This is a genomic window from Mesorhizobium sp. LSJC269B00 (assembly GCF_000502815.1).
Taxonomy (GTDB): Bacteria; Pseudomonadota; Alphaproteobacteria; order Rhizobiales; family Rhizobiaceae; genus Mesorhizobium.
Map to the genome: position 1 here is coordinate 891,701 of NZ_AYVN01000001.1, position 55,374 is coordinate 947,074.

General features: G+C 63.8%; 54 protein-coding genes, 3 pseudogenes and 1 riboswitch (2 of these 58 only partly in view). Of the genes and pseudogenes, 28 read left to right on the top strand and 29 right to left on the bottom strand.

The window, feature by feature from the left end:
• From X771_RS160590 to X771_RS160585, 3 genes and pseudogenes are all read left to right on the top strand, one after another.
• Positions 1–750, top strand: the 3' portion of a protein-coding gene (locus tag X771_RS160590) for an iron ABC transporter substrate-binding protein (protein WP_023685327.1). It extends 258 nt beyond the left edge of the window; 750 of the gene's 1,008 nt are visible here — the last part of the coding sequence; the start codon falls outside the window, past its left edge; its stop codon occupies positions 748–750.
• 154 nt (positions 751–904) lie between these two features.
• Positions 905–2,544, top strand: a pseudogene (locus tag X771_RS01000000164670) (iron ABC transporter permease).
• Positions 2,541–3,623 carry an ABC transporter ATP-binding protein gene (locus tag X771_RS160585; RefSeq protein ID WP_023686694.1) on the top strand — a complete coding sequence of 361 codons (1,083 nt, stop codon included), beginning with the start codon at positions 2,541–2,543 and terminating at the stop codon, positions 3,621–3,623. Before X771_RS01000000164670 ends, X771_RS160585 begins: the two are co-directional and overlap by 4 nt.
• Positions 3,624–3,658: 35 nt before the next feature.
• Here the strand turns inward: X771_RS160585 and X771_RS160580 are convergent, their stop codons facing one another.
• From X771_RS160580 to ugpB, 4 genes are all read right to left on the bottom strand, one after another.
• The gene (locus tag X771_RS160580; RefSeq protein WP_023673333.1) at positions 3,659–4,720 is read right to left on the bottom strand and encodes a sn-glycerol-3-phosphate import ATP-binding protein UgpC; all 1,062 of its coding nucleotides are present in this window, start codon (positions 4,718–4,720) and stop codon (positions 3,659–3,661) included.
• 7 nt (positions 4,721–4,727) lie between these two features.
• Positions 4,728–5,576, bottom strand: a complete 849-nt coding sequence (ugpE, locus tag X771_RS160575; protein WP_023686695.1) for a sn-glycerol-3-phosphate ABC transporter permease UgpE — start codon at positions 5,574–5,576, stop codon at positions 4,728–4,730.
• A 9-nt stretch (positions 5,577–5,585) separates the two neighbouring features.
• Positions 5,586–6,470: a sn-glycerol-3-phosphate ABC transporter permease UgpA gene (gene ugpA / locus X771_RS160570; RefSeq protein ID WP_023686696.1), complete on the bottom strand. Its 885-nt coding sequence runs from the start codon at positions 6,468–6,470 to the stop codon at positions 5,586–5,588.
• A 71-nt stretch (positions 6,471–6,541) separates the two neighbouring features.
• Positions 6,542–7,852 carry a sn-glycerol-3-phosphate ABC transporter substrate-binding protein UgpB gene (ugpB, locus tag X771_RS160565; protein WP_023686697.1) on the bottom strand — a complete coding sequence of 437 codons (1,311 nt, stop codon included), beginning with the start codon at positions 7,850–7,852 and terminating at the stop codon, positions 6,542–6,544.
• Positions 7,853–8,329: 477 nt separating this feature from the next.
• Between ugpB and X771_RS160560 the strand changes: the two genes are divergently transcribed.
• Positions 8,330–10,777, top strand: a complete 2,448-nt coding sequence (locus X771_RS160560; RefSeq protein WP_023686699.1) for an EAL domain-containing protein — start codon at positions 8,330–8,332, stop codon at positions 10,775–10,777.
• On the opposite strand, the gene X771_RS160555 is transcribed toward X771_RS160560, so the two are convergent.
• Positions 10,774–11,466 (bottom strand): TlpA disulfide reductase family protein, encoded by a 693-nt coding sequence (locus X771_RS160555; protein WP_023686700.1) that lies wholly within the window; start codon positions 11,464–11,466, stop codon positions 10,774–10,776. The two genes, X771_RS160560 and X771_RS160555, sit on opposite strands and share 4 nt — an antisense overlap.
• A gap of 34 nt (positions 11,467–11,500) precedes the next feature.
• Between X771_RS160555 and argH the strand changes: the two genes are divergently transcribed.
• From argH to lysA, 3 genes are all read left to right on the top strand, one after another.
• Complete coding sequence (argH, locus tag X771_RS160550) at positions 11,501–12,901, top strand: argininosuccinate lyase (protein WP_023686701.1); 1,401 nt, start codon at positions 11,501–11,503, stop codon at positions 12,899–12,901.
• A 68-nt stretch (positions 12,902–12,969) separates the two neighbouring features.
• Positions 12,970–13,176 (top strand): hypothetical protein, encoded by a 207-nt coding sequence (locus tag X771_RS160545; RefSeq protein ID WP_023673325.1) that lies wholly within the window; start codon positions 12,970–12,972, stop codon positions 13,174–13,176.
• Between the two features lie 80 nt (positions 13,177–13,256).
• Entirely contained in the window at positions 13,257–14,525 is a 1,269-nt protein-coding gene (gene lysA, locus X771_RS160540; RefSeq protein ID WP_023686702.1) for a diaminopimelate decarboxylase, read from the top strand.
• A 20-nt stretch (positions 14,526–14,545) separates the two neighbouring features.
• Here lysA and X771_RS160535 read toward each other — a convergent pair whose 3' ends face one another.
• A complete protein-coding gene (locus tag X771_RS160535) occupies positions 14,546–14,848 on the bottom strand; it encodes a metalloregulator ArsR/SmtB family transcription factor (RefSeq protein WP_023686703.1) in 303 nt (100 codons plus the stop codon).
• Positions 14,849–14,898: 50 nt separating this feature from the next.
• On the opposite strand from X771_RS160535, the gene X771_RS160530 reads away from it, so the two are divergent.
• From X771_RS160530 to X771_RS160520, 3 genes are all read left to right on the top strand, one after another.
• On the top strand, positions 14,899–15,840 hold the full coding sequence (locus X771_RS160530; protein WP_023686704.1) for a threonine/serine dehydratase: 942 nt from the start codon (positions 14,899–14,901) through the stop codon (positions 15,838–15,840).
• 136 nt (positions 15,841–15,976) lie between these two features.
• Entirely contained in the window at positions 15,977–18,565 is a 2,589-nt protein-coding gene (locus X771_RS160525) for a TIGR02302 family protein (RefSeq protein ID WP_023686705.1), read from the top strand.
• Between the two features lie 41 nt (positions 18,566–18,606).
• Positions 18,607–18,978: a glyoxalase superfamily protein gene (locus X771_RS160520; RefSeq protein ID WP_023685340.1), complete on the top strand. Its 372-nt coding sequence runs from the start codon at positions 18,607–18,609 to the stop codon at positions 18,976–18,978.
• On the opposite strand, the gene X771_RS160515 is transcribed toward X771_RS160520, so the two are convergent.
• On the bottom strand, positions 18,975–19,838 hold the full coding sequence (locus X771_RS160515; RefSeq protein WP_023686706.1) for a LysR substrate-binding domain-containing protein: 864 nt from the start codon (positions 19,836–19,838) through the stop codon (positions 18,975–18,977). The two genes, X771_RS160520 and X771_RS160515, sit on opposite strands and share 4 nt — an antisense overlap.
• Positions 19,839–20,064: 226 nt before the next feature.
• Here X771_RS160515 and X771_RS160510 point away from each other — a divergent pair, with 226 nt between their 5' ends.
• Positions 20,065–21,015 (top strand): DMT family transporter, encoded by a 951-nt coding sequence (locus tag X771_RS160510; protein WP_023686707.1) that lies wholly within the window; start codon positions 20,065–20,067, stop codon positions 21,013–21,015.
• Positions 21,016–21,021: 6 nt separating this feature from the next.
• Here X771_RS160510 and X771_RS160505 read toward each other — a convergent pair whose 3' ends face one another.
• The 3 genes from X771_RS160505 to X771_RS160495 form a co-directional block, all read right to left on the bottom strand.
• Positions 21,022–21,393: a response regulator gene (locus X771_RS160505; RefSeq protein ID WP_023686708.1), complete on the bottom strand. Its 372-nt coding sequence runs from the start codon at positions 21,391–21,393 to the stop codon at positions 21,022–21,024.
• Between the two features lie 65 nt (positions 21,394–21,458).
• Positions 21,459–22,001: a hypoxanthine phosphoribosyltransferase gene (gene hpt / locus X771_RS160500; RefSeq protein WP_023673315.1), complete on the bottom strand. Its 543-nt coding sequence runs from the start codon at positions 21,999–22,001 to the stop codon at positions 21,459–21,461.
• Positions 22,002–22,024: 23 nt separating this feature from the next.
• Entirely contained in the window at positions 22,025–22,660 is a 636-nt protein-coding gene (locus X771_RS160495) for a hypothetical protein (RefSeq protein WP_023685343.1), read from the bottom strand.
• Between the two features lie 180 nt (positions 22,661–22,840).
• Between X771_RS160495 and ftsE the strand changes: the two genes are divergently transcribed.
• From ftsE to X771_RS160480, 3 genes are all read left to right on the top strand, one after another.
• On the top strand, positions 22,841–23,500 hold the full coding sequence (gene ftsE / locus X771_RS160490; protein WP_023685344.1) for a cell division ATP-binding protein FtsE: 660 nt from the start codon (positions 22,841–22,843) through the stop codon (positions 23,498–23,500).
• Positions 23,493–24,482 (top strand): ABC transporter permease, encoded by a 990-nt coding sequence (locus tag X771_RS160485; protein WP_023686709.1) that lies wholly within the window; start codon positions 23,493–23,495, stop codon positions 24,480–24,482. The genes ftsE and X771_RS160485 overlap by 8 nt, the downstream gene beginning before the upstream one ends.
• A 133-nt stretch (positions 24,483–24,615) precedes the next feature.
• Positions 24,616–25,335, top strand: coding sequence for a YdcF family protein (locus tag X771_RS160480; RefSeq protein ID WP_023673311.1), 720 nt, complete (start codon positions 24,616–24,618; stop codon positions 25,333–25,335).
• A 92-nt stretch (positions 25,336–25,427) separates the two neighbouring features.
• On the opposite strand, the gene X771_RS160475 is transcribed toward X771_RS160480, so the two are convergent.
• Positions 25,428–26,060 carry a pyridoxamine 5'-phosphate oxidase family protein gene (locus X771_RS160475; protein WP_023673310.1) on the bottom strand — a complete coding sequence of 211 codons (633 nt, stop codon included), beginning with the start codon at positions 26,058–26,060 and terminating at the stop codon, positions 25,428–25,430.
• 114 nt (positions 26,061–26,174) lie between these two features.
• On the opposite strand from X771_RS160475, the gene X771_RS160470 reads away from it, so the two are divergent.
• Positions 26,175–27,080 (top strand): LysR family transcriptional regulator, encoded by a 906-nt coding sequence (locus X771_RS160470; RefSeq protein ID WP_023686710.1) that lies wholly within the window; start codon positions 26,175–26,177, stop codon positions 27,078–27,080.
• Positions 27,081–27,195: 115 nt separating this feature from the next.
• Complete coding sequence (locus tag X771_RS160465) at positions 27,196–28,005, top strand: 1-acyl-sn-glycerol-3-phosphate acyltransferase (protein ID WP_023673308.1); 810 nt, start codon at positions 27,196–27,198, stop codon at positions 28,003–28,005.
• Positions 28,006–28,080: 75 nt separating this feature from the next.
• Here the strand turns inward: X771_RS160465 and X771_RS1000000166295 are convergent.
• The 3 genes and pseudogenes from X771_RS1000000166295 to X771_RS160450 all read right to left on the bottom strand — a co-directional run.
• Positions 28,081–28,701, bottom strand: a pseudogene (locus tag X771_RS1000000166295) (LysE family translocator); the annotation flags it as partial.
• 83 nt (positions 28,702–28,784) lie between these two features.
• Entirely contained in the window at positions 28,785–29,732 is a 948-nt protein-coding gene (locus tag X771_RS160455) for an aldo/keto reductase (RefSeq protein ID WP_023686712.1), read from the bottom strand.
• Positions 29,733–29,896: 164 nt separating this feature from the next.
• Complete coding sequence (locus X771_RS160450; RefSeq protein ID WP_023673305.1) at positions 29,897–30,430, bottom strand: gamma-glutamylcyclotransferase; 534 nt, start codon at positions 30,428–30,430, stop codon at positions 29,897–29,899.
• A 124-nt stretch (positions 30,431–30,554) separates the two neighbouring features.
• Between X771_RS160450 and X771_RS160445 the strand changes: the two genes are divergently transcribed.
• Positions 30,555–31,553: a DUF2125 domain-containing protein gene (locus X771_RS160445; protein WP_023686713.1), complete on the top strand. Its 999-nt coding sequence runs from the start codon at positions 30,555–30,557 to the stop codon at positions 31,551–31,553.
• A gap of 62 nt (positions 31,554–31,615) precedes the next feature.
• Positions 31,616–32,539, top strand: a complete 924-nt coding sequence (locus X771_RS160440) for a sugar kinase (RefSeq protein ID WP_023686714.1) — start codon at positions 31,616–31,618, stop codon at positions 32,537–32,539.
• Between the two features lie 7 nt (positions 32,540–32,546).
• Here X771_RS160440 and X771_RS160435 read toward each other — a convergent pair whose 3' ends face one another.
• Entirely contained in the window at positions 32,547–33,482 is a 936-nt protein-coding gene (locus X771_RS160435) for a prephenate/arogenate dehydrogenase family protein (RefSeq protein WP_023686715.1), read from the bottom strand.
• 4 nt (positions 33,483–33,486) lie between these two features.
• A complete protein-coding gene (gene hisC / locus X771_RS160430) occupies positions 33,487–34,596 on the bottom strand; it encodes a histidinol-phosphate transaminase (RefSeq protein WP_023686716.1) in 1,110 nt (369 codons plus the stop codon).
• Between the two features lie 126 nt (positions 34,597–34,722).
• Positions 34,723–34,800: riboswitch (SAM riboswitch) on the top strand.
• A gap of 60 nt (positions 34,801–34,860) precedes the next feature.
• Here hisC and X771_RS160425 point away from each other — a divergent pair.
• Entirely contained in the window at positions 34,861–36,030 is a 1,170-nt protein-coding gene (locus X771_RS160425; protein WP_023685352.1) for a homoserine O-acetyltransferase, read from the top strand.
• Positions 36,027–36,641 (top strand): methionine biosynthesis protein MetW, encoded by a 615-nt coding sequence (metW, locus tag X771_RS160420; protein ID WP_023673299.1) that lies wholly within the window; start codon positions 36,027–36,029, stop codon positions 36,639–36,641. Before X771_RS160425 ends, metW begins: the two co-directional genes overlap by 4 nt.
• 7 nt (positions 36,642–36,648) lie before the next feature.
• On the opposite strand, the pseudogene X771_RS01000000164675 reads toward metW, so the two are convergent.
• Positions 36,649–36,967 (bottom strand): annotated as a pseudogene (locus X771_RS01000000164675) (DUF1330 domain-containing protein).
• 248 nt (positions 36,968–37,215) lie between these two features.
• Here X771_RS01000000164675 and X771_RS160415 point away from each other — a divergent pair.
• Positions 37,216–38,151, top strand: coding sequence for a glycosyltransferase family 2 protein (locus X771_RS160415; protein ID WP_023686719.1), 936 nt, complete (start codon positions 37,216–37,218; stop codon positions 38,149–38,151).
• Between the two features lie 51 nt (positions 38,152–38,202).
• On the opposite strand, the gene X771_RS160410 is transcribed toward X771_RS160415, so the two are convergent.
• The 3 genes from X771_RS160410 to X771_RS160400 all read right to left on the bottom strand — a co-directional run bounded on the left by X771_RS160410 (position 38,203) and on the right by X771_RS160400 (position 41,796).
• Positions 38,203–38,991, bottom strand: coding sequence for a DUF1194 domain-containing protein (locus X771_RS160410; RefSeq protein WP_023686720.1), 789 nt, complete (start codon positions 38,989–38,991; stop codon positions 38,203–38,205).
• 64 nt (positions 38,992–39,055) lie between these two features.
• Complete coding sequence (locus X771_RS160405) at positions 39,056–40,876, bottom strand: ABC transporter ATP-binding protein/permease (protein ID WP_023686721.1); 1,821 nt, start codon at positions 40,874–40,876, stop codon at positions 39,056–39,058.
• 137 nt (positions 40,877–41,013) lie between these two features.
• Positions 41,014–41,796 carry a methyltransferase domain-containing protein gene (locus tag X771_RS160400; RefSeq protein ID WP_023686722.1) on the bottom strand — a complete coding sequence of 261 codons (783 nt, stop codon included), beginning with the start codon at positions 41,794–41,796 and terminating at the stop codon, positions 41,014–41,016.
• Positions 41,797–41,914: 118 nt separating this feature from the next.
• Here X771_RS160400 and gloB point away from each other — a divergent pair, with 118 nt between their 5' ends.
• The gene (gene gloB / locus X771_RS160395; RefSeq protein ID WP_023686723.1) at positions 41,915–42,682 is read left to right on the top strand and encodes a hydroxyacylglutathione hydrolase; all 768 of its coding nucleotides are present in this window, start codon (positions 41,915–41,917) and stop codon (positions 42,680–42,682) included.
• A gap of 20 nt (positions 42,683–42,702) precedes the next feature.
• Positions 42,703–43,134 carry a cupin domain-containing protein gene (locus X771_RS160390; RefSeq protein WP_023686724.1) on the top strand — a complete coding sequence of 144 codons (432 nt, stop codon included), beginning with the start codon at positions 42,703–42,705 and terminating at the stop codon, positions 43,132–43,134.
• Here X771_RS160390 and X771_RS160385 read toward each other — a convergent pair.
• From X771_RS160385 to X771_RS160375, 3 genes are read right to left on the bottom strand one after another with little or no spacing between them, the layout of a single operon-like run.
• Positions 43,131–43,805: a lysoplasmalogenase gene (locus X771_RS160385; protein ID WP_023686725.1), complete on the bottom strand. Its 675-nt coding sequence runs from the start codon at positions 43,803–43,805 to the stop codon at positions 43,131–43,133. The two genes, X771_RS160390 and X771_RS160385, sit on opposite strands and share 4 nt — an antisense overlap.
• A complete protein-coding gene (locus X771_RS160380; protein ID WP_023686726.1) occupies positions 43,802–44,689 on the bottom strand; it encodes an EamA family transporter in 888 nt (295 codons plus the stop codon). The genes X771_RS160385 and X771_RS160380 overlap by 4 nt, the downstream gene beginning before the upstream one ends.
• Before the next feature lie 45 nt (positions 44,690–44,734).
• Entirely contained in the window at positions 44,735–45,535 is an 801-nt protein-coding gene (locus X771_RS160375) for a DUF3108 domain-containing protein (RefSeq protein WP_023686727.1), read from the bottom strand.
• Between the two features lie 259 nt (positions 45,536–45,794).
• Here X771_RS160375 and rpmB point away from each other — a divergent pair, with 259 nt between their 5' ends.
• From rpmB to X771_RS160360, 3 genes are all read left to right on the top strand, one after another.
• The gene (gene rpmB, locus X771_RS160370; protein WP_023670682.1) at positions 45,795–46,091 is read left to right on the top strand and encodes a 50S ribosomal protein L28; all 297 of its coding nucleotides are present in this window, start codon (positions 45,795–45,797) and stop codon (positions 46,089–46,091) included.
• A gap of 162 nt (positions 46,092–46,253) precedes the next feature.
• Positions 46,254–46,934 carry a queuosine precursor transporter gene (locus tag X771_RS160365; RefSeq protein ID WP_023686728.1) on the top strand — a complete coding sequence of 227 codons (681 nt, stop codon included), beginning with the start codon at positions 46,254–46,256 and terminating at the stop codon, positions 46,932–46,934.
• 3 nt (positions 46,935–46,937) lie between these two features.
• On the top strand, positions 46,938–47,609 hold the full coding sequence (locus tag X771_RS160360; protein ID WP_023686729.1) for a spermidine synthase: 672 nt from the start codon (positions 46,938–46,940) through the stop codon (positions 47,607–47,609).
• A 5-nt stretch (positions 47,610–47,614) separates the two neighbouring features.
• On the opposite strand, the gene X771_RS160355 is transcribed toward X771_RS160360, so the two are convergent.
• The 4 genes from X771_RS160355 to X771_RS160340 form a co-directional block, all read right to left on the bottom strand.
• Positions 47,615–48,640: an esterase-like activity of phytase family protein gene (locus X771_RS160355; protein ID WP_023686730.1), complete on the bottom strand. Its 1,026-nt coding sequence runs from the start codon at positions 48,638–48,640 to the stop codon at positions 47,615–47,617.
• Positions 48,637–50,535: a cobaltochelatase subunit CobT gene (gene cobT / locus X771_RS160350; protein WP_023685363.1), complete on the bottom strand. Its 1,899-nt coding sequence runs from the start codon at positions 50,533–50,535 to the stop codon at positions 48,637–48,639. Before cobT ends, X771_RS160355 begins: the two co-directional genes overlap by 4 nt.
• 11 nt (positions 50,536–50,546) lie before the next feature.
• On the bottom strand, positions 50,547–51,533 hold the full coding sequence (gene cobS, locus X771_RS160345; protein WP_023670677.1) for a cobaltochelatase subunit CobS: 987 nt from the start codon (positions 51,531–51,533) through the stop codon (positions 50,547–50,549).
• A gap of 123 nt (positions 51,534–51,656) precedes the next feature.
• Positions 51,657–52,286 (bottom strand): J domain-containing protein, encoded by a 630-nt coding sequence (locus X771_RS160340; RefSeq protein ID WP_032887126.1) that lies wholly within the window; start codon positions 52,284–52,286, stop codon positions 51,657–51,659.
• Positions 52,287–52,454: 168 nt separating this feature from the next.
• On the opposite strand from X771_RS160340, the gene X771_RS160335 reads away from it, so the two are divergent.
• Complete coding sequence (locus X771_RS160335) at positions 52,455–52,757, top strand: BolA family transcriptional regulator (protein ID WP_023670675.1); 303 nt, start codon at positions 52,455–52,457, stop codon at positions 52,755–52,757.
• 11 nt (positions 52,758–52,768) lie between these two features.
• Here X771_RS160335 and X771_RS160330 read toward each other — a convergent pair whose 3' ends face one another.
• Both X771_RS160330 and X771_RS1000000169060 read right to left on the bottom strand, forming a co-directional pair.
• Positions 52,769–54,322, bottom strand: coding sequence for an acetolactate synthase large subunit (locus X771_RS160330; RefSeq protein WP_023686731.1), 1,554 nt, complete (start codon positions 54,320–54,322; stop codon positions 52,769–52,771).
• Positions 54,279–54,707 (bottom strand): hypothetical protein, encoded by a 429-nt coding sequence (locus tag X771_RS1000000169060; RefSeq protein ID WP_245259876.1) that lies wholly within the window; start codon positions 54,705–54,707, stop codon positions 54,279–54,281. Before X771_RS1000000169060 ends, X771_RS160330 begins: the two co-directional genes overlap by 44 nt.
• Before the next feature lie 152 nt (positions 54,708–54,859).
• Here X771_RS1000000169060 and X771_RS160325 point away from each other — a divergent pair, with 152 nt between their 5' ends.
• Positions 54,860–55,374: the start of a PrkA family serine protein kinase gene (locus X771_RS160325; RefSeq protein ID WP_023686732.1), read on the top strand. The gene runs 1,435 nt beyond the window's last position; the window shows 515 of its 1,950 coding nt (coding positions 1–515); the start codon lies at positions 54,860–54,862; its stop codon lies off the right edge, out of view.

Consider the following 55,374-nt stretch of genomic DNA (forward strand, 5'->3'; position numbering starts at 1 on the left):
TCGCCGGCGATGACCCTGGTTGAAGCGGCGGGCCTTTTCGCGCCGGTCGACGCCGACACGCTGGCGCAAGTCCCGGCCGAATTCCAGCCGAGCAGCGGCAGATGGGTGGGTGTCGCGGCGCGCAGCACCGTCTTTGCCTACAACAAAACCAAGCTCACGGCCGAAAAGCTGCCCAAATCGATGCTCGATCTCGCCGATCCGAGCTGGAAAGGCCGCTGGGCAGCCTCGCCTTCCGGCGCCGATTTTCAGGCCATCGTCAGCGCGCTGCTCGAGCTCAAGGGCGAAGCCGCAACCGCCGACTGGCTGAAGGCCATGAAGGAGAATTTCACCGCCTACAAGGGCAACGGCACGGTGATGAAGGCGGTCAATGCCGGCGAGATCGAAGGCGGAATCATCTACCACTATTACTATTTCGGCGATCAGGCAAAGACCGGCGAAAACAGCAAGAACGTCGAACTGCATTATTTCAAGAACCAGGATCCCGGCGCTTTCGTCTCGATCTCCGGCGGCGGCGTGCTCGCCTCGAGCAAACACCCGAAGGAAGCCCAGGCGTTCCTCAAATGGGTGACCGGCAAAGGCGGCCAGGACGTGCTGAAGACCGGCACGTCCTTCGAATACGCTATCGGCAAGGACGCGCAGTCCAATCCCAAGCTGGTGCCGCTGGCCGACCTGCAGGCGCCGAAGGTCGATCCGGCGACACTGAACTCCAAAAAGGTGACCGACCTGATGACGGCAGCCGGCTTGCTTTAGTCCGCGTTCGTCCTAAAAGGGCAACGTTTGCGCTCCTGCGAGGCTTTCCGCAGGAGCGCTCTGTTTTCGGGATGGCTTCGTCCATGACGACATATTGCGTTTCCGGCCGCGCCTGCGGCGCCCCCGCCCCGGCGGCAGTGGCGCGGTCGAGCTGATGCAAACTGCGGTCGATCTCGCACGTTCAGGCCAGACAGTCGGGCGGTCCCGCCGGAAGCCCATGTCCTGGATCGCGCTTGCCGCCATAATTGTCTCGCTGCTGTCGCTGCTGCCGCTGGCGTTCATCATCTGGATCGGTGTGCAGATCGGCTGGGACACTGCTTCGGCCCTGGTCTTCCGGCCGCGCGTCGGCGAACTTCTGGTCAACACCGTGCTTCTGGTGGCGCTCACCGTGCCGATCGCCACCGTGCTGTCGGTGACGCTGGCATGGCTGACCGAGCGCAGCGACCTGCCCGGCGCCCGCCTGTGGGCTTGGCTGTCGGTGGCGCCGCTCGCCATCCCCGCCTTCGTGNCGACCTGCCCGGCGCCCGCCTGTGGGCTTGGCTGTCGGTGGCGCCGCTCGCCATCCCCGCCTTCGTGCATTCCTACGCCTGGATCACCATGGTGCCGACCTTGCACGGCCTGTGGGCCGGCGTGCTGGTCTCGGTTCTCGCCTATTTCCCGTTCCTCTATCTGCCGCTGGCGGCGGCTCTGCGCCGGCTCGATCCTGCTTTGGAGGACGCAGCCGCAGCACTCGGCCTTGGACCATGGCGGGTGTTTTGGCGTGTCGTGCTGCCGCAGCTGAGACTGGCCATTTGCGGCGGCGCGCTGCTGGTCGGCCTGCATCTGCTGGCCGAATACGGCCTCTACGTCTTCATCCGCTTCGACACTTTCACCACGGCGATCGTCGACCAGTTCCAGTCGACCTTCAACGGTCCCGCCGCCAACATGCTGGCCGGCGTCCTGGTGACTTGCTGCTTCGTGCTGCTCGCGCTGGAGGTGCTGGTGCGCGGCGAGGAACGCTATGCCCGCGTAGGCTCGGGTGCCGCGCGCCGCCAGCAGCGCACCAGGCTCGGTCGCGCCACCCTGCCCTGCCTGGCTCTGCCTGCCATCGCCACGCTTCTCGCCATCGGCGTGCCCTTCGTCACCATCGGCCGCTGGCTGGTCGCCGGCGGCGCCGATGTCTGGCGTTTGGACGAGATCGGCCTGGCGCTTGGCCAGACACTGTTCCTGGCGCTGGCCGGCGCCTTGCTTGCGACCATCGCCGCCATGCCGATGGCCTGGATCTCGATCCGCGCGCCGGGACCGCTGCAGCGGCTGCTCGAAGGCTGCAACTACATTGTCGGTTCGCTGCCCGGCGTGGTCATCGCGCTGGCCTTGGTCACCATTACCGTGCGCATCGCCATGCCGCTCTACCAGACGCTGTTCACAATCCTGGTCGCCTATGCCCTGATGTTCCTGCCGCGCGCCTTGATCAGCCTCAGAGCCTCGATCGCACAGGCGCCGGTCGAGCTCGAACGCGCCGCCGCCAGCCTTGGCCGGCCGCCGCTGAAGGCGCTTTGGTCGACAACGATTCGCCTGTCGGCGCCGGGGGCTGCGGCCGGCATGGCGCTGGTCGCGCTCGGCATCATCAACGAGCTGACCGCCACCCAGATGCTGGCGCCCAACGGCACGCGCACGCTGGCCATGGCGTTCTGGTCCTATAGCGGCGAGATCGACTATGCCTCCGCCGCCCCTTACGCCTTCATCATGGTGGCGATGTCGCTGCCGCTGACCTGGCTGCTCTATGTCCAGTCGAAACGGATGGCCGGGCGATGAGCTTTCTCGAAATCAGTGGCCTCACCAAGCACTACGGCCCGGTCGCAGCCCTTGCCGGCATCGAGCTCAGCGCCGCAAGCGGCAGTCGCACCGCGATCGTCGGCCCGTCCGGCTGCGGCAAGACGACGTTGCTGCGGCTGATCGCCGGCTTCGAGGCGCCCGACCAGGGCCGCGTCGTGCTCGACGGCGAGGTGCTGGCCAATGGCGGCCATGCGGTGCCGGCGCACCGCCGCGGCATCGGCCTGGTGGCGCAGGATGGCGCCCTGTTCCCGCATCTCAGCATCGGCGACAATATCGGCTTTGGCATGGCCCGCGGCGAGGACCAGCGCGCCGAGCGCATCGCCGAGCTCGCCTATACCGTCGGGCTGGACAAGGCGATCCTCAAGCGCCGCCCGCACCAGCTCTCCGGCGGCCAGCAGCAGCGCGTGGCGCTGGCCCGCGCCATGGCGATGAAGCCCAGGCTGATGCTTCTCGACGAACCGTTCTCGGCGCTCGACACCGGTCTGCGCGCCTCGATGCGCAAGGCGGTCGCCGAACTACTCGAAGCCGCCGGCATCACCACCATCCTGGTCACCCACGACCAGGCCGAGGCGCTGTCCTTCGCCAGCCAGGTGGCGGTCATGCGCGACGGAAAGTTCTCTCAGATCGGCACACCGCGAGAACTCTATCTGCAGCCGAAAGACCGCATGGTTGCCGAGTTTCTTGGCGACGCCATCATCTTGCCGGCAAAGATTTCAGGCGGCTTCGCCACCTCCTCGCTTGGTCGCATAGCCGTCGACTCGAAGGAGCGGCGCGACATCGCCCGCATCATGCTGCGACCGGAGCAGGTGCAGGTAAAGCGCACGTCGCGCGAAGGCATGTCGGGTCCTGCGGGCACGATATTCGCCGAGGTGACGGACTCGGAATTCGCAGGCTCGATGTGCACCATTGCCGTGCGGCTGTTGAACAACCCCGATCCGCCGGACGCCGCGGCGATCGGCAGCACACCGCTGACCTTACGCAAGCCGGGAATCGACGCACCTGCCGTCGGCGAGATCGTGCGTCTGACAGTTTCCGGCAAGGCGCATGTCTTCGCCTGAACTGCCGATGCGTCGGATTGGCGCGAGCGGCTGCGTCAATCGACTCGTTTCCCAGCATTGTCGAACCAATGCAGCTTCTCGGCCCTGGCCACGACGCGCAGTTGATCGCCGGGTTTGGCCGTGGCGCGGCCGGCCACACGCACGACGATGCGGTTGCCGCCGGCGGCACAGTGAAGAAAGCTTTCGGCTCCCACAGGTTCGACCGCCTCGACCGCCGCAGGCAGAATAAGCGCGCCGGATGATGCCTCGGCACTGAAGGTGACGTCGGCATCCTCAGGGCGGAAGCCAAGCGTGGCGGCGTTCGTAGGCGCGAAGTCAACCGTCTTGCCGTCGGTCAGCGCCGGACCAGCCGGTCCTTGCGAAAGAGGCAGAAGGTTCATCGGCGGCGCTCCGATGAAGGAGGCGACGAAGGTCGATGCCGGCTTCTCGTAGATGTCGAGCGGCGCGCCCGTCTGCTCGACCAACCCGCCATTCATGACGACGAGAATATCGGCCAGCGTCATCGCCTCAAGCTGGTCGTGGGTGACGTAGACCGAGGTGACACCGAGCGAGCGCTGCAAATTCTTGATTTCGACCCGCATCTGGCCGCGCAGTTTGGCGTCGAGGTTGGAAAGCGGTTCGTCGAACAGGAAGACTTTTGGATTGCGCACGATTGCGCGACCCATGGCCACGCGCTGGCGCTGGCCGCCGGAAAGCTCGCGCGGGCGCCGGTCGAGCAGCGCCGTGAGCTCCAGCACCTTGGCGGTCGAGCGAACCCTGCTGTCGATCTCGTCCTTGGGAGTACCCCGGTTGCGCAACCCGTAGGCCATATTGTCGTAGACCTTCATATGTGGATAGAGCGCATAGTTCTGGAACACCATGGCGATGTCGCGCTCGGTCGGACCGATCGTGTTGACGATCTTGCCGTCGATGGCGACGGTGCCGGAAGAAATGGTCTCAAGCCCGGCGATCATCCGCAGCAGCGTGGACTTGCCGCAGCCGGACGGCCCAACCAGCACGCAAAGCTCCTTGTCGGGAATGGCGATCGAGACACCCCTCACCGCCTCGACGCCGCCGGGATAGACTTTCTTCACATCCTTCAGATCGATGGTCGCCATCGGCTTCTCACTTTTCGGGATCGACAAGTCCGCGCACGAACCAGCGTTGCATCAGCACCACGATCAGGATCGGCGGCAGTATGGCCAGCATCGCGGTGACCATGACCAGATGCCATTGGGTATCGGCATCGGCGAAGGAAACCATCTTTCTAAGTGCGATGACGATGGTGTTCATGTCGTTGCTGTTGGTGACGAGCAGCGGCCACAGGTACTGCGTCCAGCCATAGATGAAGAGGATGACGAACAGTGCTGCGATGTTGGTGCGCGACAGCGGCAGCAGGATGTTGAAAAAGAAGCGCCATGGTCCGGCGCCGTCGACACGCGCCGCTTCCACCAACTCACCTGGGATGGTCATAAAGAACTGGCGAAACAGAAGCGTGGCGGTGGCCGAGGCGATCAGCGGAATGATCAGGCCGGCATAGGTGTCGATCATGCCGAGATCGACCATCACCTTGTAGGTCGGCAGGATGCGCACCTCGACGGGAAGCATCAGTGTGATGAAGATCAGCCAGAAGAAGACCATCCGAAGCGGAAAACGGAAGAACACGATCGCATAGGCCGAAAGGATCGAGATGAAAATCTTCCCCACCGCGATGCCGAGCGCCATGATCGTGGTGTTGAGCAGCAATCGGCCGACACTGACGCCGCCGATGCGGCCGACACCGCCGAACAGCGCCTCGCTGTAATTGTTCCAGACCTGGTCGCCGGGCAAAAGAGGCAATGGCGGCTTGAGGATGGTCTGCAGCGTCTGCGTGGAGGCAACGAAGGTGTAGTAGATCGGGAAAGCGACGATCAGGATGCCCAGGATGAGCACGGCGTGGGCGATGAGGGCGCGAAGCGGGGACTGACCAATCATCGCTCGCGCTCAACCGTAGTGGACTTTGCGTTCCACATAGCGGAACTGGATGGCCGTGAGTGAGATGACGATGACCATCAGGATGACCGACTGCGCGGCCGAATCGCCGAGGATCAAATTGACGAAACCGTCATTGTAGACCTTGTAGACCAGCGTCTCGGTGGCCTTGCCTGGCCCGCCGCCGGTGACGGCATGAACGATACCGAAAGTGTCGAACAGCGCATAGACAGTGTTGACGACCAGCAGGAAGAAGGTCGTCGGTGCGAGCAGCGGGAAGACGATGGTCCAGAAGCGCTTCGTCTCCCCGGCGCCGTCCATGGCCGCCGCCTCTATCAACGTCTTCGGCACCGCCTGCAGCCCGGCGACGAAGAACAGGAAATTGTAGCTGATCTGCTTCCAGGCAGCCGCAGATACCAGCAGGATCATGGCTTGGTTTCCGTTAAGCAAGGGATCCCAGGCGATGCCGAGACCTCTCAAGGCGTAGGCCAGCGAACCGATCGAGGGGTTGAACAGAAACAGCCACAACATGCCGGCAATCGCCGGCGCCACCGCATACGGCCAGATCAGCAGCGTGCGATAAAGGCCTCTGCCGCGCACCACCTTCTCGGCCATGACGGCAAGCAACAGGGCCACACCCATGGCGACGATCGCGGTCGCCAGAGAGAACACCAGCGTGACTTTGATCGAGTTGAGGTAGGCCGGGTCGGCCAGCACCTTGCGAAAGTTGGCGAGCCCGACGAACTTGCTCTTCAGCCCGAACGGGTCTTCCCTAAGCATCGACTGGTAGAGCGCCTGCCCGGTCGGCCAGTAGAAAAAGATCAGCGTAATGGCGAGTTGCGGCGCCACCAGCAGGTAAGGCAGGGTCTTGTTGGGGAAGACGACGCGTGGAGACAGGGTGATTCCCTCGCTATTCAGGAAATCGTCCACGCGGGTCCGCGTGGACGAGGTTCAACTGACAAATCGCTTCAGTTTCCGATCGCTTCCTGAATCGCCTTGTTGCCGCGTGCGACCGCGTTGTCGAGCGCCTGCTGCGCAGTCTGCTGGCCGGCCAGCATCTTCTCGAACTCCTCATTCTCGATGTCGCGCACCTGCGGCAGGTTGACGAGGCGCACGCCCTTCGAGTTCTCGGTCGGCGCCTTGCCCAGCATCTGCAGGATCGGCGTCTCACGGCCCGGGTTCTTGTCATAGAAGCCGGACTTCTTGGTCGCCTCATAGGCAGCGAGCGTCACCGGCAGATAACCCGACTTCTGATGCAGATACTCCTGCACTTCGGTCTTGGACAGGTGGGAGAAGAACGCCGCGACGCCCTTGTATTCCTCGTCCGATTTGTTGCCGAACACCCACAGGCTGGCGCCGCCCGGCGTGGTGTTCTGGGGCGCGCCCTTGGCGTCACTATCATAGGGAAGCTGGCCGATGCCGTAGTTCATGCCCGACTTGACGATGTCACCGAGACCCCCCGACGATTCGGTGAAGATGCCGCATTCTCCGGCAAGAAAGATCTGCTTGGCTTCGGATGTACGGCCGCCATATTTGAAGGTGCCGTCCTTGGCCAGGTCGGCGAGCGCCTGGAAATGATTGACGAAGATCGGCGCATTGATCTTGAGCTCGACGTCGGTTCCGGCAAGTCCGTTCTGGTTGGTGCCATAGGAAACGTCGTTCCAGGCCGCGAAGGCCTCAAGGTGGATCCAGGTCAACCACGTCGAGGTATAGCCGCAGGAAGCGGCGCCGCTCGCCTTGATCTTCTTGGCGGCTTCCCACACCTCGTTCCAGGTCTTTGGCGGGTTGTTCACATCAAGCCCGGCCTTCTGGAAAATATCCTTGTTGTAGTAGAGGATGGGCGACGAGGAATTATAGGGGAAGGACAGCATGGTCCCGTCCGGCTTCGAATAGTAACCGACGATGCCGGGCAAATACTGGCTCTTGTCGAAGGTCACGCCGGCGCTGGTCAGCACATCGGCCACCGGTTTGATCGCACCTTCGGCTGCCATCATGACGCCGGTACCCACGTCGAACACCTGGATGATGTCGGGCGCTTGCCCCGCACGATAGGCAGCGATGCCGGCATTCAGCGTTTCGGGATAGGTGCCCTTGAAAACGGGGAGAATTTCATAGTCGCTCTGGCTGGCATTGAAATCCTTGGCGATCTTGTCGACCACCTCGGCATTGGCGCCGGTCATTGCATGCCACCAACTGATCTGGGTGGCGGCGAAGGCGGAGGTGGTGGAAAGCAGGGTCAAGGTGGCGGCAACACCGGCCGCAAAGCCGAACAACTTCATGTTTCATCTCCCGTTTGTCATTGGCGAAAGGGGCGCTCCCGCGAACGCAATATGTGTCGCTGATGACAATCGGACAACGGATTTGTTGCTGTTTCGTGAATTTCATACCCGGCTAACTTCGCGCCCCCTCGCCTTGCAACGAGGACAGAGAGAAATGCCAAGCCGGCTCAGCGATAGAATGGGGCATGGTGGGCCTGCAAGGATCGCCGACCGCCCAGCGATGCGTGAAGGGCCCGCGTGACAGCGCCACGCACCTGCACCGTGCGGCCGCCAAACCGGCGCTCGGCCAGATCGAGATCGGCCGAGCGGCATCGCCAGGCGCTGCTGTAACCGTGCGTCTGGAATGAGACAGGATCGCCGCAACGTACAACCCGAAAAACCCGCTGTAGTTGTAGTTCGCATAACCGATTCTTCGTCAAGCGTGGCATACTAATCAAGTGGACGGCTTGATTGCTGTGGGAGAGCAGGTGGGGCGAGATGCTGACGGTCTATAATTGTATCGTGCATGAGCACGATCTGAGACTGGTCGCACTGGCAGCGCTCATTTGCGGTATTTCTTCCTTCTCGGCGGTCAACCTGCTTCGCCATGTCGACCGCTCGAGCGAGCGCAACCGCTATACCTGGCTGATGATAGCAGCCACTTCCACCGGCTTCGGTATCTGGGCGACGCACTTCATCGCAATGCTTGCCTTTTCTCCCGGAATCCCCAACGCCTACAATACGGAAATGTCGGCGCTTTCGCTCGCCGGTTCCGTCGCCCTGACCGCTGCGGGCATGTGGATCGCCACCTTGCGCCGGGGCATCGACTACCCTCTGGTCGGCGGCGCGGTCCTCGGCGCTGGTATCGCCGCCATGCACTATATCGGCATGGCCGCCTTCGAGGTCGAAGGGCGCATCGTCTGGAACCCGCTGCTGGTCGGCGTCTCGGTGCTGACAGGCGTCACCCTCGCCGCGCTGGCGCTGCTGGTCGTGTTGCGACGGCCGTCCATGCAGGCCACAATCGCCGCCGCCATCCTGTTGACGCTGGCGATCTGCAGCCTGCACTTCATCGCCATGGGCGCGGTGTCGATCTTCCCGGACTCCTCCATCGAGATATCGCAGTTCACGGTCGAACCGGTGTCGCAGGCCTTCGCCGCCGCTGCAGTCAGCATGGCTATCCTGGTGCTTTCAGCCGCAGCATTGTGGATCGACCTTCGCTTCCGGCGTCACAAGCTCGAAGCCGAGCGCATGCACGGCCTCGCCAACGCCGCCGTCGAGGGGCTGATCGTCTGCGACGGCGCCCGCATCGTCAGCGCCAATGACAGCATCGCGGCACTCACCGGCATTGCGCCGGAAGTGCTGAACGCGATGCTGCTTGGCGACCTCTTCGGCGAACGCACCGCGGCCGGCATGTCCGACTGCAGCGGACAGGCACAGGAAGCCGAACTCAGAGCCCATGACGGCGCCACCATCCCCGTCGAACTTATCGCTAGAAGCATCGACTATTGCGGCAAGCGGCACAGCGTTGTCGCCGTGCGCGACATCCGCGAACGCAGGAAGGCCGAGCAGGAGATCCTGCGCCTCGCCCATTTCGACCCGCTGACCGGGCTCCCCAACCGCCGCAGTTTCTCCGGCCGGCTCGAGGCCGAAATTGCCGCAATGGATCGCAGCGGCAAGGGCGGGCATCTTGCGCTGCTGCTGCTTGACCTCGACCATTTCAAGGAAGTGAACGACCTGTTCGGGCACGGCGCCGGCGATGCCATGCTGCAGAAGGTGGCGCTGTGCGCCTCCGGCGTGCTCCGCCACGGACAGATGCTGGCGCGTCTTGGCGGCGACGAGTTCGCCATCATCGCCCCGAATCTTCCCGGCCCGCAGGCGGCCGGCCGCATCGCCGAGGCGGTGCTGGCGGCGATGCGCGAGGAAAACCGGCTGTCGGTCGGTGGCGGGCTGGTGTCGGCCAGCATCGGCATTGCACTTTATCCGCTCGACGCCGATGAGCCGACAATCCTGGTCAGCCACGCCGACACCGCGCTCTACCGCGCCAAGGCCGAGGGCAAGGACACCTACCGTTACTTCGAGGCCTCGATGGGCGCCGAGGCGCGAGACCGGCGCGTGATGGAGCACGAACTGCGCCAGGCCATGGCGCGCGATGAGTTTCGCCTCGTCTACCAGCCACAAAAGGAGATCAGCAGCGGGCGGATGGTCGGGTTCGAAGCGCTGATCCGCTGGCGCCATCCGCAGCGCGGCGACGTGTCGCCGGCGACCTTCATCCCGGTGGCCGAAGACAGCGGCGTCATCATCCAGATCGGCGAATGGGTGCTGGCGACGGCCTGCGCCGAGGCAGCGCGCTGGAAGAACCCTCTCACCGTCGCGGTCAATGTCTCGGCGGTGCAGCTCCACAATCCGAATTTCAGCCGCAAGGTGCATGAAGTCCTGCTCGGCTCCGGCCTGACGCCCGGCAGGCTCGAACTCGAGATCACCGAAACGGCGCTGGTCAAGGACATGCCGCGCGCGCTGGCGACCTTGCGCCAGGTGAAGGCGCTTGGCGTGCGTGTGGCGATGGACGATTTCGGCACCGGCTACTCCTCGTTGTCCAATCTCCGCGCCTTCCCCTTCGACAAGATCAAGATCGACGGCTCATTCATCAAATCAGTCGACAGCAACGGCCAGGTGGCAGCCATCGTGCGCGCCGTTCTGGGGCTTGGCCGCGGTCTCGGCCTGCCGGTTCTGGCCGAGGGCGTCGAGACGCTGGGCGAGCTGAAATTCCTCGACGCCGAGGCCTGCGAGATCGGCCAGGGCTACTATCTAGGCCGGCCGAGCCCGATCGAGGCGTTCAGTGAACTGACCGGCGTCGCGGCGCCGGCGGCACAAGACGACGCCAGCGTCAAACAATGCGGCGGCAGCATCTTGATGCTGCCGCCGGCGGCGGCCCTGCGCTCATCCTAAGGGGCGAGTGCGGCCTCGACCAGGCGCTTGGCATCCGGTCCCGACCATTCGGCCGGTCCGTTCATATGCGCGACCAGGCAGCCTTCGCCATCGATCAGCATGGTGACGGGGAGGCCTAGCGCCAAGCCACGCGTCTTGACGTCGTTGAACAGCGCCAGCGTCGAATCGCGGTAGTAGCCGAGCGACCCGATGCCGATATCGGCGAGGAACTTCTTCGGCTTCACATCGTCGCCGGCATCGACATTGACCGCGACCACTTCGAAGGCATCGCTGCCCTTTTCCTTCTGCAAGGCGTCGAGCGCCGGCATTTCGGCGCGGCAGGGCGCGCACCACGTCGCCCACAGATTGAGCAGCACGGTCTTGCCGGCATGATCGGCGATCGTCATAGGCTTGCCGTCGGGACCGTTGAAGGCGAGACTTTTCAGCGATTGCGGCGGATCGGCGGGCAGCAATGCCGCCACCTGGCCGGTGGCCGCGGCGGCAACCTTTTTGGCGCGGTCGCTCTTGGCGGCGCAGGCGACATCGTCCTTGCTGTTGCCCGCGCCGGCCGCAGGTGCGCTGCCGGTGGCTGCGTTGTTGCCAGACCCGCTCTCGCTGACATATACCGCGACCGCGCCGGCCAGCACGCCCGCCAGCAAAGCGGCGAGGATCAGGCGCGGGGCCGGGAAGTATCTGTTAACGTCTGCCATTTTCTAAGACTGCTCCGGAGCACGGGTTATAGCGATGAGCGACAAGAAGGCCAGCAACCAGATGTGGGGCGGACGTTTTGCCTCGGGTCCGGCCGCGATCATGGAAGCGATCAACGCGTCGATTTCGTTCGACCGCAAACTCTATGCGCAAGACATAAGAGGTTCGATCGCCCACAGCGAGATGCTGGCTGAAACGGGCATTATTTCGGCGGCCGATCAAGAAAAGATCGCTCACGGGCTGAACACGATCCTGAAAGAGATCGAGGCCGGCACGTTCGAGTTCTCGACCCGGCTGGAAGACATTCACATGAACATCGAGGCCCGCCTCGCCGATCTGATCGGCCCGGCCGCCGGCCGCCTGCACACGGCGCGGTCACGCAACGACCAGGTGGCGGTGGATCTCCGGCTCTGGGTCAAGGACGAATGTTTCCGCGTTGCCGAGGCGCTGAAGGGGCTGATCTCAGCCTTGCTCGAGCGCGCCGAGGAGCATGCGGCAACCGTGATGCCGGGCTTCACCCACATGCAGGCGGCGCAGCCGGTGACCTTCGGCCACCACTGCATGGCCTATGTCGAGATGTTTTCGCGCGACCTGTCGCGCGTCCGCGACGCCATCGAGCGGATGGATGAAAGCCCGCTCGGCGCGGCAGCGCTTGCCGGCACCAGTTTTCCGATCGATCGCCACAAGACCGCCAAGGCGCTCGGCTTCCGCGAGCCGATGCGCAATTCGTTGGACAGCGTCTCCGACCGCGATTTCGCGCTGGAGTTTTTGAGCCTGGTGGCGATCTCCGCCACGCATCTGTCGCGGCTCGCCGAAGAAATCATCATCTGGTCGACGCCGCAATTCGGCTTTGTCAGACTGTCGGACAGTTTCTCCACCGGCTCCTCAATCATGCCGCAGAAGAAGAACCCGGACGCCGCCGAACTGGTGCGCGGCAAGACCGGCCGCGTCACCGGCCATCTCGTCGGGCTGCTGACGGTGATGAAGGGCATGCCGCTGACCTATGGCAAGGACATGCAGGAAGACAAGGAATCGGTCTTCGACGCCGCCGAGACGCTCGATCTGATGCTGGCGGCGATGACCGGCATGGTGCGCGACATGACGGTCAATGCCGCCGCCATGAAGAAGGCCGCCAGCTCGGGCCACGCGACCGCGACCGACCTCGCCGACTGGCTGGTGCGAACGCTGGGCCTGCCCTTCCGTGAGGCACACCATGTCACCGGCGGCGCAGTGGCGTTGGCCGAAGAGAAGAAGGTGAGCCTTGAAAAGCTGTCGCTGGAGGATCTGCAGTCGATCAACCCCGGCATCACGGCAGACATCTTCTCGGTTCTGGCGGTGCAGAATTCGGTGAAGAGCCGCACCAGTTTCGGCGGCACGGCGCCGTCGGAGGTCAGGAAGCAGATCCGCAGCTGGAAAAAGCGCATCGCCAAGGCATGATGCCGGGGTGCAATGCGCCTAAAACTCGGTTAAAAGCGCAGCACATAAAGTTTCGGACGGATGGATCGATGACCGCAAGCAGGATTTTGGTGACGCTGACGCTGCTGACGGCGATGGCTGCCGTGACCGCTTGCGGCCGTAAGGCTGGTCTCGACACGCCCTATGAAGCGGCCGTCCAGGCCCGCAAGGACGCCGAGCGCGCCAAACAGCCGGTGCCGCCGGAGCCGGAAAAACCGGTCGTGGACAAGAAATTCATCCTCGACCCGCTGATCTAGGGCCGATGAGACCGGCTTGGTCTTTCTGACCAGGTCTCGTGCTAACCAGGTCTCGTGCTCCAACTTCCGGAAACACTCTCGTGAACCATTTCGATTACCGCGACGGCGTGCTCCATGCCGAGGACGTGGCGATACCAGACATCGCCGCAAGCGTCGGCACGCCGTTCTATTGTTATTCGACGGCAACCTTGACCAGACACTACCGGGTGTTCGCCGGGGCCTTTGCCGGGCTCGACACGCTGGTCTGTTACGCCTTGAAGGCGAATTCCAACCAGGCGGTGCTGCGGACGCTGGCAAAGCTCGGCGCCGGCGCCGATACCGTCTCGGAAGGCGAAATGCGCCGCGCGCTCGCCGCCGGAATCCCGGCCAACAAGATCGTGTTTTCCGGTGTCGGCAAGACCGCGCGCGAGATGGATTTCGCGCTCGAGGCCGGCATTCTCTGCTTCAATGTCGAATCCGAGCCGGAGCTTGAATTACTGTCGGCCCGCGCCACCGCGCTCGGCAAGGTGGCGCCGGTGTCGCTGCGCATCAACCCGGATGTCGACGCCAGGACGCACAGGAAGATCTCCACCGGCAAGGCCGAGAACAAGTTCGGCATTCCCTGGCAACGGGCGCGCCAGGTCTATGCCCGCGCGGCCGGGCTGCCGGGCACCAAGCCCCTCGGCATCGATACCCATATCGGCAGCCAGATCACCGAGTTGCAGCCCTTTGACGATGCTTTCGCGCTTCTGGCGGAACTGGTCGGCGCGCTGCGCGCCGATGGCCACGCCGTCGAGCATGTCGATCTCGGCGGCGGCCTCGGCATCCCCTACCGCACCGACAACAGCCCGCCGCCTTTGCCCGATGCCTATGCCGAGATCGTCAGGAAGCATCTGACAAAGCTTGGAGTGAAGGTGATGTTCGAGCCGGGCCGGCTGATCGTCGGCAATGCCGGCATCATGGTCTCGGAAGTGATCTTCGTGAAGGAAGGCGACGCCAAGAACTTCCTCGTCGTCGACGCCGCCATGAACGATCTGATCCGGCCGACGCTCTACGATGCCTTCCACGACATCAAGCCGGTGGTGCAGCCGCCGGCCGACACGCCGCGCATGGCGGTCGACGTCGTCGGCCCGGTCTGCGAGACAGGCGACTATCTCGGCCTCGACCGTGACCTGCCCCGGCTCAAGTCTGGCGACCTAATTGCCGTCACCACCGCCGGCGCCTATGGCGCGGTGCAATCCGGCACCTACAACACCCGCCTACTTGTGCCTGAGGTTCTGGTCGACGGCGACCGTTTCCATGTCGTACGCCGGCGCCAGACCTATGACGAGCTGATCGGCCTGGATTCGGTGCCCGACTGGCTTGCATAGGAGCCGCCACGGCGGCTGCGCTACAGCCGGTTTTGGATGAGCATCCTTGTGTCGGCGATCCTGTCCTCGTCGCGGCGGTAGAACGTCCATTGCTTGATGCGCTTGGGGCGCAGCAGGCCCGCCTGGGTAAGCACGCGCATATGTTCGGAGAGCGTCGCCTGAGTAATGCCGAGCTTCTCCGCGATCAGCAGCGCGCAAACGCCGTCCTCGACCAGATTGCCGTCTGCCTGGGCCGGGAAATGCGCCTGCGGATCCTTCAGCCAGTCGAGGATCTGCAGCCTGCGTTCATTGGCGATCGCCTTGAAGACATCAACCTCTTGCATTTAGCCATTTTGCCAAGTTACTAATTGCTGTCAATCCCAAGGAGATGGTCATGACGAACGGCAACACCGTCACGCGCGAACGCATTGCCGCGATGGAACCGCGCATCCGCCGCTATATCAGGCACACGCCGGTGCTGCGCGTCGACATGGCCGATTTCGACCGGCCGCCGCTGGCGGTCGACCTCAAGCTCGAATGCCTGCAGCATTCCGGTTCGTTCAAAGCGCGCGGCGCCTTCACCAATCTGCTCGAACGGCCGGTGCCTGCGGCCGGCGTGGTTGCGGCTTCGGGCGGCAATCATGGCGCCGCGGTCGCCTATGCCGCCATGCGGCTTGGCTACAAGGCGACGATCTTCGTTCCCGAAGTCAGCCCACCGGCCAAGCTGCAGCGCATCCGCGGCTACGGCGCCGAACTGATGGTCGGCGGCGCCCGCTATGCCGAGGCGCTGGCCGCCAGCGAGGCTTTTGCCGAAAAGACCGGCGCGCTGCAGATCCATGCCTTCAACCAGGAGGAAACATTGGTCGGCCAGGGCACGCTCGGCCTCGAAATCGAAAACGATCTGCCCGACATCGACACGCTGCTGGTCGCTGTCGGCGGCGGCGGCCTGATCGGCGGCATCGCCGCCTGGTTTGCCGGCCGCATCAGGATCATCGCCATCGAGCCCGAAGGCGCGCCGACGCTGCATCGCGCCTTCGAAGCCGGCCACCCCGTCGATGCGCCGGCCGAAGGCGTTGCCGCCGATTCGCTGGCGCCCAAACGCGTCGGCGAGATGATGTTCCCGATCGCCGAGGCTTTTGTCGAGCGCTCCATTCTGGTCACCGACGACGCCATCATTGCCGCGCAGAAGGCGCTGTGGGAGCGGGTGCGGATCATCGCCGAGCCGGGCGGCGCAGGGGCCTTCGCAGCGCTGCTGTCCGGCCGCTACACGCCGGCGCCGGGCGAGCGGATCGCCGTCCTTGTCTGCGGCTCGAATACCGATCCGGCGAAATTCTAAACCTTGCTTCGACTGAAGTGGGACGCAAACCCGTCAAAGCTTTTCAAGTTTTCCGGAACCGCCTCGCCTTTGCCGTGTTTGCTGGTAAACTTCTGCTTGTTGAGTCCGGGCCATCCCGCCCGGGCAGGAAGGGCCGATGACGGAACGCCCCATTTCCAGTGGCGATCGCAGCCTGGCCGGGCGGCTTGCCCTGAGCCGGCTGGCGACACGGGTCTCGATGACGGTCGAGCGCGGCTGGCCGCTGCTTCTGCCGCTGCTCATCATCGCCAGCCTGTTTCTCAGCCTCTCCTGGCTCGGCCTTTTCCCCCGGCTGCCTGACATTGCGCGCGTTATCCTGGTCACGGCGTTCGGTATTGCCACGCTGGCGGCGCTCTATCCGCTGCGTTTCTTCAAGCTTCCATCCGCCGCTGAAATCGACCGCCGTATCGAGGCCGCCAACCAGCTGCAGCACAGCCCGGTGCTGGTGCAGACCGACCGTCCCAGCGGCAAGGAAAGCATCTTTTCCCAGGCGTTGTGGCGCGAACACCAAAAGCGCATGGCCGACAAGCTCGGCAGCCTTGGCGCCGACCTGCCGCGTACGCGCGTGCCGGAGCGCGATCCGTGGGCATTGCGTGCCGTGGCGGCGCTGCTGTTGGTCACCGCTTTTGCCTTCTCCTTCGGACCGTCCGGCGGCAGGCTGTCCGATGGTTTCAGTGCCCATGCGGCGCGCGACATCGTACCGCCGCGCATCGATGCCTGGGTGACCCCGCCGGCCTATACCGGCAAGCCGCCCATCTTCTTGACCGCGCCAGTCATCGATGGCAACGCCAAGCAGGCGGTTGCCACCTTCACCGTGCCGCAAGGCAGCGACGTCTCGCTGCGCGTGACCGGCGGCTCCGGCGAGGAAACGCTAAGCTTTGCCGACAAGGGCGGCAATGCTCGCGCCATCGACCCGTCGGGACCACAGGTGGCGGCCGTCAAGGCAGCGGCGGTCAACCCCGCGACCCCCAAGCTGCGCCAGTTCACCGGCAAGCTGACCGCCGACGGCACGCTGACGCTGAAGTCGGGCGAAGCCGATCTCGGTCGCTGGGCCTTCGCGGTGATCCCCGACAAGCCGCCGACGATCCGCTTCGTCGGCGAGCCCAAGCGCGCCGTCAACGGCGCCTTCGAGCTCAACTACCAGATCGACGACGACTATGGCGCGGCCACCGCCAAGGCGGTTTTCGCGCTGGCCGATCCGGCGGCGCCCGATGCGCATCCGCTCTACGGTCCGCCTGACCTGCCGCTGGCGCTGCCGCGCCGCGGCGGCAAGGCGAACGCCGCCAAGACCACCAAGGACCTCACCGAGCATGTCTGGGCCGGCGCCAGCATCAAGCTGTCGCTTGTGGCCACCGACGATGCCGGACACACCGCGACCAGCGAAACCAAGACTATTGTGATGCCGGAGCGGCCCTTCGCCAACCCGCTGGCGCGGGCGGTGGTCGAGCAGCGCCGCCTGCTGGCGCTCGACGCCAATGCCAAGCCGCGCGTGCTCGACCTGATGGACGCCATCACGCTGCGGCCCGAGGACACGTTCGACAACATGTCGCATTACCTCGCCATCATGAGCGCCCGCAGCCGGCTGAAGATGTCGGACAGCGACGATCAGTTGCGCAACGAGGTTGCCTATCTCTGGGAAATCGCGCTCGGCATCGAGGAAGGCAATCTCTCGTCCGCCGAAAAGCGGCTCCGCCAGGCCCAGCAGGCGCTGCAGGACGCCATCAAGCGCGGCGCCAGCGACGAAGAGATCGAAAAGGCGATGAAGGAACTGCGCGAGGCGATGAACGAATTCCTGCAGGAATTCGCCGAGCGCGCCAAGCAGAACCCGAACGCGCCGCAGATGCAGCAGAATGGTCGCGAGCTGCGTCAGAGTGATATCGACCGCATGATGGACCAGATCGAGAACCTGGCGAAGTCGGGCGACCGCGACAAGGCGCAGGAGCTGCTGTCGCAGCTGGAAAACATGATGAACAACCTGCAGGCCGGCCGTCAGCAGCAGGGCGGCGAGCAGGACAGCGAGATGCGCCAGCAGATGGACAAGCTGGGCGAGATCATGCGCCGCCAGCAGGAGATGATGAACGACACCTACCGCATGGACCAGATGCAGCGCGGAGATAATCAGCAGCCCGGCGAAGGCAATGGCGACGACCCGGACCAGCCGGGCGTCGGCAAGGATCGCGATCCTCTCGCCCGGCCGAAGTCGATGACACCGCAGGAATTCGCCGATGCGATGAAGCAGCTGCAGGAAGGCCAGGGCCAGTTGCAGAGCGAACTCGACAAGCTGAAGAAGGGCCTGGAAGGCATGGGCATGCAACCCAATGAGGGGTTTGGCGACGCTGGCAAATCCATGGGCAATGCCGAAAAGTCGCTTGGCGAAGGCGAAGGCGACCAGGCAGTCGGCCACCAGGGTCGCGCGCTGGAAGCGCTGCGCAAGGGCGCCAAGGAGATGATGAAGCAGCTGCAGGCGATGCAGGGCGACCAGGGCGGCAGCCAGGAAGGCGGCCGCCAACAGGACGCCGGCCGCGATCCGCTGGGCCGACCACGCGCCAGCCGCGGACCCGATTTCGGCGATTCGGTGAAGGTGCCCGACGAGATCGACGTGCAGCGCGCCCGCCAGATTCTCGAGGCGATTCGCAAGCGGCTCGGCAACGCGCTCAGCCCCGACATCGAGCGCAGCTACCTCGAGCGGCTGCTGGAGCTGAAGTAGCCTCCAAGGCAACATCCGTCGAACTGAATGGTATCAGCGCCATGCCGAAACTCGGTGCCGTCACGCCCATCCTGCGCATCTTCGACATCGCCAAGGCACGCGAATTCTATGTCGACTTTCTCGGCTTCAAGGTCGAGTTCGAGCACCGCTTCGACGACAATGCGCCGCTCTACATGGGTGTAATCCGCGACGGCTGTGTCCTGCATCTGAGCGAACATCATGGCGACGGCGCGCCGGGTATAGCCATGCGCATCAAGGTCGAGGACATCGCGGCATTGCACCGCGAACTGATCGGCAAGAGATACCGCTACGCCCGGCCGGGCCTCGAAACCACGTCGTGGCAGACCCGTGAAGTGTCGGTCGGCGACCCCTTCGGCAATCGGCTGCATTTCTACGAGGATGCAACAGACTAAGCCGGCCGGTTGACGAACGCCTCGCGTATTGCTTCCTGCATGCCGTCGATCGCCTCGCCTGAGGCATTGGGGTTGCGATGCATCACCACATTCGAGGAATCGATGTGGCCGAACCCGTCCGCGGCGGTGAGCTCGCGGCAGCCATCCGGAATATTGCTGTGCGAGATCGGCGCGATCGCCAGGCCAGAGGTGACGGCGAGCTTCAGGCCGCCGGTGGTGTCGCTGGTATAGGCGACACGGTAGGCCAGCCCACGCTGCTCCAGCGATTTGATGGCAAAGTCCTTGCACCAGCCGGCCCGGTTGTAGAGCGCGATCGGCACCGGCCGCTCCTCATGCATGTGATGCAGGCTCGATGTCACCCACACGGTCGGATCGTGCATCAGCACCTCGCCGCCGGAAGGATCCTGCCATTCGAACACCACGGCGAGGTCGAGTTCACCGGCCGCCAACGCTGCCAGCTGGGCGCCCGAATGTGCATAGCGCACGGTGACCTCGACCTTGGTGTGACGCTTCGAGAAGGCGCCGAGCGCGCGCGACAGGATGGCGTGACCATATTCCTCGGGAATGCCGATGCGCACAGGCCCGCCAAGCGGTGCCGCCGCCATCGATGCCGCCGTCTCGTCGAGCAGAGAGACGATGCGGCGGGCATTGACGATCAGCTCGCCGCCACGGCGCGTCAGCGCCACGCCGCGCGAGCCGCGTTCGAACAGGCTGTCGCCGACCAGCTCCTCGAGCTTCTTCATCTGCATCGACACCGCCGACTGGGTGCGCCCGGCCTGCTCCGCCGCCCGGGTGAAATTGCCCGCTTCGGCAATGGCGACGAAGGTGCGCAGGAGATCGCTGTCGAGGGGTGGCCGCATCGAATCCGTCATAAGCAAATTTGATCGCTGGTATCATTCCAATTCGTTTGCAACATGTCAAACGCCGCAGCATAGTCCGCTCGCCCATTGGATATGCCGCCGCGAAATCGGCTGCGGACCAATCAAAGAGTCCTCACTCATACCCGCTGCCCGAAACGGTGGCGGGTTCTTTTTACCCCATGGCCGGGCGGCTGCGGGCAGTTAAGGCAAGGGCCGGCAGAACAACATGCGCAACCGGATCGTTCTCGGCATCATCAGCCTCTGCCTTGGCGTGCTGGTGTTCTCGCTCCAGGACCCGCTGGTCAAGGCGGTGTCAGCCGGCTATCCCGTGACCGAGGTGATGTGGATCCGCTCGATCGTCGCTTTGCCGATCCTGGTCGTTCTCGTTCGCGCCGATGTCGGCCTGCGGGCCATCGCCTCGAAGCGGTTCGGCCTGCTGACGATACGCGCCTTCATCCAGTTCTCCTCCTATACGGTCTACTATCTGGCGATCGCTGCCTTGCCGCTCGCCGACGCGGTGGCGCTCTATTTCATGGCGCCCCTGTTCATCATGGCGATAGCCGGGCCCTATCTCGGCGAGCGGGTATCCTGGCAGGCTCTCGCCACCGTGCTGATCGGCATGCTGGGCGTGGTCGTGATGCTGCGCCCGGGCGCCGGCCTGTTCGACTGGGCGGCGCTGCTTTCGTTGGGCTCGGCTTTGCTCTACGGCTTTTCACAGCTGATGGCGCGCAAGATCGGCGACACCGAATCCTCCACCGTCATGGCCTTCTACCAGAACGGCGCCTATCTGGTCGGCGCCGCTGCGGTTGCCGGCACATTCTGGCTTGCCGGCATAACCCATGCTGTCCACCCCAGCCTCGAATTCCTGGTGCGGCCGTGGGTCTGGCCGACGACCCCGGATTTCCTCAAGATGGCGGCCTGCGGCTTCGTCGCTTCGGCCGGCATGATCCTGCTGTCGCAGGCCTACAGGCTGGCGCCCGCCAACCGCGTCGCCACCTTCGAATACACCGGCATCATCTGGTCGCCGCTGTGGGGCTTCCTGTTCTTCGACGAGGTGCCGCGCTCGACCACTGCCATCGGTGCGGCGCTGATCATCGGCGCCGGTCTGCTGGCGCTCAACACCGAACGGCGCCGGAGCGCTGCGCCTGTCCTCGCCGCGTCTCAGGATGCCGCCTGAAGCGTGTCAGGCGAAGCAGGCGAGCGCCTGGTCGACCCGCGAGCGGATTTCGGCCAGCGTGAAAGGCTTTTGCACGACGTCGATAACGATGCCGTTCAATTCCTCGGCGCGCTCGCGCTGGTCGGCATAGCCGGTCATCAGCAGGATCTTCATGTCAGGGAAAAGCCTGGCTGCGGCGATCGCCATCTCGATGCCGTCCATTTCCGGCATGCGGATATCGGAGACGACGAGGTCGTAGCCGCCGCCTGCAGCACTGACCATCGCCAGCCCCTGCGCGCCGTCGGCGGCGATATCGATCGAGTGCCCGGCGCGTTCGAGCGCGCGGGCGGCGAGGGTGCGGACGGACTCATCGTCCTCGACGATCAGAAGCTTTGCCATGGGCCGGAATTTGGCGGGCAAAAGTTGACTTTTTCTGAAAAATTTGAAGCGTCGGGGGCCTTTTCTCAGGCATCGCCTTTGACGACACCGACAAACGGCAGTTCGCGAAAAGCGTGAGCGACGTCCATGCCGTAGCCGACGACGAAGTAATCGGGACAGTCGAAGCCGACATAGTCGGCGTTCAGCTCGGTCTGGCGGCGCATGCGCTTGTCCAACAGCACCGCGATGGCGCAGCTTTTGGCGCCGCGCGACAGCATCAGGTTGCGGGTGAAGGAGAGCGTCTTGCCCGACTCCAGGATATCGTCGATCAGCAGCACGTCGCGGCCGGCGACCTCATTGTCGATGTCGCGCAGCACCCTCACCTCGCCGCTGGTGGTGCCGGCGCCATAGCTGGAAATGAAGATGAACTCGACCTCGGGCGACAGCCCGACATCGTGCATGGCGCGGATCAAATCGGCGGCGAAGATGAACGAGCCCTTCAGCACCGAAATCACCAGCAGGTCGTGATAGTCGTGCTCGGCGATCTCCTTGGCGAGTTCGAGATTGCGCCGCGCGATCGCGGACGCCGAAAACAGGACCTCGATGTCCTTGCCGCGCACAACTGGCATCAACAACCTTTCCAGAGAACCGACTAGCCGGCGAAGGTGACCGCCACGGCCTTGACGCCGTTTCTAGGCACATCGAGGCGGCTGGAAAAGCCGAATCTTTCGCCGGGCGCCAGAGAACGGTTGGATGTCCCCAGAGTATAACGGGTGATGCGGCTGTCATTGCCGGTGACACGTATCTCCAGCGGCGGCAATTGTCCCGCCTTCAAACCGTCATTGACGGCCTCGCCATCCACGAACAGCACCGGGGCGGGTCCTGAGGCGTCGACACGCGACGTGACGCCGGCAATGCTGAGTACGGCGCCCTCCGGCTGTTCGACTGACCAGAACGGCGTCTGGCGCACCAGCGCATGGCCACCCGAGACCCAGAAGGCGGCAAGCGCCGCACCGATGCCGGCAATCCAGAAGATCGGCCCGCCACGCGATGCCGGCCGCCCGGCTGACGCATCTGATTTGCGCAGCATCTCCATGCCTTCCATCGACGGCGTCGCGATGTCGCGCGCCGGCGTCGGCATGGCTTCTATCAGTGGGATCAGCTGCGGCAGCACCTCATAATCCGCATCGACGATGTCGGTCGCCACAGGACGCGATTCCGGTGCGACACTTGTCCCGGTCATGATTTCGCCGGAAACCGGGCGCGCGGTTCGTTGCTCAGCCATCATGGCCCCGCTGTTGCCTTTTCGTTTCTTTTGCGTAAATGGAAATGGTTAACGCTTCCCAACCGGAACCCTTGTGACGCATTCAAAAACAGCGAAAATTAACCGACGGTTAACCATGGCGGCCGATGGTCGTTGGACAGAAAGGGTTGGCACGCCGCCGCCACACACCTCAGGTCGTCGCACGTGATCCGCTTCGAAAATGTCGGCCTTCGCTATGGCATGGGTCCGGAAATCCTCCGCGACATCTCCCTGCACATTCCGGAGAGCTCCTTCCAGTTCCTGAGCGGGCCCTCGGGCGCCGGCAAGACGACGCTGCTGCGCCTTCTGTTCATGTCGCTGAAGCCGACACGCGGGCTGATCACCATCTTCGGCAAGGACCGCTCGCGCATCTCGCGCGCTGAACTGCCGCATCTCAGGCGCCGCATCGGCGTGGTGTTCCAGGATTTCCGCCTGCTCGACCACATGACCACCTATGAGAATGTCGCTCTGCCGCTGCGCGTGCGCGGCCGCGAGGAAGCGAGCTACCGCACCGACGTCACCGAACTTTTGAAATGGGTCGGCCTGGGCGAGCGCATGCATGTGCTGCCGCCGGTCCTTTCGGGCGGCGAAAAGCAGCGCGCGGCAATCGCTCGGGCCTTGATCGAACAGCCCGAAATCCTGCTTGCCGACGAGCCGACCGGCAATGTCGACCCGCCGCTGGCGCGCCGGTTGCTCAGGCTGTTCATTGAGCTCAACCGGCTCGGCACCGCGGTGGTGATCGCCACTCACGATCTCGGCCTGATGGAGCAGGTCGACGCGCGCCGCATGATCCTGGCCGGCGGAAGGCTGGATATTTATGACTGAGCTATCGGCCGAACAGCTGCATGAAGACGCCGCCGAGCCCGCAACGACGACGCAGCGCGTCCAGCGCCGCATGGCGCCGATCGTGCCGGCGCAGAATATTGCCGGCCGCGCCTTGGTGCTGGTCATCGCCATCATGACCTTCCTGTCCTGCCTGACTTTCGGCGCCGTCACGCTGGTGCGCGACACTGCCTCGGTCTGGGAAAACCAGATCTCGCGCGAGGCGACGATTCAGATCAAGCCGGTCGACGGCCTCGACATGGAGGCAGCCCTTGCCCAGGCCTCGCAGATCGTCGGCGAATTCCCCGGCGTAAAGGAAACCCGGATCATCGATCGCGACGCCACCGCGCGCCTTTTGGAGCCATGGCTGGGCTCGGGCCTGAATATCGACGAATTGCCGGTGCCGCGCCTGATCATCGTCACCATCGACGAGACCAGCCCGCCCGACTTCAGCGCCATCCGTGCGGCGCTCACGCCCAAGCTGCCGAGTGCTTCGCTCGACGATCACCGTACATGGGTCGACCGGCTGGTCGCCATGGCCCGCACCACGGTCACCATCGGCATCGCCGTGCTGGTCCTGATGCTGTCGGCGACGGTGCTGACCGTAGTGTTTGCGACGCGCGGCGCCATGGCGGGTAACGGCCATATCATCGAAGTGCTGCATTTCGTCGGCGCCGAGGCGCGCTTCATCGCGCGCGAATTCCGCTGGCATTTCCTGGTCACCGGGATGAAGGGCGCAGCCGCCGGCGGCGCAGCCGCGATCCTGGTTTTCATCGTCTTTTCCCGGTGGTCGTCGCGCAACATGGCAACGCCGCAGGCCGACCAGGCCACCGCTTTGTTCGGCAATTTCGCCATCGGATCGGCAGGCTATCTCGGCGTCGGCCTGATGGTGCTGGTGATCGGCGGACTGACGGCGGCGACCTCGCACGCCACCGTCGTCGCCTATCTCAGCGACATCGATGTCCGCCAGCCGGATGCGGGGTGACCCGTGAGGGCAGAAGCGAAAACAGTTCGGGGGCAAGGACAGGAATGGAAGGGACGATCACGGATCGAAAACCGACGTAACGCAATGTGCGCTTTTTTCCTTACCAAAAAGGCATTTCAGGATTAACCATAGGATGATGAACGCGCGGGAGTCGACCGGAACGGCTGGACAGATGCCAGTGGTGCGTTTGCGTGTGCGTACCGGGCTGGGCCGTTTGCGCACCGCCCTGCGTCTCGCCTCCCTCTGTCTACTGCTGCTGGTGGCCCTGTTTGCCGGTGGCTTCGGCTGGTTCGCCAGCAAGGTCAGCCACATGACGACCCCGACCAACCCGGCCAAGGCCGATGCGATCATCGTCTTGACCGGCGGTCAGGCCCGCCTCGACGCAGCACTCGATCTGCTTGCCTCCGGCAAGGGCGAGCGGCTGCTGATCTCAGGCGTGCATCCCTCTGCCAGCCGCCGCCAATTGCAGGCTGCTACCGGCGGCGACAAGGCGCTGTTTTCCTGCTGTGTCGACATCGACCGCGCCGCGCTCGACACGATCGGCAATGCCGAGGAAAGCGCTAAATGGGTGGAGAGCCACGCCTATGGCAGCGTCATCCTCGTCACCAACAATTACCACATGCCGCGCAGCCTGCTCGAGATGGGCCGCCTGCTGCATGGCGCCAGGCTTGAACCCTATCCGGTGGTCAACACCAATCTGGACAATGGCGACTGGCTGACCAAGCCGGAAGCGCTACGCGTGCTTCTGACCGAATACAGCAAATACCTGCTGGCGCTTGCGCGCGGCGTCGTCCCGGTCCGCCAGACTGCCGACAGCGTCGCACTGGCCGAGGTTTCGACCGCCAAGGACTAAAGCAATTCCAGGAAAAGTGTGTAGCGGTTTTCCCGGGAAAAGCACGTACGCTTTCCCTTGGGAATTGGACAGACGACTCTGACGGCGCTCGATTACCCCTTGGCCGTGCCGTCTTCCGCGCCACGCAGCCGCGCAATCTCCTGTTCGAGGCTTTCAATCCGCTTGTCGCGTTCGGCGAGTGCGGCCGCGACATCGGCGGCCTCGAATCGCTGCGGAATGTGTTGCGGGCAATTGGCATCCCAGGCCGAGACGGTGAACAAGATGACCTGCTCGGGGCGCGCCTTGTAGTCCTGCGGCATCAGCCTTGCCAGAAGCTCGGCATCGTCCTCGACGACGCGCGCCGTGCCCCAGATCTTGACGCGCTGGCGATGCGCATAGTCGATCAGGAACAGGAATGCCTGGTTGTTGTCGGCGAGATTCCCCTGCGTGATGAACTGCCTGTTCCCGGAGAAATCGGCAAAGCCGATGGTCTTCTCGTCCAGCACCTTGAGGAAGCCGGCTGGCCCGCCGCGATGCTGGATGTAGGGCTGACCCTCGCCATTTGCCGTCGACAGGAAGACGCTGGTCTGCGCCGCGATGAAGTCGGCGAGGTCGGGCGTCATATGGGCGCGCCATCCGCCGCGCTCCTCGGCGCTGGCATAGCCCTTGCGCGAACCTTTGCGGGTCTGGATCGCCTTGACCGTCGGCGTGAAGGCGACATCGCTGGTGAAAGTATGAGCATTCATGGAAGCCTCCGCGAGGCCGAAACACGGCCATTGTACGCGAAGAGGTAGATCCTTCCATGTTTTGGATGTAGATGGCATAGTTGCAAGCTATCCTTCCAATTTCCGGAACAAAGTATGGATCGTCTCGAAGCCATGTCGCTGTTCGTCGCCGCGGTGGAAGCGGGCAGCCTTTCCGCTGCCGGCCGCCATTTCGGCATTCCACTGGCAACGGTCAGCCGCAAGGTTTCCGACCTCGAAAAGCACCTTCAGGCGCGCCTGCTGAACCGTTCGACCCGGCAGCTCACGCTGACCGATGCCGGCCAGGCCTATCTCGCCGCCTGCCGCCGCATCCTCGGCGAGGTCGGCGAAGCCGAACGCACCGCTGCCGGCGAATACAGCACGCCGACCGGCGACCTGTTCATCACCGCGCCGGTCGTCTTTGGTCGCCTGCACGTGCTGCCTGTCGTCACCGAATTCCTGGCGGCTTATCCTCAAGTCAACATTCGCCTGACGCTGGCTGACCGGATAACCCAACTGGCGGAGGAACATCTCGACCTTGCCATCCGCATCGGCGAGCTTGCGCCTTCGAGCCTCATTGCCATCCGCGTCGGCGCGATCCGTCGCGTCGTGTGCGCCAGCCCCGCCTATATCGCCGCGCGTGGCATGCCGCGGACGCCGGACGATCTGGCCGCGCATGAATGCATCAGTTTCGAGGGGCCTTCCGCTCTCGCCAGCTGGAGCTTTGCCGGCGACAAGGGCGAACTGATCGTGCCGATCCGCTCACGGCTGCGCGTCAACACGGCGGAAGCTGCAATCGATGCCGCGATTGCAGGCGCCGGGATGACGCGGGTGCTCTCCTACCAGATCGCGGACGCAGTACGTTCCGGCGTGCTCGTCCCGGTCTTGCGGCCCTTCGAGCCGCAGCCATGGCCGGTGAGCCTCGTCCATGCCGGCCAAGGCCTGCTGGCGGTGAAACTCAGGGCGTTCCTCGATTTCGCCGCTCCGCGGCTGAAGCAGCGGCTATTGCAGGCGACGTGGTGAGTTGAGACTGGCTTGAGTCAGTGGCGAGCCGGCCTATGTCAGGCCATTGCGGCGTTTCCTTTTTGCCCGCGCTTGGTGTAACCAACGCACACCTCCTCAACGGGCCGTTCCCCGCATGCTCTATATCCGCTCGCTGGCGTTCAACTTCGTCTTCTATGTCAATCTGATCGTCCAGATGGTCCTCTGGACCCCTTACTACTTCCTCTCGCCACGCCATCGCGCCTGGTTCGTGCCGAAATTCTGGTCGCGCACCAGCCTGTGGCTCTACGACAAGATCGCCGGCACCAGGAGCGACATCACCGGGGTCGAAAACCTGCCGGAGGGCTCTTTCATCCTGGCGCCGAAACACCAGTCGTTTTGGGACGCGATCGCTTTCTTTCCGTTTTTACACGACCCGCTTTATATCCTGAAGCGCGAGCTGACCTGGATCCCCTTCTTCGGCTGGTACATCCTGAAGATGCGGATGATCCCGGTTCACCGCGGCAGCCGCTCCAAGGCGTTGAAGCAGGTCGTTGCATCGACAAAGCAGGAGATGGGGCGCAATCCGCGCCAGCTGATTATCTACCCCGAAGGCACGCGCCGAGCGCCAGGCGACGAGCCGGCTTACAAATACGGCATTGTCGAGCTCTATACGCAGCTTGGCGTCCCGGTGGTACCGGTCGCCCATGTCGCCGGCCTCTATTGGCCTCGCCGCAAATTCTTGCGCTTTCCCGGCACCATCAAGGCCCGCTTCCTGCCGCCGATTCCGCCCGGGCTCGGCAAGGACGAATTCATGGACCGGCTGATCGGCGATACGGAAGCCGCCTGCGACCAGCTGCTGATCGAGGCATCGCAGGCTCCTAACCCGCCGCAAATGCCGCCGACGGCGGTCAAGCGGCTGGCCGAACTCGCCGCGGCCGCCAAAGCAATTCCAGGAAAAGTGTGAGCGGTTTTTTCCGTGCTGAATTGCGCCAAAACAAAAAAGACCAAAGCTTGATCTCTTCTGCGAGCCGGCTCGAGGCCACGCCGCCAGCGCCGTGGTCAGCACCAGCGTCGCCGCGAAGGCCAGATTGATGATCCGCGGCGCCAGCGGCTGGCGCAGGGTGCGGGCGAAGGCCGCGCCGGCCAGCAGCCACAGCACATGGATGGCTACGATCATCAGGGTGAGAACCGCCAGCCTGGCCGGGATGCCGAGAGCATCGGCGCCGGCTGCGGTCGCGGAGCCAGCAAGGACCGCAGCAATCGCCACATAGGCTTTCGGGTTGGCAACGGCGAGCAGGAAGCCGCCGAGGAAGGTCGGCAGAACCGCGCTGCTGTCACGCGCGGCCAGCGGCGGCGCTGTCGCTATTCTGTAGGCGAGGTAGAGAATATAGGCGGCGGAAGCGACCGCCAGCACTGGCGCTACGCCCGGCATCGAGGTGAGGATAGCCTTAATGCCGGTGGCCACCACCAGCAGCACCGCGACCGTGCCTAAAATGATCCCCGATGTGTAGTGAAGCGAATTGCGCAGGCCGAAGGCGGCCCCTATCGCCGTGACGCTGATCGTCGCCGGGCCAGGACTGCCCATGACGACGGTTGCCGCCAGCACCAGCGCCAGCAATTGCTGCCAGGGCTGCGCCTGCGAAAGAATGTCTGCGGCCATGCTGCCTCTTCTCCACAATAATGGAGAACAGTGTGGCAAGGCGGACAGCCGTCGTCTTGAACGATCGTGCCGAACCTGCGCGGCTAGGCGCTGGCCTTGTCCAGCGCCACGATATCCTCCGCGCTGAGCTTCAGCGATGCGGCGCGCACCAGGCTGTCGACCTGGTCCAGCGTCGTGGCGCTGGCGATCGGCGCGGTGATGCCGGGCTGCGCCATCACCCAGGCGAGTGCTACTTCCGCCTGCTTGGCCGAATGGCGCGCCGCCACAGTGTCGAGTGCGGCCAGAATGCGCATGCCGCGCGCATTGAGATAAGCCTTCACGCCGCCGCCGCGTTCACTTTTGCCGAGATCGGCCTCGCTACGGTATTTGCCGCTCAAAAACCCCTTGGCGAGGCTGAAATAGGTGATGACGCCGATATCCTCGGCCACGCACAGATCATGCAGCGGCCCGTCGAAGGATGAGCGGTCGTAGAGATTGTATTCCGGCTGCAGCACGCTGTAGCGCGGCAGCCCGCGCAGGCTGGCAACATCGAGCGCGGCGCGCAGCTGGCCGGCGTCGAGATTCGAGGCGCCGATATGGCGGACCTTGCCGGCAGCGAGCAGCTTCTGGTAGGCGCCGAGCGTCTCTTCGTAAGGCGTGGTCGGGTCCGGCCAGTGCGACAAATAGAGATCGATCACATCGGTCTGCAGCCGCTCAAGCGACGCCTCGACCGCCCTTTCGATATGGGCAGCGGACAGATCCTTCTTGCCTTGTCCCATATCCGAGCCGACTTTGGTGATGACGATGATCTTGTCACGGTTGCCGCGGCTTTTCATCCATTTGCCGATAATGGTCTCGGACTCGCCGCCGGCGTGGCCGGGCACCCAGCGCGAATAGGCATCGGCCGTATCGATAGCGTTGAGGCCGGCGCCGCCGAACCGGTCGAGCAGGTCGAAGGAGGTCTTCTCGTCCGCGGTCCAGCCGAAGACATTGCCGCCCAGGACCAGCGGCGCGATGGAAAGGTCGGTTTGACCGAGACGGCGTTTTTGCAAGACGGGGCTCCGTGGGCTGGCGGCGGGCGACCCGAATGCTTCGGGCCGCAGCTAAGCTAGGTCTCGCCGCGCCGAGGTCAAAGGCCTCAGCCAATTTTTCCAGCGGGCCAGCGCTTCACAAAGGCGCGAGCGCTTCGCCTGCAGGCTCGCCGTGGTCTACTGGCTCACGAGGCGATCCGCTTCGCCACCTCTTCCAGCCAGTGGTCGCTGATACCCAGCGCCGCGAGATGCTGCAGCGTGTTGAGCACATAGTCCTCGTTGTTTCCGGACTGGCCGACGGCGCCACGGATAACACCTGCCGCATGCGCGGGGTCGAGCCCGCCGGCATACTGCTCATGCTGGCGGTCGACGATATAGGCGACCGCTTTCACTCTCTCTCCCGCAGCCGCCCCATTCCCGTCGAGGCTGATATCGAGCACACGCTCGAGGTAGACGCTGGTCACCAATTCGCGCTCGCGCAGATAGGTCAGCACCTCATCGCGCAGCTCGCCGGGCACGCGAAAGGCCAGCCCGATGCAGGAGCCGCCACGGTCGAGGCCTAGCACCAGGCCCGGCCGCTGGCGCGTGCCGCGATGCACGAAGGAATAGACGCACAGCGACCGGCGGTAGCCGTAAAGCCGCGCGCGGCGGGTCTCCACATGCGCAAATCCCGGCCGCCAGATCAGCGAGCCGTAGCCAAAAACCCAAAAATCGCCCATATCGCCAAGCCTGATTGCACGAGAGTGACGCCGCCGCATCGGAATCGGTGCTCTTCTGTTCTTTTTGCTTGTTGCGTAAGCCACAGTCCACCCGCAACACGCCCGCGTTAATGAAAGCCGCAGCATGACGTCAAGTGACGAGCGTCCGTCGAAGTTTCGCCGCCGGCTGATGTGGCTCGCTGCCTTGGTCGTTATGCTGTTCGGCGTCTACAGCGCGGTCTGGTTCTATGTCGCCGGTCGCGTCAGCAGCGAAGCCGACAAGGCGGTGGCCTCGCTCAAGGACAAAGGCATCGAGGCCGGCTGCGCCAACCTCACCGTCAGCGGCTACCCCCTGAGTTTTGCCATCTCCTGTGACAATCTGGCTTACGAGGACGACGCCAGGAACGTTGCCGCCTCGGCAGGCAGCTTCAACTTCGTTGCAGAGCTCATCCGGCCTTTGTCGCCTGCCGCCGAGTTGCGTGGGCCGCTGCGCACCTCGGTGCCGGGGATGGCGCCGCTATGGATCGACTGGGACAATCTGCAGGCCAATGCCAAGCTCTCCTGGCCCTTGCCACGCAGCATTTCGCTGCAGGCCGAGAGCTTGTCCGGCCAGACCGATCCGGCCGACGACACCGACCCGGTTTCACTGTTCAGCGCCGGAACGGCGGCGGGCGAGTTGCGGCCGGACGGTCAGGACCTTGGCTATACCGGAAGCTTCGCCGATCTTGAGATCGACGCCGACGCGATCGGCGGGCGCGTGCTGCCGCCGCTCGACGGCAGCGGCGACGCGACGCTGAAGAACGGCGTCGCGCTGATGAAGACGCAGGCCAGGAGCCTGCGCGGCCAGGCGGTCGACATCCACAAGCTCGATCTGTCGTCGGGAACCGCGCGCATCACCGTCTCCGGCCCGGTGTCGGTCGACGCCAACGGCCTGGTCAATGCCGACCTGACGATCAAGCTGCAGGATCCCAAAGCCGTGGCGGCAATCCTCGCCACCGCAATCCCCGAGCAGAAGAGCCAGATCGAGCAAGGCTTTGCCGGTCTGGCGCTGCTCGGCAACGAACCGTCGATGCCGCTCAAGGTGGTGAAGGGCAAGGTCTCGCTCGGCTTCATTCCGCTGGGCAAGATCAAGCCGCTCGATTAGAGCATGATCGCAAAGAGCGGGAACGGCTATTGGGGAGAGATCATGCTCGAGCAAGCCGACGCATGAACCGACCGGTGAAACTGCTGAGCGTTGGCGCGCTGACGCTGGATACCATCCTGCGCGTCGAAACCCTGCCCACGCATCAGGGCAAGTTCATCGCCTCGGACGGCATCCAGATCGCCTCGGGCATGGCGACAAGTGCTGCCTGCGCCGCCCGCCGTCTCGGCGCCGAGGTGTTCCTGTGGGCAAGTGCAGGTGGCGATGCCGTCGGCGACCAATTGCTGGCCGGCATCGAGGCCGAGGGCGTCGATTGCGGCTTTGTCCGCCGCGTCGAAGGCGCCCGCTCGGCGCTGGCCGCGATCCTGGTCGACGCTCATGGCGAGCGCATCATCGTGCCCTTCTACGACCCAAAGGCGCAGGCCGACCCCGACGCGGTGCCTGTCGCCGATCTTTCCGGCTTCGATGCCGTGCTGGTCGATGTGCGCTGGCCGGGCGCCGCCGCTCTTGCCTTGACCGCCGCGCGCGACGCCGGTTGCCCGGCAATCCTCGACGCCGACACGGCGCCGCTGGAGGTGCTGGAGCGTCTGTTGCCGCTGGCTTCGCACATCGTCGCTTCGGAGACGGCTGCACGCATTATCTGCGACCACGCGCTGGATCCCGAAACCGCCTGCGCCGACCTCGCCAGCCGCACAGACGCCTTTGTCGCGGTGACCGGCGGCGCCGCGGGAAGCTGGTGGCATGACCGGTCCGCCGGATGCGTGCGCCACATCGCGGCGCCGAAGATCAAGGCGGTCGACACGCTGGCCGCCGGCGACGTTTTCCACGGCGCCTTTGCTGTCGCGTTGGCGGAAACCATGCCGATCGAGCAGGCGTTGCGCTTTGCCAGCGCGGCGGCCGCGCTCAAATGCCAGCGCTTCGGCGGCCGGCTGGGGGCGCCAAACAGGGACGAGGCAATGGCCATGGTCGCGGCGGCCTGGCCCGTCTGAAACAGATTTAACTTTTCGCCGGATGTTCCACCGCCTGGCGGCCAAAATCCGGCACGTCGATGTCCTGGCCGGCCTCGATGATCGAACGGCGAACGGCCCGGGTGCGGGTGAACAGGTCGAACAGCTTGTCGCCGTCGCCCCAGCGGATCGCCCGCTGCAGCGAGGCGAGGTCCTCTGAAAAGCGCGCCAGCATTTCCAGGATGGCATCCTTGTTGTGCAGGCACACGTCGCGCCACATGGTCGGGTCGGAGGCGGCCAGACGGGTGAAGTCGCGGAAACCGGAAGCCGAATATTTGATCACTTCCGACTTGGTCACCGATTCCAGATCGTCGGCGGTGCCGACGATGTTGTAGGCGATGATATGCGGAAGATGCGAAACGATGGCCAGCGTCATATCATGATGCTGCGGGTCCATCGTGTCGATGTTGGAGCCGCAGCGCCGCCAGAACTCCGAAAGCTTTTCCAGCGCCGCCGGATCGGTGCCGGGCAGCGGCGTGAAGATGCACCAACGGTTTTCGAACAGCTCGGCGAAACCCGCATCCGGGCCCGATTTCTCCGTACCCGCCAGTGGATGTCCCGGAATGAAGTGCACGCCGTCCGGCACATAGGGCTGCATTTGCGCAATGACGGAGGCCTTGGTCGAACCGACATCGGTGAGGATGGCGCCTTTTTTCAGCGCCGCTGCGATCTCTTGCGCCACCTCGCCCGACGACCCCACTGGCACCGAGACGATGATCAGGTCGGCGTCGCGGACCGCTTCCCTGGCGTCGGTGGTGTAGCTCTCGCCAAGACCGAGCTCCTTCGCCCGCGCCAGCGTGGCCGGGCTGCGCGTCGCGATGGCGACATGGCGGGCCAGGCCCTCGCGGCGGATGATGCGGGCCAGCGACGAGCCGATCAGGCCGATGCCGACCAGCGCGATCTTTTCAAACATCGGTGCTGTCATTGTTTCAGCTTTTCAGAAATGTCGTGAGGGCATCGATGACGCCGCGATTTGCTTCTTCGGTGCCGACGCTCATGCGCAGCGCATTGGGAAAGCCATAGCCGGTAACGCGCCGCAATATATAGCCGCGCTGGGTGAGGTAATCGTCCGCCGCCTCAGCCGAATGCCTCTTGTCGTCGGGAAAGTGGATGAGGACGAAATTGCCGACGCTGGGCGTCACGCGCAGCCCAAGCTTCGTCAGTTCTTCATTCAGCCAGGTAAGCCAGGTCTCGTTGTGCAACGAACTGCGCTCGACATGGGCGCGGTCGCGGATGGCGGCAATGCCGGCCTCGATCGCTGTTGCGTTAACGTTGAAAGGGCCGCGGATGCGGTTGATGGCATCGACGATGTGCAGTGGGCCATACATCCAGCCGATGCGCGCGCCGCCAAGGCCAAGCTTGGAGAAGGTGCGGGTCATGACCACATTCTGTGCGCTGCCCGCCAGCTCGATGCCGGCCTCATAGTCATTGCGCCTGACATATTCGGCATAGGCCGCGTCGAGCACCAGAAGCACGTTGCCCGGGAGAGCGGAATGCAGGCGGCGGACCTCCTGGAACGGCAGATAGGTTCCGGTCGGATTGTTGGGATTGGCGAGGAAGATGATTTTGGTCCGCGGTGTCACCGCGGCCAGGATCGCGTCGACGTCGGCGCGTTCCTCGGTTTCCTTGATCGTCACCGGTGTCCCGCCGGCCGACTGGATGTAGATCTTGTAGATCATGAAGGCGTGTTCGGTGATGATGGCCTCATCGCCGGCCGCCAGATAGGTCTGCGCCAGCAGGCCCAAAATCTCGTCGGAACCGTTGGAGCAGATGATGTTTGCCGGGTTGAGGCCATGCACCTCGGCGATCGCCTCGCGCAGCCGGCGGGCGGTGCCGTCGGGATAGACATCGAGCTTGCTGGCCACTTCGCGCGCGGCCTCGATCGCCTTCGGCGACGGGCCGAGCGGGTTCTCGTTCGACGACAATTTATGGACCTTGGCGACGCCGGCCGGTGCCGTGCTCTTGCCCGGCACATAGGCGTCGATGTCCATAATGCCCGCGCGGGGCGTCGGCCGTGCCTTGTCCGCTGTCTTGTCCATGTCGCAAATCCATCGAGAATGCCTCCGTCCGGAGGCCGCAGCGGAAATACAAGCCGTAGCCGCGAATGTCGAGAGGCGGGCAATAGCTGGCCGTTGACGCCGGGCCGCACGAGTTCTAGAAGAACGCAACAGTTCCGTGGTGATTTGGCCGGTCGGCTTGCAGCCACGTTAAACAACTCGCTAAAGGGCCGTTTGCGTGACGTAACCGGCTTTGCGATCGCATTGCCGGTTTTTTATTGCCTGACGGCGGGCAAGGAGAGTCACATGGCCGCGCTCCGCGCTACAAAAACCAACAACGAGGCCGACAACCCGTCGAGCCCTGTGTTGCGTTTTGGCCCTGACAAGCCGCTGAAGCTCGACGCCGGCACGCTTTTGTCGCCGTTCCAGATCGCCTACCAGACATATGGCGCCCTCAACGATGCCCGCACCAACGCCATCCTGGTCTGCCACGCGCTGACCGGCGACCAGCATGTCGCCAGCACCAATCCGGTGACCGGCAAGCCCGGCTGGTGGGAAGTGCTGATCGGTCCCGGCAAGATCATCGACACCAACCGCTTCTTCGTCATTTGCTCCAACGTCATCGGCGGCTGCCTCGGCTCCACCGGTCCGGCCTCGACCAATCCCGCCACCGGCAAGCCCTACGGCCTCGACCTGCCAATCATCACCATCCGCGACATGGTGCGGGCGCAACTGATGCTGGTCGACCATTTCGGCATCGAAAAGCTGTTTTGCGTGCTCGGCGGCTCGATGGGCGGCATGCAGGTGCTGGAATGGGCGTCATGCTATTCCGAGCGCGTCTTCTCGGCCCTGCCGATCGCCACAGGCGCACGCCATTCCTCGCAGAACATCGCCTTCCACGAGGTCGGCCGCCAGGCTGTCATGGCTGATCCGGACTGGCATGGCGGCAAATATTTCGAGCACGGCAAGCGCCCGGAAAAGGGGCTCGCCGTGGCGCGCATGGCCGCCCACATCACCTATCTGTCGGAAGCCGCCCTGCATCGGAAATTCGGCCGCAATCTGCAGGACCGCGAAGCGCTGACCTTCGGTTTCGACGCAGATTTCCAGATCGAAAGCTATCTGCGCCACCAGGGCATGACATTCGTCGACCGCTTCGACGCCAACTCCTACCTCTACATGACCCGTTCGATGGATTATTTCGACCTCGCCGCCGACCATGGCGGCCGGTTGGCAGATGCCTTTGCCGGCACCAAGACCCGCTTCTGCCTGGTGTCCTTCACCTCGGACTGGCTGTTCCCGACCGAGGAGAGCCGCTCGATCGTGCATGCGCTCAACGCCGCCGGCGCATCGGTCTCCTTCGTCGAGATCGACACCGACCGCGGCCATGATGCCTTCCTGCTCGACGAACCCGAACTGTTTGCCGCCATCAAGGGCTTCATCGGCTCGGCGGCCCGCGCAAGGGGGCTCGCCTCATGAGCGTCAATGGCAGCCAGCGCGTCGACCTGGAAGTCGTGGCCAACCTGATACCCCCGCAGTCGCGGGTGCTCGATGTCGGCTCCGGCGACGGCCTGCTGCTCGAACTCCTGCAGGAGACCAAGCAGGTCGACGGCCGCGGGCTGGAGCTGTCACAGCGCGGCGTCAATGAATGCGTTGCGCGCGGCCTCTCGGTCATCCAGGGCGATGCCGACACCGACCTCGAATTCTATCCGGACAAGGGTTTTGACTTCGTCGTTCTGTCACAGACGCTGCAGGCGACCCGCAACCCGAAGCTGGTGCTCGACGAACTGCTGCGAATCGGCAACCGCGCCATCGTCTCCTTCCCCAATTTCGGCCACTGGCGGGTGCGGCTGTCGCTGTTCGTCAATGGCCGGATGCCGGTGACCGCGGACCTGCCCTATTCCTGGTACGACACGCCCAACATCCATTTCTGCACCATCCGCGACTTCGTCAATCTGGTCGAGGAACTCGGCGCTTCGGTCGAGAAAGCCACCGCGCTCGACGGCAACGGCCAGAAGATCGGCCTGTCGATGCCATGGTGGTTCTGGAATTTCTTCGGCCAGCAAGCGGTGTTCTTGCTGAAGCGGTAGTTTGCCCCTATTCCAGCACGTCCGTCGCCTTGTGCGGTTGCTGAACGCCATCGGCGATGATCACATCGGCGTGGGAGTTGTCGGTGCGCAAGGCCAGAATCGCGATAGGCTGATGAATCGTACCAGCCCCACGCATGCGCCCTGTCCGGAAACTCGATGACGATCAGATGCCCGGGCCATTCGTTTTCGACCACGTCCATGTCGCCGCCGTGGACAAGGAAGCGGCCGCCGAACGGCTCCAATGTGGCGTCGATCCTCTGCAGATACTCGACAATCTGAGGGCCCATTGTGACTTGACGCATATGGGCGACGGCGTAGGCGGCCATGGCTGAACTCCCTGTGAGATCGAAGCCCGACGACCGGCTTCGTTGGCGCAATCTGCAGACATGATGGCCATCGGTCGATTACGTCTGGGGTAATCGGCCGGCTTACCGGCGTCCTGGCTCAACAGTTTGTGATGACATTGCCGCTGGTTTTTTGTAGCGTCGAATCGAATGCCATCCCGGGGTAAGGCTTGGACGGCGACCATCAAAACCTCCGGCCTCCAGGCATTTCGGGGCACAATCGAAGCAACATGTCCAAGGCAACCGACCTCGCTCCGCTGATCTCGGTGATCACACCGACGCACAATCGCCGCAGCAAGGTGGTGCGCGCCGTGGAGAGCGTGCTGGCGCAGAATTTTCCCCGGTTCGAACACATTGTCGTCGATGACGGCTCGACCGACGGTACGGCAGCCGCACTTGCCGAAATCCGCGATCCACGGCTGATCTATGTTGGCTCGAAATGGCGCGGCGCCAATGCCGCCCGCAATGCCGGCATCGAGCGGGCGCAGGCGCCGGTGGTGACATTCCTCGATTCCGACGACGTCTATTTGCCGGATCGCCTGGCGCGGACGCTGGAGCAGTTCGACAACAATCCCTCGCTCGAAGTGCTGATCAGTTCCTTCGTGTCGCTGAAGGGCAATCGCCGCACCAACTGCGTCAACCGCGAGGCGCTGCTGAGCCGCGGCTCGCTGGAGCGGGCCCTTGTCGCGCAGACCATCTTCATTGCCGGGTCGGCAATCACCGCCCGGCGCGAGTCGCTGCTGGCCATCGGCGGCTACGACAGTGACGTCACGCGCATGCAGGATCGCGAATTGTTGCTGCGCTTTGCCCGTCGCAGCGGCGCGCAGCTGTCCGAAGTGATCGACTGGAAAAAGTACAACTCGGAGAATTCGATCTCCGGTCGCCGGGACGGCTATGTCGAAGCCTATGCGAGCTTGATCGACAAGCACCCCTATATCGCCGACCGCTACCCCTACATTCCGCCTTACATGATCGCCCGGCAGCTCATCGCCGATGCGCTCAAGGGCAGGGTTTCGCAGGCGTTCTCCGGCTATATGGCCAACCGGTCGTCGAAGGCGCTTGGCTATTCGCTGCCGCAGCTGTTGCGTGGCTATGTCGGCGGCCGGCGCTGGCGCCGCGATCTCTATGCCGAATTTCGCGACAAATACGGTGCACGGCCGGCCTGAAGTTTGCCGGCAAGCCGCGCAGCGGCTTTCCCCTCCGAACTGCCTCAAACCTCATTTGTCGAGTTCCGGCAGATATGGGTCGGAATATAGCCGCCGGTCGCGTTCGCCCTGTAGGCAGTCCATGGGTGCGGCCGCATCGATCGGGACCACGGTCGCATCGGCGATGCCGCTCACCTCCAGGATCAGCTTGCGGCGTATGGCGGTGGCGAACTCCGAGGCCGCATAGATCGGCAACACGAAGGAGCCGGGCCCACCGGTGACGCACTCGTCATAATACTGGTCGAGATGGCTGAAGGTCGGCGACGGGCTGATCAGGATCGGCAGGCCGTTGATGACAATACCCTTGGCTACAGCGGCATCGCGTGTCGTGGCGACGGGCGGCCCGGTGTTGTTGGGACCGTCGCCGGAAATGTCGATGACGCTGCGTGGCGCATCGAACCCCGTGCCCTCGAACAGCCCGGCGCCGAAGGCAAGCGCACCGGAAATCGAGGTGCCGCGAAAGCTGCGGAACGGCCGCGCTTCTATTCTGTCGGCGAAGGCGCTGGCGCTCTCTGCGCTGTCGATCACCTGCCAGGCGATGACGCCATCCTCGCGCACGACGCCCGCCCATTCGAAATAGGAAAGCGCGATGCGCCCGGTGGTTCCCGAGCGCACGGCCTTGATGAAATCGGGATGCCTGAGCGCCTCGACATAGCCAGCGCGCTGCAGCGCGAACTCCCTCTCGTCCATCGACTGTGAGATGTCGACGGCCAGCACCAGTTCGACATCCACGGCAACGGCCGGGGCAGCCACGGGCGTGGTGCAGGCAAGGCAGGCAAGCAGGCTGAGCGCATCGAGCATGGCCGCACCACGGATGTTTCGACCCGTGAATCTTCGCCGCGATCGCGGCGAAATAAAGCCCCTTCTACTCCTTTCGCCCCACGGCCGCTTTCGGCGGCGGGTCGATGGCGCCGGTCCTGACTCGGGCGGGTTTCAGTGGCGCAGCACCCGTATCCTTCACGATGTTCAATGCGCGTGGAAAGAAATGACCATTGTGCAGTCCGCGCCCGATGTTGAGGATCGCGGTTTCCGGCAGGCGTTTCTCCAGCATGGACAGCACCCTTCGCAGCGAAGGACCATCGAACGCGTCCATCGCTTCGTCGATGATCACCCATTTCGGCTGCCGCAAGGCCAGCCTAGCGAAGGCCAGCGACCGCTGTTCGTCATCGTTGAGTTCACGCTCCCAGCGTGCGGAACGGTCGAGCGAGGATGACAGCCGCTCGAGGCCGACCTCGGCCAGCACCGCCCCAAAATCAGCATCGCCAGCCGGCGCCGAGCCATTCGGATGCAGCACTTCGCGTAACGTGCCGGCAGGAAAATACGGAACACGCGGCACGAAAATCGGCGTTTCTCCGGCCGGCAAGCCGATCCGCCCGCTGCCCCAGGGCCAAAGGCCGGCAATGGCGCGGAAGAACAATGTCTTGCCGGCGCCTGGGTCGCCGGTGATCATGACGCGCTCACCGGGATGGATCTCGACATGGCTGTCTGAAAGTTTGGTGCAGCCCTCCGGCGAGGCCACTTGGAGCTTCTCGAAGGTCAGGCTGCCATTGGCGTTATCGCCGAATTCGATGCGCTTTTCCTTGTCGTGCAGCACATCGGTTTCATCGAGCGCAATGCGGAAGTCGGCAACGCGCATCAGCGTGGCGCGCCAGTCGGCGATGCCGCCGATATTGTTGATGAACCAGCGCAGCGACGAGTGCACCTGGTTGAAGGCGCCGACCGCCATCATCAACCCGCCAAAGCTGATATCGCCTGAAAAATAGACCGGCGATGCCACAAGGATCGGCGCCACCACGGTGATCCAGCCATAGGTATCGGTCACCCAGGACAGGTTGATCTGCGCTTTGTAGATGTTTCGCATCGCGCCCAGCACCGTGCCAAGGTCGATTTCGAGCCGTCTCTTGGCATCGGCTTCGCCGTGATAGAGCGCGATGGCGTCGACATTCTCGTTGACGCGCACCATCGAGGAACGCAGCTCGGCCTCGCGGGTGTAGCGGTCGCTGTTGAGGCGGATCAGCGGCCGCCCGACCAGCCAGCTCAGCCAGGAGGCGATGCCGGCATAGAGGAACGCGGCCCAGACCATGTAGCCCGGTATCGCCAGCGACCAGCCGTTGATGTGGAAGACGAAGCCCGACGAGAGTTGCCAAAGCACGCCGACGAACGACACCAGCAGGATGAAGGATTGCAGCAGGCCGACGCCGAGGTCCGTCGACAGATCGGACAGATGCGCAGCATCCTGCTGCATGCGCTGGTCGGGATTGACGCCGATGGCGCCGGCATTGGCGAGCCGGAAGGCCCGCGCCGGCCGCATCCATTGGTCGATCAGGTCGAGCGTCAGCGCCTCGCGCAGCTTCAGCCGGATCATCTGGTTGAGCCAGGTCTGAGCGATGTTGAGCAGCAGCAGCGTGCCGGCAATCACGGCAAAGATCATCAGCTGATGCAGGAAGGCCGCCATGTCGCGACGCGCCAGCGCATCGTAGAAAGGCTGGTTCCAGCGGTTGAGCAGAACCTGGCCGATCGACGTCGCGACGATGACCGCCATAATGCCGACCGACGTCCAGACCAGCCACTTGCGCACCGGTGAGCCTATCAGCGCCCGTTTGATCGTCGCCACCTGATCGCGCAGGCTGCTGGCTTCGACGGTTACCGGCTGAGCGGTGGCGGACTTGTCCGGTTGATCAGCCATGCACGAGGTCCTTGCGTTCAGAAGCGTTGCTGAAACCAGATGGAGATACTTGAAGGCATCCGCCGCTCAAACGGACCGCGAATGCATCTGCGACAGATAGGTGGGAAAAACCCACGCAACACCAGTTTTCATGACGATCACGAAGGTGTCACCTGACGCGTCGTCGATGTCACCCCTTCCGCCCGGCGGCCAAGCCGGGTGGCGCCGTGCGGCGACAGCACCGGCACGAAGACACGGCGCGAAGCGCGCTGCGCGACCGGCACGCCCTGATAGAGCCGCTTCTGCGCCTCGACCACGATGACGCCGGAAAAGATCGGCCAGAACCGCCGGCCGGCGCGCTCCAGCACATTGTGGAACCGAATCATGAAGCGCCGCGGCGATGGCGGGAAGAACAGCGCGTCGGACCAGGAAGCCGGTGTGAAATTCGCCTCGCGCAGCAATTCTGTCAGCTGGCCGCGCGAGAACGGCCGGCCGCTGCCGAACGGCGTGTGCTCGAACCGCGCCCAGACACCGCGCCGGTTGGGCACGACGATGACGACGCGCCCTGCCGGCGACAGCACCCGCCAGATCTCGTTCAGCGTCTCGCGCGGGTTTTCGACATGTTCGAGCGAATGCACGAGCAGCATGCGGTCGATGCAGGAATCGACCAGCGGCAATTCCTCGTCGAAGACCAGCGCCGTAGCCGTCGGCCCGTTCGCCGGCCAGACGACGGCGCCTTGCGTAGCAGGCATGAAGGCAAACACCCGCTCGGCATCGGTGCCGAACCGCTCCAGCCACGGCAAGGTATAGCCGAGCCCGACCAGCCGCTCATTGGGCACTGTTGCCCATATTGAGGACAGCGCCATGGTGATCGAGCGTTCAGCCAGGCGGCCGAGCGTGGTCGAATAGAAGGAGCGGAGATCGACGATATCGGAATGCATGCGCGGGACGGTAGCTGCGATGCCGCCCAAGTTCAACAAAGCCGGCACGTTCTGCAAAGCTAGAGTGACATCGGCGGCCAAGCGCCCTATGTCTGCGCCAACAGATGGAGAGATGCCAATGCCCGTCGAAATCGAACAGTTCATGTGCCGCAGCGACAATTTCGGCGTGCTGGTGCATGACCCGAAAAGCGGCGAGACCGCCATTATCGACGCGCCCGAAGAAGCGCCGATCATTGCCGCGATCGAGCGTACCGGCTGGAAGCCGACGATGATCCTGACCACCCACCACCATGTCGACCATGTCGAGGCCAATCTGGCGCTGAAGGAGCGCTTCAAGCTGCGCATCGTCGGACCGGAGGCTGAAAAGGAAAAGATCCCCGGCATCGACAAGACCGTCGGGCAAGGCTCGGTCGTCCATCTCGGCGGCGAGCGGATCGATGTCATCGCCACGCCCGGCCACACTGCGGGCCATGTCTCCTATCATTTTCCGGCCTCGAAAGTGGCGTTCACCGCCGACACTTTGTTCGCGCTCGGCTGCGGCCGGCTGTTCGAATGCAAGCCGCCGGTGATGTATGAGTCGCTGAAGAAGCTCGCCGCACTCCCGGCGGACACGGTCATCTATTGCGGCCATGAGTATACGCTTTCGAACGCCCGCTTTGCTTTGACCGTCGACCCGACCAATTCGGCGCTGAAAGAACGTGCCGCCAAGATCGAGACCCTGCGCGCCGACAACAAGGCGACGCTGCCGACCACGATCGGCGAGGAATTGTCAACCAATCCGTTCCTGCGCTGGCACGACCCGGCGATCCGCAAGCATCTCGGTATGGAGGAGGCCTCCGACGCCGAAGTGTTCGCGGAAATCCGCAAGCGCAAGGACAATTTCTGAGCATCGTTCCGGGATCAGCCATGACCAGCGCCGCTGAAATCATCGCCATGCTTGGCCTCAAGCCGCATCCGGAAGGCGGCTGGTATGCCGAGACCTTTCGCGACGGCGCCGGTGGCGCGCGTGGCCATTCGACGGCGATCTATTTCCTCCTTGAACAGGACCAGATTTCGGCCTGGCACCGGGTCAAGGACGCGGCCGAGGTCTGGCATTTCCATGCCGGGGCGCCGCTGGCGCTGTCGACGTGCGAGGAAGGCAGTCCAAAGGTAAACCAGGTGATCGAGCAGGTGCTCGGCATTGAACTTGCGGCGGGCGAGCGGCCGCAGATCGTTGTGCCGGCCGGCTGGTGGCAATCAGCGCGCAGCCTCGGCGAATGGACGTTGGTCGGCTGCACCGTGGCGCCGGGCTTCGACTTCGCCGCGTTTGAAATGGCCGAGCCGGGCTGGCAGCCTTAGGCCAAAAGAAAACCAAGAGTTATGCAGAGCTGGGCGGCGTAGTACAGCACCCAGACCGCATAACGGATGCCGGCGCGATAGGGTGCTATTGCCGGAACCAGGAATTTCTCCGCGGCAAGCAGCCCGTCCGATGCCATGAACATAACAGCGCCGCCGATGACCCACGGATTGTCGAGCGTCAACGCCGAGATGCCCATCGCCAGAATGGCCGCGATATAGACGGCGATCGGCACCCGCAGGCCGGGACTGACACGGCGCCAGAGTGCTGCCAGCATGACGACTGCGAAGGCCGCCATGGCCAGCGCGATGGCGCCGCGCCATGTCTCGGTGCTGAGCACATCCAGCCCGCCGCCGCTGCGCAGGAAGAGCGGCACATAGAGGACATGCGCCGCAAGGAAGCTGGCCAGCCCGCCGAGGAAGGCCTTTTCGCCGTCACGCGACAGGAAGGCATCGCCGACGCCGCTGAGCAGCAGTGCGACGACGAGCAACAGCGGCCCACCTTGCATGAAGGCGAGTGCCGCAAGCATGGCCACGGCCAGCGTCTTTGCCGCCGAGCGGGCCAGCGTCGGCCGCATATCCAGGGTGAAGGCGTAGATCACTGCCGCCACCAGCGAAAAAATCAATGTTGCATTGGCGTTGGCGTCGATGCCGCCGGCAAACGGCATCGTCATGCGCTTGCCCCACCCGTTGCCGCCTTGCGCAGGAACAACGATTTCGCCGCCAGTGCCGCGCCGCCGGTGATCAGCACGCAGGCCGCCAGGATACGCAGCGACGGCTCGGCAACGCCCGCCGCGATCAGCACCAATGTCGACAGCAGTGGCGCCGCATAGCTTGCCGCGCCGAGCACCTGGATGTTGCCGCGCTTTACGCCGATATCCCAGGCGTAGAAGGCCGCGCCCACCGGCATCAACCCCAAACCAAGCACCGCCACCCACTGGCCGGGACCATCGGGCAGCACCGTCTTTTCCAGCAGAAGATGGCAGACGAGAGACAGGGCTGCCGTGGCGGCGCAGAACCAGGTGACAATCGAGGTCGGCACCGCCGGAAAGCGCCGCGACAGCAGCGAATAGGACGACCACAGCAGCGCACAGACGGCCGCCATCGCATAGCCGAAGGTGTAGCGAGCATCGAAGGCGAGGCCGCCACCCTTGGTGACGATCAGCACGGTCCCGGCGAGCCCGAGCAGCGCGCCGACGACATGGTTCCAGGCCAGCTTCTCGCCCGGCATCAGCGCTGATCCCAGCACGATCAGCAGCGGCCACAGATAGGCGATCAGGCTTGCCTCCACCGCCGGCGCGTTGCGCAGCGCGGTGAAATAGAAGAAATGGTAGCCGAACAGTCCGGCAATGCCGATCACCCAGACCTGGCGTGGGATCTTCAGGCTTTTATCGGTGGCCGGCATGAACAGCCGGGCAACCAGCCCGACCGCGGTGCCGATGGTGAAGGTGATGGCCGAGAGCAAGAATGGCGGCACGGCGCCCGACGCATCGGTGAGCAACGCCAGCAGCGCCCACATGGCGACCGCCGAGAAACCGATCAGTGTTGCGCGCCCCATGCCCGTCTCCGGCGACGCGCCCCATTTCTATTCGGGTGGGAGCGTCTATTCAGTTGCTTCGAACCGCCCCGCGCTGACAGTCAAGGTGCCGATCTGCGTCCCGACCGTGGCGTGGATCGGCGCATATATGCCGGTTTGGCCGAGCGGTGCAAACGTCACCATCATCTGGCTCTTTTTCTTCAGGTAATTCAGCGCCTTGCGGCCCTTGCGGTAGCCTGCCACCGGCTCGAAGCTCATCTTGCAGGTGACGGTATCGCCCTTGTAACCCTTGACCGAGATCGATCCTTTCGAGGCGTAGGTCAGCGTCAGGTCGGCGCGCATCTCGCCGTCATAGAATTTCACCTTGCGCCCGCAGACCTGGTCGAGGCTGTCGGCATGGATAACGGTAGCCGCCATCGGATCGAGCACAGATGCCAGATCGTTGCTGCCCAGCGGTATCCAGTTTTTGGGATTGCGCTTTTTCGGTTCGGGAATGACCTGGGTGGCGGTCACCGCGCCATTGGCAAAGCGGATATCGACCATGGAAGCCTTCTTGCCGGACTTATAATCGGCGCGAAATACCTGCGGCTGCATCTGCTTGCCCAGGATCTTGCCCTTTGACGAGATCGTGCCGCTCGTGTCGTCGAACAAGGTGGCGAGACCAGCGCTGGAGACGGTGCCCTCTATGGAATAGCTATCGCCTTCGTAGTGGCTGGAAAATGTCGCCTTGGCCACGGAAAGGCCGAGGAACGACACCGTGTATTCGCCCTTGAAGGACTGTGCGGTGGCTGCGGGCGCGGCGGCAAGGATTGATGTCGGCAAGGCGGCGACAAGTATGGCGACAACGGCATGTGACGGGCGAAGCATGGCGGGCTCGGTCCTTGATTTTTTAACCGGAGGCGGGCGACTCCGGCTTGAAATGTCCCTGTCCGACCGCTTATAGGCTGAATTTCGGCCTTTATGTGAAACGCCCGTCACAGTCGTGGGCAAGCCGGAGCTTGACGCATTGGCGAAATGCAACTAAGGAACGCCAACTTTTCCATAAGGCCGCCTGACTGAAACCGCGCGCCACCCGGCGCGGGCGAACAAGGTTTGGCAGGCTTAGACAGAACTGAAGGTTAGAACCATGTCCCGCACTTGCGAACTCACTGCCAAGGCAGTCCAGACCGGCAACAATGTGAGCCACGCCAACAACAAGACCAAGCGCCGCTTCCTGCCGAACCTCGTCAATGTGACGCTGATTTCGGAAGCGCTGAACCAGAATGTGCGCCTGCGCATTTCGGCCAACGCGCTGCGTTCGGTCGAGCATCGCGGCGGCCTCGACGCCTTCCTGGCCAAGGCCGACGCCAAGGAACTGTCGCAGCGCGCGCGCCTGTTGAAGAAGCAGATCGCCAAGAAGCTGGCCGACCAGCCCGCCGCTTAACGATATCAAGGCGGGGGACGACCGCCCTGAGCATCGGAGCAATCCGATGCTCAAAACTTCTAAGGCAGCAGCATCGGAGCAATCCGATGCTCAAAACTTGCAAGGCAGCGCGACCCGAACTTCGGCTAGCGCCTGGCTGGTTCCATTACCCAGGATAAAAAAATGACTTCCTTCTCGCGATATCTGCCCTTTGTGGCCACCATGGCGCTTGTCGTCGTGGCATCGAACATCCTCGTGCAGTTCCCGATGCAGGGCCAGGCCGGCGGTCTGTCGCTGGGCGACATCCTGACCTGGGGCGCCTTCACCTATCCCTTCTCCTTCCTGGTCACCGACCTTGCCAACCGCCGCTACGGGCCGACCGTGGCGCGCCGCATCGTCCTTGTCGGCTTCATGACCGCTGTGGTCTGCTCGATCCTCGTCCCGCCCTTCCTGTTTCGCCACGGCCTGATCGAGTTCGAGACATCAGCCGACCGGCTGGTGCGCATCGCCGCAGCTTCCGGCGCGGCCTTCCTTTGCGCGCAATTGCTCGACGTCACCGTGTTCAACCGGTTGCGCCGGCAGAGCTGGTGGCGCGCGCCGATCGTCGGCACGCTGGTCGGCTCGGTGTTCGACACCCTGGTGTTCTTCAGCATCGCCTTTTCGGCCGCCTTCGCTTTTGCCGGCCCGAACGACAGCTTTGCGCTGGAGACGGCGCCGCTGATGGGCGTGCTGCCGGTCGAGACCATGCGCTGGGTCTCCTGGGCGCTGGGCGACCTCTCGGTGAAGCTGATCATCGCTGTTGTGGCCCTGATCCCCTACCGGCTGCTCGCCGCCCACTGGAGCCAGCCGGCCGTGGCTGTCTAGGCCGTGATTCCCTGGGTCCAGCTCGGCTCGGCCAAAACGCCTGACGGCGGACAGGAACTGCGCCTCAAGCAGCGCGGCAGCGAATTCTCGATCATGCTCGGCACCAATGAGCTGATGAACAGCCGCCTCAGCGGCTCCGAGGAAGCGCTGGCCAAGCTCTCCTGTGAAAAGATCGGCGGCCGCGCCCAACCGAAAATCCTGATCGGCGGCCTCGGCATGGGTTTTACGCTGCGCGCTGCGCTTGCCCAAATGGGCGCCGACGCAGGCATCACCGTTGCCGAGCTTGTCCCCGCCGTCATCGCCTGGGCGCGCGGCCCCATGGAGGCGGTCTTCGCCGGCTGTCTCGACGATCCCCGTGTGACGGTTCGCGAAGCCGACGCCGGGCACATCATAAGATCCGACAAGGCAGCCTGGGACGCCATCCTGCTCGATGTCGACAATGGCCCCGAAGGCATCGTCTACAAGGGCAACGACGCCCTCTATGGCGCTGCCGGCCTCGGCGCGGCGCGTGCAGCGCTCAGGCCCGGGGGCGTGCTGGCTGTTTGGTCGCAAGGCCCCGATGCCGGCTTCACACTTAGGCTCAAGCAGGCGGGCTTTGTCGTGGACGAGGTGAAGACGCGCGCCAATGGCAAGCGCGGCGCGCGCCACGTCATCTGGATCGCCACCAAGCCTTAGGGCTCTCAATCCTGGTGCAGGATGAATTCCAGATAGAGGTTGCGCTGCAGGATCGAATGGTTGTCGTCCGAGATCAGCGACACCATCAGCGCTCCGTCATCGCGGGTCCAGACGTCGAGCCCTTCCATATTGTCGATCTGGTAGCCCATATCGGCTTCCATCAGCACCGGCCCGTCGGCAACCGCGCCCTTCTCGACGCTTTCGCCATAGATGCGTCGCAGCCGCATCCTGACACCGCCGGCCATCGAGAAACTGCGCTCCAGCAGCAAGAGATCGCCATCCGGCAGGAAAGCGCCGTCGGTGATGCCGAAATCGCCGTTGCGCTTGACCGTGAAGACGCCCTTGTGCGGCCCTTCGATGATGGCGGCATAGATGTTGCCAGCCTTGTCCAAGCTCTTTTCCGAGACCACGACGAGGCCGCCCTCGTGCTGGCCGTTGGGATTGGCGTGGGTGACGGTCTCGAAACCGCGGTTCTGTCGCAGTTCGCGGGCTGGAACCAGAAAGTTCAGTTGCTTGAACGGCGCCGTCATGTTGCTGGGGTCGATCTTGAACTGGGCGACGCGGTGATCGCGCTCGAAGCCGACGGTGGCGATGCCGTCCTTGACTGCAAGGCCCTCGGCATCGACTTCCCATTTCCTGTCGATCGGCCGGCCCTTCTCATCGACCATCTGCTGCATGCGGAAATTCTGGATGCCGGACGGCCGCTTGTCGGCATCATGGGTGATAGAGCCGAAGAACCAGAAGCCCGTATCGGCGACGCCGATGAAATCGCTGCCGGGTTTGACGAACCGAAATGCCGACAGCGCGCCGAAATCGCGCGTCGTCGAGTTCATCTCAAGACCGCCGACGAATTCCAGCAGCCCAAACTGCTTGTCGGCGCTGCCGATATTGAAGGTGGTGATCGGCCGCGCCGAGACTTCGACCGGCTCGACCGCGCTTGGGCCGGCGGCGATGGCCGGCGCAAACGCCATGCCGAACAAGGCAGTGACCGCGAAGAGCATCTGCCGAAACCCGCCGCGCAAAAAAATCATCCAGCGCGCCGGTAGCCGCCGCGGCGTGTATCGCGCACGTTTTCCTCGGCAAACAGCGAGGCCAGCTGCTCGGTCATGGCGCCGGCCAGTTCCTCGGCATCGACGATGGTGACGGCGCGCCTGTAATAGCGGGTAACGTCGTGGCCGATGCCGATGGCCAGCAGCTCGACCGGCGAGCGCGTCTCGATCAGCTCGATGACGGCGCGCAGATGCCGCTCGAGATAGTTGCCAGGATTGACCGACAGCGTCGAATCGTCCACCGGCGCGCCGTCCGAGATCATCATCAGGATCTTGCGCTGTTCGGGCCGGGCGATCAGCCGGTTGTGCGCCCATAACAACGCCTCGCCGTCGATGTTTTCCTTGAGCAGGCCCTCGCGCATCATCAGGCCGAGATTGCGCCGGGCGCGACGCCACGGATGATCGGCGGATTTGTAGATGATGTGGCGCAGATCGTTGAGCCGGCCGGGGTTCGGCGGCTTGCCGTCCTTCAGCCACTTCTCGCGAGCCTGTCCGCCCTTCCACGCCCGCGTGGTGAAGCCGAGGATCTCGACCGAGACGCCGCAGCGCTCCAGCGTGCGCGCCAGAATGTCGGCACAGGTGGCGGCAACCGTGATCGGCCGACCGCGCATCGAGCCCGAATTGTCGAGCACCAGCGTCACCACCGTGTCGCGGAATTTGGTGTCGCGCTCCTGCTTGAACGACAACGGCTGCATCGGGTCGATGACGACACGAACCAGGCGTGCCGGATCGAGATAACCCTCTTCGAGGTCGAAATCCCAGGAACGGTTCTGCTGCGCCATCAGGCGGCGCTGCAGCCGGTTGGCGAGCCGTCCGACGACGCCGGAGAGATTGGCCAGTTGCTTGTCGAGGAAGGCGCGCAGCCGGTCGAGTTCTTCTTCCTCGCACAGCTCTTCCGCACCGACGGTCTCGTCGAAGGCGGTGGTGAAAACCTTGTAGTCGATCTCTTTCGGCAGGTTGGCGAACGGGTTGTCGTTGCGGCGCGCCTCGCCCGGCGTTTCGGCGTCCGCATCGTCATCGTCGGAAAGATCGTCGGCAGTGGCGTCGGAGGCCTCAGTCTCGGACGACTGTTCGTCGTCGGCCGAGGCCTCGGCATCCTCGGATTGCGACTGCTCGGAGCCGGAATCCTCTTCGCCGCCCTCCTCGCTCTGCTCCTCGCCTTGCGGCTGGTTCTCGTCATTGTCCTCGGAGTCTTCGGTCTCCTGATCGTCGCCGAGTTCCTCGGCCATCTCCATGGACGCCAGCATCTCACGCACGACGCGGGCGAAGGCCTGCTGGTCGCCGAGCTTGGCCGACAGTCCGTCGAGATCGGCCTTGGCCTTCTCCTCGACCCAGGGCCGCCAGAGTTCGACCAGCCGCTCGCCGCTCTTCGGGATCGGCCGCCCGGTCAGCTTCTCGCGCACCATCAGCGCCAGCGCTTCCTCGATCGGCGCGTCGGCCTTGTCCTTGACGTCGACAAGGTTGGCCTTGGCGTATTTGTCCTCCAGCATGGAGCCGATATTGTCGGCGACGCCCTGCATGGCGCGGCTGCCGATCGCCTCGACGCGGGCCTGTTCCACGGCGTCATAGATCGAGCGCGCCAGCTTGCCTTCCGGCGCCAGTTTGGTGTGGATACGCTGATCGTGGCAGGCGCGCTTCAGCGCCATGGAATCGCCCAGGCCACGAGTAATTGCGATGTCTGTCTTGGACGCTTTCTTCGGCAGTTCGGGCAGACGGGCGCGGCTGCCGGCGAGCGCCGGGCGGTCCTTGGCGAAACCGACTTCGAGCTCCTTGTCGCCGGCGATGGCGCGCATGCAGACGGTGACGGCACGCTTGAAGCTGTCGGCTTCAGACCCCGTCTTCGACTTGTTGCGCGTGTTGTCGCCCGGACCCGCCATCGAGGCTCTGCTCAGCCCAGCACCACGTTGGCGGCGCTCTCGGGCAGGTCCTCGCCGAAGGCGCGCTGGTAGAACTCGGCCACCACCGAACGCTCCAGCTCGTCGCACTTGTTGAGGAAGGTCAGCCGGAACGCCATGCCGATATTGCCGAAGATCTCGGCATTTTCGGCCCAGGTGATGACGGTACGCGGGCTCATCACGGTCGACAGATCGCCATTGATGAAGGCCGAGCGCGTCATGTCGGCGACCCGCACCATCTTGTTGACGATGTCCTTGCCCTTGCCGTCGCGATAGTGCTTGGCCTTGGCCAGCACGATGTTCACCTCATTGTCGTGCGGCAGGTAGTTCAGCGTGGTGACGATCGACCAGCGATCCATCTGCGCCTGGTTGATCTGCTGCGTGCCGTGATAAAGGCCGGTGGTGTCGCCGAGGCCAACGGTGTTGGCGGTCGAAAACAAGCGGAACGCCGGATGCGGGCGGATGACCCGGCTCTGGTCGAGCAGCGTCAGGCGGCCCGATGATTCCAGCACGCGCTGGATGACGAACATCACGTCCGGACGGCCTGCATCGTACTCGTCGAAGCAGAGCGCGACATTGTGCTGGTAGGCCCAGGGCAGGATGCCGTCGCGGAATTCGGTGATCTGCAGGCCATCCTTGACGACGATGGCGTCCTTGCCGACGAGGTCGATACGGCTGACATGGCTGTCGAGGTTGACGCGCACGCAGGGCCAGTTCAGGCGGGCTGCGACCTGTTCGATGTGCGTCGATTTGCCGGTGCCGTGATACCCCGACACCATGACGCGGCGATTGTAGGCAAAGCCGGCAAGGATCGCCAGCGTCGTTGCCTTGTCGAACAGATAGTCCGGATCGATGTCCGGCACATGTTCCGAGGTGACCGAATAGGCCGGCACCACCATCTTGGACTCGAAGCCGAATTTGTCTTTCACCGACACCGTCGTGTCGGGCAAATTGGCGATGTCGCGATCGACCTTGTTCATCTCTATCCAAGTCTCCACGGGCGAAATGCCTGATTTCGCCGGCAATCGATTTTGTCCGGGGGCGGTCTTAGAGCCTTTTCCACCCTTATGAAAGTTGGAAAACGACACGAACCGTTAGGTTGCTCAGCACAAACCCGCCTGCTTGAGCACGCGATAGGCCTGCAGCACATCGCGGAACCGGTCTTCCGAACCTCTATCGCCGCCATTCGCATCCGGATGGTGGCGCTTCACAAGTTCCTTATAGCGCGCCTTGATGTCCTTGCCAGTCGCCTTTGTATCAAGGCCAAGCGTTTCCAGCGCCTTGGCCTCAAGCGGCTTGGCCTTGCGTTCGCGCGCCTCGCGCGGGTCCTTCGGCCCTTTGAACAGGTCGAAAGGATCGCGCATGCGGTTGTAATAGCCGGCGCGACCGGAACGCTGCTGGGCGAAATCGGGCGAGGAGCGCGTCGAGGCGCCGGCGACGCCCATCTTCCATGTCGGCCGGTGGCCGGTCATCGCTTCCTTCTGGAAGCGGGCTATCTCGGTGTCCGGCACGCCGGAGAAGTAGTTGAAACCCTTGTTGTATTCGCGCACATGATCGAAGCAGAACTGAAAATACTCGCCTTCCTTCATGCGTCCGACCGGCGCCCGGTGGGTACCGGCCTCCTTGCAGCCGTCCCACTGGCAGATCGGCGAGTGCGACTTCAGCTCCGCATCCTTGTCGGGACGGACCCGAATTTTCTCGAAATATTTGGGGTACGGTTTCATCTCACCCATTTATGGGCTGTTCGCACGTGCGAAACAAGAATTGACATTTTCGCGATCATCGCCCTAACCGCTGAATCGCGGCATAAAGCAGGGCGAATGGCGATTTTTGAGGCGGCCCGGCGGGATCGATCCCGATTTCCCGATCACGCCTTGCAGATATGGTGAAGGGAGATGGCGATGTCCATACAGGCGACGATGGAAGACAAGCTGAACAAGGCGTTTTCGCCGGAGCGGCTGGCGATCGTCAATGAAAGCCACCTTCATGCCGGTCATCACCACCACGGCTCCGATGATCACGGTGCCTATGACGGCACCGGCGAGACGCATTTTCGCGTCCGCATCGTCTCATCCGTCTTTGCCGGCATGAGCCGCATCGACCGCCACCGCGCCGTCAACGAATTGCTCGCAGCGGAGCTGCAAGCCGGCGTCCATGCGCTGGCAATCGAACCGGCTGCACCCGGCGAAAAGACCCGATGGTAAGTCTCTCCGCCTCAGATCACCGCTTCGATGAGAAACGGTCCCGGACGCGACAGGGCACTGTCGAGCAGCGCGTCGAACCGCTCGCACGTGTCGGCGCGGGCCGCCTCGACGCCCATGCCTTTGGCCAACGCAACCCAGTCCAGCGCCGGATGGTCGAGATCGAGCATGCGCCTGGCGTTCTCGCCGATTTCATTGACCCCGACATTCTTCATTTCGCCATGCAGGATGGCGTAGGTCCGGTTGGAAAAAATGATGGTCACGACGTCAAGCTTTTCCCTGGCCTGGGTCCACAGTCCCTGCACCGTGTACATGCCGCTGCCGTCGGCTTCGAGATTGATCACCTTGCGGTTCGGGCAGGCGATCGCTGCTCCTGTCGCCATCGGAATGCCGCCGCCGATCGATCCGCCCGTACCCATCATGTAGTCGTGCGGCGCCGCAAAGGCGGATAGCGTGAAGAACCGTCTCGCCGAGGTGACCGCTTCGTCGCAGACGATGGCATTGGCCGGAAGTTTGCGCGCCACCGACAGCGCGATGGCATCGTCCGTCAGTCTGCCGCTCAGCGTCGGTTCGTCTGGAAAGGCGGTTGCGGCGGCGAATTGCTGCGTCGGCTTGATGCCGAGCTCGTTGGCCAGCGCCTCCAGCGCCGCTTTCAGATCCTGGCCATGCGCCGCCAGCGAAAGCACCTTGCAATCGTCCCGAACCAGCCGCCCGGGCTTGCCGGGATAAGCGAAGAAGGCAACCGGCTCCTTGGCGCCGACCAGCACCAGCAAATCGATATCCCGGAGCGTGGCCGTCGCCGCATCGACCGGATAGGGAATGCGGGTCGGGGCGAACCGCCCGCGGCCGCGCTGCATGCGGGCGATCAGAACCTCACTGAACAGCCTGACATCGCTTCCCGATGAAATTCTCCCTGTGATTACAAGTGCATCGGCGCGCGCCGCTTGCCCACGCACCACCATGCCGACACGGCCCGGCGCGGCGCGGATTGCTTCGGCGATCGTGCGCACAACAGCCATGTCGACCGCGGGCGGCGGCTCCAGCTTCACCTTGCCAGGTGAAATCGCAGCAACTTCGCCCCAGGCCGCATCCGCAGGCAGGATCAGCGTCGTGACGCCAGGCGGCGTGAGTGAGGCGCGGAAAGCCGCCTCGGCGGCCGGCACAATATCGGCCGGCCCCTTGACGCGGCCAACCCAGTTCGACATCGGCGACGCCAGGCCTTCTATGTCGCTGGTCAGCGGGGCATCGAGCGGCAGATGGTAGGAAGCATGGTCGCCGACAATGTTGATCATCGGGCTGCGCGCACGCCTTGCGTTGTGCATGTTGGCCAAACCGTTGGCGAGACCCGGTCCGGTATGCAGCAACGTTGCTGCCGGGCGGTCGGTCATGCGCGCATAGCCGTCGGCGGCGCCGGTTACCACGCCCTCGAACAGGCCGAGCACGCAACGCATCTGAGGTTTGCGGTCCAGTGCGGCAACGAAATGCATTTCGGATGTGCCAGGATTGGCGAAGCAGACCGTGACGTCATTGGCCAGGAGCACGTCGCACAGCAGATCGGCGCCATTCATGATTTTCTTTCCCAATCGACAATTCAGGAACAATTGCACCTGTAGGCGCCGGGTCGGCAATGTCCCGCCGGGGCTTTTGGTCTGATCCAGGACGCCTCGCGGGGATCCGGCGATCAACCGACGGTCCATTCAGGAAGGCCAGCATCGCGGCGGTCAACGCGTCGCCGTCCTCGCCGAAGTCGTGATTGATCGACATATGCGTGTAGGCGTTGCCGTCGAACAGCGTCACTTCAGTGCCGATGGCGCGCAGGCGTTTGGCAAAGCCTTCGATTGGTCGTCGCGGCCTTCGGCGCGCGAATAGGCGATGAAGGTCGGCGGATGCTTGTGTCCATCGAGATAGCTGGCCGGCGACAACGCCGCCCATCAGCGCCGCAGCACCGGGCAACCCGCCATTCCAGCCACTCCGAATGTTTCCTCCCAAGCCTTCTACCCGGATTGCAGCCACTCTCCTTCATGTGAAGGGAACCAACAATGCTTTCCGACAGTTGAAGGTGATGAGGCGATTGGAATCCAGATCGGCTCCGAGGGCAGAACATCATGCGTGCAACCCAATCCGACGTCTTCGATCTTTTTTCGGAAATTTATGCCAATGCGGCGGACGAAGAGGTCAGCATCCAACAGTATCTTCTTGCCTGTCGGGAAGACAAATCGATGTACGCTTCGGCGCCCGAAAGGATGGTCGACGCAATCGGCGAACCAAAACTGGTTGACACCAGCAAAGACGAGCGCCTCGGCCGCATTTTCGCGAATCGGACCCTCAAGATCTACCCTCATTTTTCTGACTTCTATGGAATGGAGGATACGATCGAGCGCATAGCTGGATATTTCCGCTATGCCTCGCAGGGGCTCGAAGAACGCAAGCAGATCCTCTATCTCCTCGGCCCGGTCGGCGGCGGCAAATCCTCTCTGGCCGAGCGCCTGAAGAAACTGATGGAGCAGCGCCCGATCTACACGCTGAAGGTCGGCAACCAGATCAGCCCGGTTTTCGAGTCGCCGCTTGGGCTGTTCCATCCCGATCACATGGGTGATCTGCTAGAGGATAAATACGGCAT

What these genes read in the sequence shown, in the direction of transcription:
- X771_RS160585 (WP_023686694.1), top strand. Translation starts at nt 2,541, where the DNA reads ATGAGCTTTCTCGAAATCAGTGGCCTCACCAAGCACTACGGCCCGGTC.
- X771_RS160580 (WP_023673333.1), bottom strand. Translation starts at nt 4,720, where the DNA reads ATGGCGACCATCGATCTGAAGGATGTGAAGAAAGTCTATCCCGGCGGC.
- ugpE (WP_023686695.1), bottom strand. Translation starts at nt 5,576, where the DNA reads ATGATTGGTCAGTCCCCGCTTCGCGCCCTCATCGCCCACGCCGTGCTC.
- ugpB (WP_023686697.1), bottom strand. Translation starts at nt 7,852, where the DNA reads ATGAAGTTGTTCGGCTTTGCGGCCGGTGTTGCCGCCACCTTGACCCTG.
- X771_RS160560 (WP_023686699.1), top strand. Translation starts at nt 8,330, where the DNA reads ATGCTGACGGTCTATAATTGTATCGTGCATGAGCACGATCTGAGACTG.
- X771_RS160555 (WP_023686700.1), bottom strand. Translation starts at nt 11,466, where the DNA reads ATGGCAGACGTTAACAGATACTTCCCGGCCCCGCGCCTGATCCTCGCC.
- argH (WP_023686701.1), top strand. Translation starts at nt 11,501, where the DNA reads ATGAGCGACAAGAAGGCCAGCAACCAGATGTGGGGCGGACGTTTTGCC.
- X771_RS160545 (WP_023673325.1), top strand. Translation starts at nt 12,970, where the DNA reads ATGACCGCAAGCAGGATTTTGGTGACGCTGACGCTGCTGACGGCGATG.
- X771_RS160535 (WP_023686703.1), bottom strand. Translation starts at nt 14,848, where the DNA reads ATGCAAGAGGTTGATGTCTTCAAGGCGATCGCCAATGAACGCAGGCTG.
- X771_RS160530 (WP_023686704.1), top strand. Translation starts at nt 14,899, where the DNA reads ATGACGAACGGCAACACCGTCACGCGCGAACGCATTGCCGCGATGGAA.
- X771_RS160525 (WP_023686705.1), top strand. Translation starts at nt 15,977, where the DNA reads ATGACGGAACGCCCCATTTCCAGTGGCGATCGCAGCCTGGCCGGGCGG.
- X771_RS160520 (WP_023685340.1), top strand. Translation starts at nt 18,607, where the DNA reads ATGCCGAAACTCGGTGCCGTCACGCCCATCCTGCGCATCTTCGACATC.
- X771_RS160515 (WP_023686706.1), bottom strand. Translation starts at nt 19,838, where the DNA reads ATGCGGCCACCCCTCGACAGCGATCTCCTGCGCACCTTCGTCGCCATT.
- X771_RS160510 (WP_023686707.1), top strand. Translation starts at nt 20,065, where the DNA reads ATGCGCAACCGGATCGTTCTCGGCATCATCAGCCTCTGCCTTGGCGTG.
- X771_RS160505 (WP_023686708.1), bottom strand. Translation starts at nt 21,393, where the DNA reads ATGGCAAAGCTTCTGATCGTCGAGGACGATGAGTCCGTCCGCACCCTC.
- hpt (WP_023673315.1), bottom strand. Translation starts at nt 22,001, where the DNA reads ATGCCAGTTGTGCGCGGCAAGGACATCGAGGTCCTGTTTTCGGCGTCC.
- X771_RS160495 (WP_023685343.1), bottom strand. Translation starts at nt 22,660, where the DNA reads ATGATGGCTGAGCAACGAACCGCGCGCCCGGTTTCCGGCGAAATCATG.
- X771_RS160485 (WP_023686709.1), top strand. Translation starts at nt 23,493, where the DNA reads ATGACTGAGCTATCGGCCGAACAGCTGCATGAAGACGCCGCCGAGCCC.
- X771_RS160480 (WP_023673311.1), top strand. Translation starts at nt 24,616, where the DNA reads ATGATGAACGCGCGGGAGTCGACCGGAACGGCTGGACAGATGCCAGTG.
- X771_RS160475 (WP_023673310.1), bottom strand. Translation starts at nt 26,060, where the DNA reads ATGAATGCTCATACTTTCACCAGCGATGTCGCCTTCACGCCGACGGTC.
- X771_RS160470 (WP_023686710.1), top strand. Translation starts at nt 26,175, where the DNA reads ATGGATCGTCTCGAAGCCATGTCGCTGTTCGTCGCCGCGGTGGAAGCG.
- X771_RS160465 (WP_023673308.1), top strand. Translation starts at nt 27,196, where the DNA reads ATGCTCTATATCCGCTCGCTGGCGTTCAACTTCGTCTTCTATGTCAAT.
- X771_RS160450 (WP_023673305.1), bottom strand. Translation starts at nt 30,430, where the DNA reads ATGGGCGATTTTTGGGTTTTTGGCTACGGCTCGCTGATCTGGCGGCCG.
- X771_RS160445 (WP_023686713.1), top strand. Translation starts at nt 30,555, where the DNA reads ATGACGTCAAGTGACGAGCGTCCGTCGAAGTTTCGCCGCCGGCTGATG.
- X771_RS160440 (WP_023686714.1), top strand. Translation starts at nt 31,616, where the DNA reads ATGAACCGACCGGTGAAACTGCTGAGCGTTGGCGCGCTGACGCTGGAT.
- X771_RS160435 (WP_023686715.1), bottom strand. Translation starts at nt 33,482, where the DNA reads ATGACAGCACCGATGTTTGAAAAGATCGCGCTGGTCGGCATCGGCCTG.
- hisC (WP_023686716.1), bottom strand. Translation starts at nt 34,596, where the DNA reads ATGGACAAGACAGCGGACAAGGCACGGCCGACGCCCCGCGCGGGCATT.
- X771_RS160425 (WP_023685352.1), top strand. Translation starts at nt 34,861, where the DNA reads ATGGCCGCGCTCCGCGCTACAAAAACCAACAACGAGGCCGACAACCCG.
- metW (WP_023673299.1), top strand. Translation starts at nt 36,027, where the DNA reads ATGAGCGTCAATGGCAGCCAGCGCGTCGACCTGGAAGTCGTGGCCAAC.
- X771_RS160415 (WP_023686719.1), top strand. Translation starts at nt 37,216, where the DNA reads ATGTCCAAGGCAACCGACCTCGCTCCGCTGATCTCGGTGATCACACCG.
- X771_RS160410 (WP_023686720.1), bottom strand. Translation starts at nt 38,991, where the DNA reads ATGCTCGATGCGCTCAGCCTGCTTGCCTGCCTTGCCTGCACCACGCCC.
- X771_RS160405 (WP_023686721.1), bottom strand. Translation starts at nt 40,876, where the DNA reads ATGGCTGATCAACCGGACAAGTCCGCCACCGCTCAGCCGGTAACCGTC.
- X771_RS160400 (WP_023686722.1), bottom strand. Translation starts at nt 41,796, where the DNA reads ATGCATTCCGATATCGTCGATCTCCGCTCCTTCTATTCGACCACGCTC.
- gloB (WP_023686723.1), top strand. Translation starts at nt 41,915, where the DNA reads ATGCCCGTCGAAATCGAACAGTTCATGTGCCGCAGCGACAATTTCGGC.
- X771_RS160390 (WP_023686724.1), top strand. Translation starts at nt 42,703, where the DNA reads ATGACCAGCGCCGCTGAAATCATCGCCATGCTTGGCCTCAAGCCGCAT.
- X771_RS160385 (WP_023686725.1), bottom strand. Translation starts at nt 43,805, where the DNA reads ATGACGATGCCGTTTGCCGGCGGCATCGACGCCAACGCCAATGCAACA.
- X771_RS160380 (WP_023686726.1), bottom strand. Translation starts at nt 44,689, where the DNA reads ATGGGGCGCGCAACACTGATCGGTTTCTCGGCGGTCGCCATGTGGGCG.
- X771_RS160375 (WP_023686727.1), bottom strand. Translation starts at nt 45,535, where the DNA reads ATGCTTCGCCCGTCACATGCCGTTGTCGCCATACTTGTCGCCGCCTTG.
- rpmB (WP_023670682.1), top strand. Translation starts at nt 45,795, where the DNA reads ATGTCCCGCACTTGCGAACTCACTGCCAAGGCAGTCCAGACCGGCAAC.
- X771_RS160365 (WP_023686728.1), top strand. Translation starts at nt 46,254, where the DNA reads ATGACTTCCTTCTCGCGATATCTGCCCTTTGTGGCCACCATGGCGCTT.
- X771_RS160355 (WP_023686730.1), bottom strand. Translation starts at nt 48,640, where the DNA reads ATGATTTTTTTGCGCGGCGGGTTTCGGCAGATGCTCTTCGCGGTCACT.
- cobT (WP_023685363.1), bottom strand. Translation starts at nt 50,535, where the DNA reads ATGGCGGGTCCGGGCGACAACACGCGCAACAAGTCGAAGACGGGGTCT.
- cobS (WP_023670677.1), bottom strand. Translation starts at nt 51,533, where the DNA reads ATGAACAAGGTCGATCGCGACATCGCCAATTTGCCCGACACGACGGTG.
- X771_RS160340 (WP_032887126.1), bottom strand. Translation starts at nt 52,286, where the DNA reads ATGGGTGAGATGAAACCGTACCCCAAATATTTCGAGAAAATTCGGGTC.
- X771_RS160335 (WP_023670675.1), top strand. Translation starts at nt 52,455, where the DNA reads ATGTCCATACAGGCGACGATGGAAGACAAGCTGAACAAGGCGTTTTCG.
- X771_RS160330 (WP_023686731.1), bottom strand. Translation starts at nt 54,322, where the DNA reads ATGAATGGCGCCGATCTGCTGTGCGACGTGCTCCTGGCCAATGACGTC.